This window comes from Kitasatospora sp. NPDC048365, from assembly GCF_043200835.1.
Taxonomy (GTDB): domain Bacteria; phylum Actinomycetota; class Actinomycetes; order Streptomycetales; family Streptomycetaceae; genus Kitasatospora; species Kitasatospora terrestris.
This window is the reverse complement of sequence record NZ_JBICYJ010000001.1, coordinates 283,151-340,821: the sequence shown is the minus strand read 5'-3', so window position 1 is coordinate 340,821 and position 57,671 is coordinate 283,151. Positions and strand designations below refer to the sequence as shown.

At 72.8% G+C, this 57,671-nt stretch carries 41 protein-coding genes (1 of these 41 cut by a window edge); 25 read left to right on the top strand and 16 right to left on the bottom strand.

Features of this window, described 5'->3' with window-relative positions; translation table 11 throughout:
* Positions 1–43: 43 nt before the first annotated feature.
* The 3 genes from ACGFX4_RS01500 to ACGFX4_RS01490 form a co-directional block, all read right to left on the bottom strand.
* Entirely contained in the window at positions 44–1,267 is a 1,224-nt protein-coding gene (locus ACGFX4_RS01500) for an Ig-like domain-containing protein (protein WP_393069236.1), read from the bottom strand.
* Between the two features lie 194 nt (positions 1,268–1,461).
* The gene (locus tag ACGFX4_RS01495; protein ID WP_393069234.1) at positions 1,462–2,730 is read right to left on the bottom strand and encodes an Ig-like domain-containing protein; all 1,269 of its coding nucleotides are present in this window, start codon (positions 2,728–2,730) and stop codon (positions 1,462–1,464) included.
* A gap of 148 nt (positions 2,731–2,878) precedes the next feature.
* A complete protein-coding gene (locus tag ACGFX4_RS01490; protein WP_393069232.1) occupies positions 2,879–4,096 on the bottom strand; it encodes an Ig-like domain-containing protein in 1,218 nt (405 codons plus the stop codon).
* 216 nt (positions 4,097–4,312) lie between these two features.
* Here ACGFX4_RS01490 and glgX point away from each other — a divergent pair, with 216 nt between their 5' ends.
* From glgX to ACGFX4_RS01475, 3 genes are all read left to right on the top strand, one after another.
* Positions 4,313–6,493 carry a glycogen debranching protein GlgX gene (gene glgX, locus ACGFX4_RS01485; RefSeq protein WP_393069231.1) on the top strand — a complete coding sequence of 727 codons (2,181 nt, stop codon included), beginning with the start codon at positions 4,313–4,315 and terminating at the stop codon, positions 6,491–6,493.
* 104 nt (positions 6,494–6,597) lie between these two features.
* Positions 6,598–8,448, top strand: coding sequence for an ABC transporter ATP-binding protein (locus ACGFX4_RS01480; RefSeq protein ID WP_393069230.1), 1,851 nt, complete (start codon positions 6,598–6,600; stop codon positions 8,446–8,448).
* Positions 8,445–10,298 (top strand): ABC transporter ATP-binding protein, encoded by a 1,854-nt coding sequence (locus ACGFX4_RS01475; RefSeq protein WP_393069228.1) that lies wholly within the window; start codon positions 8,445–8,447, stop codon positions 10,296–10,298. The genes ACGFX4_RS01480 and ACGFX4_RS01475 overlap by 4 nt, the downstream gene beginning before the upstream one ends.
* 15 nt (positions 10,299–10,313) lie before the next feature.
* On the opposite strand, the gene ACGFX4_RS01470 is transcribed toward ACGFX4_RS01475, so the two are convergent.
* Positions 10,314–11,420 carry an AAA family ATPase gene (locus ACGFX4_RS01470; RefSeq protein WP_393069226.1) on the bottom strand — a complete coding sequence of 369 codons (1,107 nt, stop codon included), beginning with the start codon at positions 11,418–11,420 and terminating at the stop codon, positions 10,314–10,316.
* Positions 11,417–12,004, bottom strand: a complete 588-nt coding sequence (gene pnuC / locus ACGFX4_RS01465) for a nicotinamide riboside transporter PnuC (RefSeq protein ID WP_393069225.1) — start codon at positions 12,002–12,004, stop codon at positions 11,417–11,419. The genes ACGFX4_RS01470 and pnuC overlap by 4 nt, the downstream gene beginning before the upstream one ends.
* 202 nt (positions 12,005–12,206) lie before the next feature.
* Here pnuC and ACGFX4_RS01460 point away from each other — a divergent pair, with 202 nt between their 5' ends.
* On the top strand, positions 12,207–13,868 hold the full coding sequence (locus tag ACGFX4_RS01460; protein WP_393069337.1) for an ABC transporter transmembrane domain-containing protein: 1,662 nt from the start codon (positions 12,207–12,209) through the stop codon (positions 13,866–13,868).
* Positions 13,865–15,589 carry an ABC transporter ATP-binding protein gene (locus tag ACGFX4_RS01455; protein WP_393069223.1) on the top strand — a complete coding sequence of 575 codons (1,725 nt, stop codon included), beginning with the start codon at positions 13,865–13,867 and terminating at the stop codon, positions 15,587–15,589. Before ACGFX4_RS01460 ends, ACGFX4_RS01455 begins: the two co-directional genes overlap by 4 nt.
* Positions 15,590–15,641: 52 nt before the next feature.
* Here the strand turns inward: ACGFX4_RS01455 and glgP are convergent, their stop codons facing one another.
* The gene (gene glgP, locus ACGFX4_RS01450) at positions 15,642–18,308 is read right to left on the bottom strand and encodes an alpha-glucan family phosphorylase (RefSeq protein ID WP_393069221.1); all 2,667 of its coding nucleotides are present in this window, start codon (positions 18,306–18,308) and stop codon (positions 15,642–15,644) included.
* An 866-nt stretch (positions 18,309–19,174) separates the two neighbouring features.
* On the opposite strand from glgP, the gene ACGFX4_RS01445 reads away from it, so the two are divergent.
* The 7 genes from ACGFX4_RS01445 to pyk all read left to right on the top strand — a co-directional run bounded on the left by ACGFX4_RS01445 (position 19,175) and on the right by pyk (position 32,003).
* Positions 19,175–21,133, top strand: a complete 1,959-nt coding sequence (locus tag ACGFX4_RS01445) for an alpha-1,4-glucan--maltose-1-phosphate maltosyltransferase (protein ID WP_393069336.1) — start codon at positions 19,175–19,177, stop codon at positions 21,131–21,133.
* A complete protein-coding gene (gene treS, locus ACGFX4_RS01440; protein WP_345699028.1) occupies positions 21,130–22,830 on the top strand; it encodes a maltose alpha-D-glucosyltransferase in 1,701 nt (566 codons plus the stop codon). Before ACGFX4_RS01445 ends, treS begins: the two co-directional genes overlap by 4 nt.
* 289 nt (positions 22,831–23,119) lie before the next feature.
* Entirely contained in the window at positions 23,120–24,613 is a 1,494-nt protein-coding gene (locus ACGFX4_RS01435) for a maltokinase (protein ID WP_393069219.1), read from the top strand.
* Between the two features lie 37 nt (positions 24,614–24,650).
* Complete coding sequence (glgB, locus tag ACGFX4_RS01430; RefSeq protein WP_393069218.1) at positions 24,651–27,002, top strand: 1,4-alpha-glucan branching protein GlgB; 2,352 nt, start codon at positions 24,651–24,653, stop codon at positions 27,000–27,002.
* Between the two features lie 129 nt (positions 27,003–27,131).
* Positions 27,132–29,270 carry a phosphate acetyltransferase gene (pta, locus tag ACGFX4_RS01425; protein ID WP_393069334.1) on the top strand — a complete coding sequence of 713 codons (2,139 nt, stop codon included), beginning with the start codon at positions 27,132–27,134 and terminating at the stop codon, positions 29,268–29,270.
* Positions 29,267–30,472 carry an acetate kinase gene (locus ACGFX4_RS01420; protein ID WP_393069217.1) on the top strand — a complete coding sequence of 402 codons (1,206 nt, stop codon included), beginning with the start codon at positions 29,267–29,269 and terminating at the stop codon, positions 30,470–30,472. The genes pta and ACGFX4_RS01420 overlap by 4 nt, the downstream gene beginning before the upstream one ends.
* A 100-nt stretch (positions 30,473–30,572) precedes the next feature.
* The gene (pyk, locus tag ACGFX4_RS01415) at positions 30,573–32,003 is read left to right on the top strand and encodes a pyruvate kinase (protein WP_345699024.1); all 1,431 of its coding nucleotides are present in this window, start codon (positions 30,573–30,575) and stop codon (positions 32,001–32,003) included.
* Positions 32,004–32,074: 71 nt separating this feature from the next.
* Here the strand turns inward: pyk and ACGFX4_RS01410 are convergent, their stop codons facing one another.
* From ACGFX4_RS01410 to trxA, 4 genes are all read right to left on the bottom strand, one after another.
* Complete coding sequence (locus ACGFX4_RS01410; protein WP_393069216.1) at positions 32,075–33,340, bottom strand: hypothetical protein; 1,266 nt, start codon at positions 33,338–33,340, stop codon at positions 32,075–32,077.
* Positions 33,337–33,939, bottom strand: coding sequence for a DUF6114 domain-containing protein (locus ACGFX4_RS01405; protein WP_393069214.1), 603 nt, complete (start codon positions 33,937–33,939; stop codon positions 33,337–33,339). Before ACGFX4_RS01405 ends, ACGFX4_RS01410 begins: the two co-directional genes overlap by 4 nt.
* Positions 33,940–34,069: 130 nt before the next feature.
* Positions 34,070–34,729 (bottom strand): DUF6230 family protein, encoded by a 660-nt coding sequence (locus ACGFX4_RS01400; RefSeq protein ID WP_393069212.1) that lies wholly within the window; start codon positions 34,727–34,729, stop codon positions 34,070–34,072.
* A gap of 594 nt (positions 34,730–35,323) precedes the next feature.
* Positions 35,324–36,310, bottom strand: coding sequence for a thioredoxin (gene trxA, locus ACGFX4_RS01395; protein ID WP_393069211.1), 987 nt, complete (start codon positions 36,308–36,310; stop codon positions 35,324–35,326).
* Between the two features lie 369 nt (positions 36,311–36,679).
* Here trxA and ACGFX4_RS01390 point away from each other — a divergent pair, with 369 nt between their 5' ends.
* Positions 36,680–37,330 carry a TetR/AcrR family transcriptional regulator gene (locus ACGFX4_RS01390; RefSeq protein WP_345699019.1) on the top strand — a complete coding sequence of 217 codons (651 nt, stop codon included), beginning with the start codon at positions 36,680–36,682 and terminating at the stop codon, positions 37,328–37,330.
* Between the two features lie 67 nt (positions 37,331–37,397).
* On the opposite strand, the gene ACGFX4_RS01385 is transcribed toward ACGFX4_RS01390, so the two are convergent.
* Both ACGFX4_RS01385 and ACGFX4_RS01380 read right to left on the bottom strand, forming a co-directional pair.
* Entirely contained in the window at positions 37,398–37,730 is a 333-nt protein-coding gene (locus tag ACGFX4_RS01385) for a DUF3817 domain-containing protein (RefSeq protein WP_393069209.1), read from the bottom strand.
* A 20-nt stretch (positions 37,731–37,750) separates the two neighbouring features.
* Positions 37,751–38,290, bottom strand: coding sequence for a MarR family winged helix-turn-helix transcriptional regulator (locus tag ACGFX4_RS01380; RefSeq protein ID WP_393069208.1), 540 nt, complete (start codon positions 38,288–38,290; stop codon positions 37,751–37,753).
* Positions 38,291–38,754: 464 nt separating this feature from the next.
* Here ACGFX4_RS01380 and ACGFX4_RS01375 point away from each other — a divergent pair, with 464 nt between their 5' ends.
* A complete protein-coding gene (locus ACGFX4_RS01375; RefSeq protein ID WP_393069206.1) occupies positions 38,755–40,395 on the top strand; it encodes a M4 family metallopeptidase in 1,641 nt (546 codons plus the stop codon).
* 347 nt (positions 40,396–40,742) lie between these two features.
* Positions 40,743–42,344 (top strand): M4 family metallopeptidase, encoded by a 1,602-nt coding sequence (locus ACGFX4_RS01370; protein ID WP_393069204.1) that lies wholly within the window; start codon positions 40,743–40,745, stop codon positions 42,342–42,344.
* 66 nt (positions 42,345–42,410) lie between these two features.
* Here ACGFX4_RS01370 and ACGFX4_RS01365 read toward each other — a convergent pair whose 3' ends face one another.
* Positions 42,411–42,722, bottom strand: a complete 312-nt coding sequence (locus ACGFX4_RS01365; protein WP_393069203.1) for a DUF3817 domain-containing protein — start codon at positions 42,720–42,722, stop codon at positions 42,411–42,413.
* A gap of 143 nt (positions 42,723–42,865) precedes the next feature.
* Here ACGFX4_RS01365 and ACGFX4_RS01360 point away from each other — a divergent pair, with 143 nt between their 5' ends.
* The 5 genes from ACGFX4_RS01360 (at position 42,866) to ACGFX4_RS01340 (ending at position 46,639) form a co-directional block, all read left to right on the top strand.
* Positions 42,866–43,639 (top strand): DUF2127 domain-containing protein, encoded by a 774-nt coding sequence (locus tag ACGFX4_RS01360; RefSeq protein ID WP_393069333.1) that lies wholly within the window; start codon positions 42,866–42,868, stop codon positions 43,637–43,639.
* An 83-nt stretch (positions 43,640–43,722) separates the two neighbouring features.
* Complete coding sequence (locus tag ACGFX4_RS01355; RefSeq protein ID WP_393069202.1) at positions 43,723–44,361, top strand: AIM24 family protein; 639 nt, start codon at positions 43,723–43,725, stop codon at positions 44,359–44,361.
* The gene (locus ACGFX4_RS01350) at positions 44,361–45,011 is read left to right on the top strand and encodes an AIM24 family protein (RefSeq protein WP_345699012.1); all 651 of its coding nucleotides are present in this window, start codon (positions 44,361–44,363) and stop codon (positions 45,009–45,011) included. Before ACGFX4_RS01355 ends, ACGFX4_RS01350 begins: the two co-directional genes overlap by 1 nt.
* A gap of 188 nt (positions 45,012–45,199) precedes the next feature.
* Positions 45,200–46,066, top strand: a complete 867-nt coding sequence (locus tag ACGFX4_RS01345) for an AIM24 family protein (protein ID WP_393069331.1) — start codon at positions 45,200–45,202, stop codon at positions 46,064–46,066.
* 57 nt (positions 46,067–46,123) lie between these two features.
* Positions 46,124–46,639, top strand: coding sequence for a MarR family winged helix-turn-helix transcriptional regulator (locus ACGFX4_RS01340; protein WP_393069200.1), 516 nt, complete (start codon positions 46,124–46,126; stop codon positions 46,637–46,639).
* Between the two features lie 44 nt (positions 46,640–46,683).
* Here the strand turns inward: ACGFX4_RS01340 and meaB are convergent, their stop codons facing one another.
* Entirely contained in the window at positions 46,684–47,637 is a 954-nt protein-coding gene (meaB, locus tag ACGFX4_RS01335) for a methylmalonyl Co-A mutase-associated GTPase MeaB (protein ID WP_393069198.1), read from the bottom strand.
* Positions 47,638–47,716: 79 nt separating this feature from the next.
* Entirely contained in the window at positions 47,717–48,907 is a 1,191-nt protein-coding gene (locus ACGFX4_RS01330; protein ID WP_393069196.1) for an acetyl-CoA C-acetyltransferase, read from the bottom strand.
* Positions 48,908–49,150: 243 nt separating this feature from the next.
* On the opposite strand from ACGFX4_RS01330, the gene mce reads away from it, so the two are divergent.
* The 3 genes from mce to ACGFX4_RS01315 all read left to right on the top strand — a co-directional run bounded on the left by mce (position 49,151) and on the right by ACGFX4_RS01315 (position 55,293).
* Positions 49,151–49,588 carry a methylmalonyl-CoA epimerase gene (mce, locus tag ACGFX4_RS01325; protein ID WP_393069194.1) on the top strand — a complete coding sequence of 146 codons (438 nt, stop codon included), beginning with the start codon at positions 49,151–49,153 and terminating at the stop codon, positions 49,586–49,588.
* A gap of 275 nt (positions 49,589–49,863) precedes the next feature.
* The gene (locus ACGFX4_RS01320) at positions 49,864–54,255 is read left to right on the top strand and encodes a hypothetical protein (protein ID WP_393069192.1); all 4,392 of its coding nucleotides are present in this window, start codon (positions 49,864–49,866) and stop codon (positions 54,253–54,255) included.
* Positions 54,256–54,363: 108 nt separating this feature from the next.
* Positions 54,364–55,293, top strand: coding sequence for a cellulose-binding protein (locus ACGFX4_RS01315; protein ID WP_345699006.1), 930 nt, complete (start codon positions 54,364–54,366; stop codon positions 55,291–55,293).
* A 67-nt stretch (positions 55,294–55,360) separates the two neighbouring features.
* Here the strand turns inward: ACGFX4_RS01315 and ACGFX4_RS01310 are convergent, their stop codons facing one another.
* Positions 55,361–56,158 (bottom strand): alpha/beta fold hydrolase, encoded by a 798-nt coding sequence (locus tag ACGFX4_RS01310; protein WP_393069191.1) that lies wholly within the window; start codon positions 56,156–56,158, stop codon positions 55,361–55,363.
* Positions 56,159–56,246: 88 nt separating this feature from the next.
* On the opposite strand from ACGFX4_RS01310, the gene ACGFX4_RS01305 reads away from it, so the two are divergent.
* Complete coding sequence (locus tag ACGFX4_RS01305) at positions 56,247–57,224, top strand: ABC transporter ATP-binding protein (protein ID WP_393069189.1); 978 nt, start codon at positions 56,247–56,249, stop codon at positions 57,222–57,224.
* Positions 57,224–57,671 carry the 5' portion of an ABC transporter permease subunit gene (locus ACGFX4_RS01300; RefSeq protein WP_393069188.1) on the top strand. The gene runs 320 nt beyond the window's last position, so 448 of the gene's 768 nt are visible here — the first part of the coding sequence; its start codon is at positions 57,224–57,226; the stop codon falls past the right edge of the window. The genes ACGFX4_RS01305 and ACGFX4_RS01300 overlap by 1 nt, the downstream gene beginning before the upstream one ends.

The following is a 57,671-nucleotide window of genomic DNA, read 5'->3' as shown; positions in this document are numbered from 1 at the left end:
ACCGAGCGGAACCGGGCGAAAGCGGACGGTCACCGGCGGGCGGTCACCAGGAGCCCCAGGGGACGTTCCAGCCGCCGAGGCCGTTCTCCGGCGACACGGTGCGGCCCTTGGAGTTGATCACCGTGACCACGTCGCCGACCATCGTCGACTGGTAGAACTTGCCCGCCGCGGAGCTCTCGCTGCCCGCCTCGGTGTCCCGCAGGCCGATGCAGCCGTGGCTGCCGTTGGAGACGCCGATGGCGGAGCTCCAGGAGTTGCCGTGGACGTAGGTGCCGCTGTCGGTGAGCCGGATGGCGTGCGGGACGACCAGGTCGTACTCGTCGTTGGAGCCGGCGGCCGTGATGCCGTTGGAGGTCATCCGGGTGCGGCCCTCCATCGCCTCGACCACCATCGAGCCGTTCCAGGTGTCGAAGCCCGGCTTGCCGGCGGTGAAGGGCACCGAGTCGACCTGCTGGCCGTCGCGGACCACGGCCATCCGGTGGGTGTTGACGTCGACCGTGGAGACCTGCGAGCGGCCGATGGTGAAGGGCTCGTCCTTGTCCACGCCGCCGTACACGCCGGGGGCCGTCTCGACGCTCTTCAGGCGGTACTTCACGGTCACCTTGGTGCCCGGCGTCCAGTACTTCTCCGGGCGGAAGTCGATCCGGTTGTCGTCCATCCAGTGGCCGCGCACCACGGTGCCGTCGGAGGCCTCGACGGTGACGCCCTTGACCACCGCGTCGCGGTTCTTGACCGCGCGCTCGAAGCGCAGCGAGACGATCATGCCGACGCCGTACGTCCCGTCGTCGGTGATGTTGTCGCTGGCGCCCGCGTCCTTGGCCGGGGTGAGCGTGGTGAAGGTGCTCTCGGTGCCGGCGGTGACGCCCTGGGCGTCGACGGCCAGCGCGCTGACCCGGTACTGGGTGGAGACCTGGAGGTTGCCGGTGGGCGCCCAGCTGAGGCCGTCGGCGGCGACCGCGCCGGGCACCTCGGTGCCGTTGGGGGCGGTGACCTTGACGGTGGTCAGCTTGCCGCTCGTCACCGAGACCTTGAGCGCCCCGGCGGGCTTGACGTCCTTGGCCCCGGTCGCCGGCTCGACGGTCACCACGGCGGCCGAGACCGTCGGCTTGGGCGACTCCGCCAGCTTCGCGGCCGCCGGGGCGGCGCCCGCGGGGTCCTTCGCCTTCGCGCCGGCCGCACTGCACCCGGTCAGCGCCGCCGTCAGTATCAGTGCGCCGCCGAGCGCCCCCACGGCCAGGCCCCTGCGCGTTCCCCGCGTCGACTCCACCTTCGCCAACTCCCCACCGCTCTCCGCTGCAGGCCCCGTTCCGGCGATCCGCCCCGGCCTGTCAGCTCTTTACACGGTCTACCCCATCAGGAAGTTGCAGACGCCAGGTCCGGATTCGGTCACGATGGGAGAACGAACGCCGACGGCCCGGCCGCTCCGAGGAGCGGCCGGGCCGTCGAGGGGGTCTCAGCAGGTCACCACTGGGCCCACGGCACGGTCCAGCCGCTCAGGCCGTTGTCGCCGGAGACGGTCGCGCCCTTGGAGTTCTTGATCTGCACCACGTCGCCGATCATCGAGGAGGCGAAGAACTTGCCCGCGGTGGAGGCGTCGTCGCCGCCCTTGGCGTCCTGCATCGAGATGCAGCCGTGGCTGGCGTTGTACTTGCCGAAGGCGTTGCCCCAGTAGTTGCCGTGCACGTAGGTGCCGGTGGCGGTGAGCCGCATCGCGTGCGGGACGTCCGGGACGTCGTACTCCTCGCCCTTGATGTTGGAGACGGTGGCGGAGTTCATCCGGGTCACCTTCTCCTTGGCGGAGACGACCATGGTGCCGTTCCAGGACGGGTTCTGGTCGTCACCGGCGGTGATCGGGATCTGCTGGGTCGACCCGTCGCCCTTCTTCACCGTCATCATGTGGCTGCCCGCGTCGGCCACCGAGACCTGGTAGCGGCCGATGGTGAAGGGCTCGTCCTTGTCCACGTCGCCGTAGACGCCGGGCGAGATCTCGACGTTCTTCAGCCGGTACTTCACGGTCACCTTGGTGCCGGGCTTCCAGTACTCCTGCGGACGGAAGTCCAGGCGCTGGGTGCCGAACCAGTGGCCCTTGGCCACGGTGCCGTCGGCGGCGGTCACGGTGATGCCCTTGAGGACCGCGTCCTTGTTCTTCACCGACTTGCTGAAGTTCACCGAGACGATCATGCCGACGCCGTACGTGCCGTTGTCGGCGATGTTGTCGTTGGTCGCGACGGTCTTCGCCGGGGTGAGCGTGGTGAAGCTGGTGGTGGAGGCGGCGACCAGGCCGGCCGCGTCCTTCGCCTGGACGTTCACCTTGTACGTGGTGCCGACGGCGAGCGACTCGCTGGGCTTCCAGGTCAGGTTGTCCGCCGAGATGGCGCCGGCCACCGCCTTGCCGTTCTTGTCGGTCACCTCGACGCTGACCAGCGTGCCGGAGGCGACGCTGACCTGGACGCCGTCCTTGGGGGCCACGTCCTCGGCGCCGTCCTTGGGGGTGACGGTCAGCTGGGCGGCCGAGACCTTCGGGGCCGCCGGGCTGCTGGCCGCGCTCGCGGAACCTCCGCCGCCGCCGTCGGCCGAGCCGCCGCCCTTGGCACCTCCGCCGCCGCCGCAGGCCGCGGTCAGCAGCAGCGCGCCACCCACCAGTGCGGCCACACCCACGCGGGCCGCGCGGCCCCGTCCGGCGCCCGCAGTCGTACTCGTCGCGGCTTCGGCCGCCTGAACCGGCTTCACTCGGTCGTCTCCCCTCCCGGTATCCACAGCGAATACACGCGTGTGCGCCCGGGTTGGTTGCACCGGGGAATGGCAGGATAACGGGCCCGTTCGAGTGAATCTTGGGCGGGAGGCCGGTGCCGGTTCCGTGAACCCCGTGCGCAGGAGGTCAGCGCGCGCCCAGCGCGCTGCCCGCGACCCACTGGGCCCAGCCGAGGTTCCAGCCGTTCAGGCCGTTGTCCGGCGGCACCCGGTCGCCCGCCGGGCCGCGCACCTCGATCACGTCGCCGAGCAGGGTGTGTTCGAAGAACCAGCCGGCCGGGGAGTCCGCCGAGCCGCCCTTGACGTCCGCCAGCCCGATGCAGCCGTGGCTGGTGTTGGCGCTGCCGAAGACCTCGCGGGGCGCCCAGTAGTTGCCGTGCACGAAGGTGCCCGAGCCGGTCAGCCGCATCGCGTGCGGCACGTCCTTGATGTCGTACTCGTCACCCATCCCCACGGTCTGCGAGTTCATCCGGGTCACCGCGTACTTCTCCGAGACCACCATCGCGCCGAGGTAGGTGGGGTGCTCCGGGCTGCCGCCGCTGATCTTCAGGGTGCGCAGCAGCCTGCCGTCCTGCCGGACGGACAGGGTGCGGCTGTCCAGGTCGGCGACCGAGACCTGCGACCGGCCGACGGTGAAGTGCACGTCCTTCGCCTGGGTGCCGACGAAGCCGGGGGCGCCCTGCACGTCCTTGAGCCGCAGCGCCAGGGTGACCCGGGTGCCGGCCGCCCAGTACCGCTGGGGCCGGAAGTCCAGCCGCCGGTTGCCGAACCAGTGGCCGACCACCGGCACCGGCGGGTCGGCGGTGACGGTGATCGCCCGCTCCACCGCCGCGCGGTCGGTGATCGGGCGGGTGAAGCGCAGCGAGACCGGCATGCCGACGCCGACCGTGGAGCCGTCCTCGGGGGTGAAGAAGGCGGCGAAGGTGCGGTCCGGGGCGAGCGTGGTGAAGCCGGTGTGCTGGGCGGCCTTCAGGCCGGAGGCGTCCTCGGCGACCGCGTCCAGGGTGTACGCGGTGGCGAGCGCGAGCCGCCCGGTCGGAGCCCAGGCGGTGCCGTCCGGCCCGATCGTGCCGGGCACCTCGGCGCCCCGGTCGTCGGCGAGCCTCACCGACAGCAGCCGGCCCTGGGCGACGGTGACCCGGACCGCGCCCGCGAGAGCCACGTCCTGGCTGCCGTCGGCCGGCGTGGCGGCGAGCTGGGCCCGGGAGACCGCCGGGGTGGGCGCCGCCGGCCCGACCCGGTCGGCGGAGGCGGGCGCGGGCCGGGCGGCCGAGCAGCCGACCAGCAGCAGCCCGAGGACGGCCGCCGCCGACCGCCGTGCCCAGACCCGAACTCCGGGGCGCATCGCGGGCCTCCGCCTGTACTAGATCCACTCGATACCGGTCGGTCTAACGACCTGTACCGGCCGTGGACACGAGGGAACGTTTTCGCAGGCCTCCCGGTGGGCACGAGGCAGAATTGATCACGGTGCGTCACGCTACGGATCAATGGGTGACGAAGGCATCGGATCAGGGAACAACAGGGAGACGGGGACGGGCCCCCGTATGGCTGGGAGGGTTCCATGACCGCGTGGCGGGAGCTGGGGACGGACACCCCCTGGACGGGCACGCCCTGGCCGGGCAGCTGGCAGCCGCTGGGCGCCCGGTTCCGGACCGACCCGGAGGGCACCAGCGGCACCAACTTCGCGCTCTGGGCGCCGGGGGCGGAGGCGGTCGACCTCTGCCTGTTCGACGAGGAGGGCCGGGAGAGCCGGCACCGGCTCACCGAGCAGGACTTCCAGACCTGGCACGGGTACCTGCCCGGGGTCCTGCCCGGCACCCTGTACGGCTTCCGGGTGCACGGCCGCTGGGACCCGTGGACCGGCGCCCGGTGGAACCCGGCCAAGCTGCTGCTCGACCCGTACGCGCGGGCGATCGACGGGCAGTACACCGCGCACGACGCGACCTGCGCCGCCGTCCGCGGCTGGCCCGAGCGGGAGGTCGCCGACACGGTCCGCGACAACCGCGACTCGGCGTCGTACGTGCCCAAGGCGGTGGTGGTCCACGACGACGACGACTGGTACGACGACCAGCGGCCGAAGACCCCCTGGGCCGAGACCGTGCTGTACGAGGTGCACGTGCGCGGCTTCACCATGCGCCACCCCGGCGTGCCGCCGGAGCTGCGCGGCACCTACGCCGGGCTGGCGCACCCGGCGGCCGTCGAGCACCTGACCCGGCTCGGGGTGACCGCGGTGGAGCTGCTGCCGGTCCACCACCACGTCAGCGAGGACCACCTGCAGGCCCGCGGACTGACCAACTACTGGGGCTACAACACCCTGGGCTTCTTCGCCCCGCACGCCGGCTACGCGGCGGCCGGCAGCCGGGGGCAGCAGGTCGGCGAGTTCAAGCGGATGGTGCGGGCCCTGCACGCGGCCGGCATCGAGGTGATCCTCGACGTGGTCTACAACCACACCGCCGAGTCCGGGGTGATGGGCCCCTCGCTGTCCTTCCGGGGCGTCGACAACGGCGGCTACTACCGGCTGGACCGCTCCCGGCGCGGCTACGCGGACTACACCGGCTGCGGCAACACCCTGGACACCCGGCAGCCGCACGTGATCCGGCTGATCACCGACTCGCTGCGGTACTGGGTGGCCGAGATGGGCGTGGACGGCTTCCGCTTCGACCTGGCGGCCGCGCTCGCCCGGGGCAGCGACGGCGTGGAGATGCACCACCCGTTCCTGGCCGCGGTCTCCCAGGACCCGCTGCTCAGCCGGGTCAAGCTGATCGCCGAACCGTGGGACGTCGGCCCGGGCGGCTACCAGGTGGGCGGCTTCCCGCCGCTGTGGGCCGAGTGGAACGACAAGTACCGGGACACCGTCCGGGACTTCTGGCGCGGCGCCCGGCCGGACGTCCGGGAGCTCGGCTACCGGCTGTCCGGCTCCTCCGACCTCTACCAGCGCGGCGGGCGGCGGCCGTACGCCTCGGTCAACTTCGTCACCGCGCACGACGGCTTCACCCTGCGCGACCTGGTCTCGTACAACCGCAAGCACAACGAGGCCAACGGCGAGTCCAACCGGGACGGCACCGACGACAACCGCTCGTGGAACTGCGGCGCCGAGGGCGAGAGCGACGACCCCGCGGTGACCGGGCTGCGGGGGCGCCAGCTGCGCAACCTGATGGCCACCCTGCTGCTCTCCACCGGCGTCCCGATGATCACCGCCGGGGACGAGCTGGGCCGCACCCAGGGCGGCAACAACAACGCCTACTGCCAGGACGCCGAGCTGAGCTGGCTGGACTGGTCGCTGCTGGAGCAGCCGGAGTGGCGCTCGCTCTGCGAGCTGACCGGCCGGCTGGTGCGGCTGCGCCGCGAGCACCCGGTGCTGCGCCAGCGGGCCTTCTTCTCCGGCCGGACGGCCGGTCCGGGCGGGCCGCGCGACCTCGGCTGGTTCACCCCGGCCGGGCGGGAGATGACCGAGGCGGACTGGTTCGCGCCGACCCATGCGCTCGGCATGCTGCTCTCCGGCAGCGCCATGTCCGAGCGCGACCTGCGGGGCCGGGAGGTCTTCGACGACAGCTTCCTGCTGCTGCTCAACGCCGGGCACCAGCCGCTCGCCTTCACCCTGCCGGGCGAGCCCTGGGCGACCGGCTACCGGGTCCTGGTGGACACCGCCCTGCCGGACGAGCCGGACGGCGTCCACAAGGCGCTGGCCCGGGTCACCCTCGGCGCCCGCTCGCTCCAACTCCTGCGGGCCGTCGGCCCCTAGAGCCCCTCCTGTCGCTTCGCACCCGTCCGACCATGGCCGGTTCTCGACAACAGGTGCGAAAAACCTGGTGAGAAATGTCGGTGCGGCGGCCTACCCTCTCGGCGATGGCCGAGAACCAAGAGACCGCCGCCCCGCCCACCCCCGCGGACGGCGACGGACTCTCACCAGACCGAACAGCCGTGACGACCCCGCCGCGGCACTCCGTCGTACGCTCCCTGCTCCGCCTGTGGCCCTACGCCCGGGTCGCCCGCTGGCGGATCGCCGGCTCGGTGGCCGCCGCCGGGCTGGCCTCGCTGAGCGTGCTCGCCGTGCCGATCGTGCTGCGCTCGATCGTCGACGGCCCGATCGCCCACCGCGACCTGGCCGCGCTCTGGCCGCTCGCCGGGCTGCTGCTCGCGCTGGGCCTGGCCGAGGCGGCGCTGTTCTACACCCGACGGGTGATCCTGGCCCGGCCGATGGCCCGGGTCGAGACCGCGATGCGCGGCGACCTCTACGCCAAGCTGCAGCGGCTGCCGGTCTCCTTCCACGACCGCTGGCCCTCCGGCCAGCTGCTGTCCCGGGCCACCGCGGACATGTTCGTGATGCGGCTGTTCTTCGTCTTCCCGCTGGTCTTCCTGATCGTCAACTCGACGGTCTTCCTGACCGGCACCGCGCTGATGTTCGTGCTGGACTGGCGGCTCGCGCTGATCACCCTGCTGCCCGCGCTGCCGCTGATCGTCTACACCCGGCGCTTCGAGGGCAACTACCAGGTCACCTCGCGCCTCGCCCAGGACCAGAACGGCGACCTGACCACCGTGGTCGAGGAGTCGGTGCTCGGCATCCGGATCCTCAAGGCCTTCGGCCGGCACCGCACCATGGCCGAGGAGTTCCGCCGCCTCGGCCTGGAGCTGAAGCAGACCGAGCTGCGCCGGGCCGGTCTGCTCGGCAACCTGTGGGCGGTCATCGTCGGCCTGCCCGAGCTGGCCCTCGGCTGCGCACTCGCGGTCGGCGCCTGGCAGGTCGCCGACGGCTCGATGTCGGCCGGCACCCTGGTCGCCTTCCTCTCCACCGCGCTCGCCCTGCGCTGGCCGGTGGAGTCGCTCGGCTGGCTGCTCGGCTTCGCCGCCGAGGCCGCCAGCGCCTCCGACCGCTTCTTCGAGGTGATGGACGAGCCCGAGGCCTCCGCCGAGCCCAGCGGCCTGGTCCCCGCCCAGGAGAGCGGCATCCGCTTCACCGGCGTCCGCTTCCGCTACCCGGACGCGCCGGACGACACCCCCGACCTGCTCGACGGGATCGACCTGCACGTCCGCCCCGGCGAGACGATGGCCCTGGTCGGCACCACCGGCTGCGGCAAGACCACGCTCACCGCGCTGATCCCCCGGCTGTACGAGACCACCGGCGGCTCGATCACCCTGGACGGCACCGACATCCGCGACCTGTCCCGGGCCCGGCTGCGCGAGCTGGTCTCGGTCGCCTTCGAGGAGCCCACCCTGTTCTCCGCGAGCGTCCGGGAGAACGTCCTGATGGGCGCCCCCGACGCCGGACCCGACCGGCTCGCCGTCGCGCTGGACACCGCCCAGGCCGGCTTCGTGGAGAAGCTGCCCGAGGGCACCGACACCCAGGTCGGCGAGCAGGGCCTGAGCCTGTCCGGCGGCCAGCGTCAGCGCCTCGCGCTGGCCCGCGCCGTGGTCGGCGACCCGCGCTTCCTGGTCCTCGACGACCCGCTGTCCGCCCTCGACGTGCACACCGAGGCCCTGGTCGAGCGCGCGCTGCGCCAGGTGCTCGCCTCCACCACCGCCCTGGTGGTCGCCCACCGCCCGTCCACCGTGCTGCTGGCCGACCGGGTCGCCCTGCTGGAGGACGGCCGGATCGCCGCCGTCGGCACCCACCAGGAGCTGCTGCACAGCTCCCCGGCCTACCGGGCCCTGATGTCCGGCGAGGCCGCCCCCGAGCTCGAAGGGTCCCTGCCCCGATGACCACCACCGTCGCCCCCGCGGAACCGGCCGAGGAGCAACTCCCACCCTCCGAGGACCCCGCGCTGCCCCCCGCCGCCGAGGACGAGGACATCCCCGTCCCGCCCGGAGCCCCGCGCCGCCTGCTCGGCGAACTGCTCGGCCCGCACCGCCGCCGGATCACCGGCGCGGTGCTGCTGATCCTCGTCCAGCAGGCCGCCATGCAGGCCGGCCCGCTGCTGGTCGCGCTCGCCATGGACCGCGGCATCCCCGCGCTGCGCGACCACGACAGCGGCCCGCTGATCGCGGTCATCGCCGCGTACCTGGGCTGCGCGCTGGTCGCCACCGTGCTGCAGCGCGCCTTCATCCGGGTCAGCGCCCGGATCAACCAGGACATCCTGCTCGACCTGCGCAGCCGGATCTTCCGGCACGCCCAGCGGCTCAGCCTCGACTTCCACGAGCGCTACACCTCCGGCCGGATCATCTCCCGCGCCACCAGCGACGTGGACGCCCTGCGCGAGCTGCTCGCCGAGGGTCTGCAGGAACTGCTGATGGTCGGCCTGTCGGTCTGCTACATCACCGTGGTGCTGATCTGGATGGACTGGCGGCTCGGCCTCGCCGCGCTGATCTCCTTCCTGCCGATGTACCTGATCGTCCGCTCCTTCCGGCGCCGCTCCCAGCAGGTCTACCGGCGCTCCCGGACGGCGGTCGCCGCGCTCATCGTCCGCTTCACCGAGACCATGAACGGCATCCGCCCGGTCCAGGCCTTCCGCCGCGAGGCCGCCAACGAGAAGGCCTTCGCCGCCGTCAACCAGCAGTCCGCCGCCGCCACCGCCGACGGCCTGCTGGAGATGGCCCGCTACGTCGGCCTGTCCCGGGCCACCGCCAACGTCTGGATCACCGCCGTCGTGCTGTACGGCGCGTACCTGGTCACCGACGGCAGCCTGGAGCTCGGCGTGCTCACCGCCTTCGTGCTCTACCTGCGCCGCCTGTACGACCCGATCGACCAGCTGGCGATGTTCCTGAACAGCTACCAGTCCGCCGCCGCCGCGCTGGAGAAGATGGCCGGCCTGCTCGCCCACGAGCCGACCGTCGCCGAGACCACCGCGCCCGTCGAGCTGCCCGACGCCGCCGGGAAGGGCCGCGAGGTCGGCTTCCGCGGCGTCCGCTTCGCCTACCGGACCGGAAAGGAGGTGCTGCCCACCTTCGACCTGGTGCTGCCCGCCGGGCAGACCACCGCCGTGGTCGGCGCCACCGGCGCCGGCAAGTCCACCCTGGCCAAGCTGCTCGCCCGGTTCTACGACCCGACCGACGGCCGGGTCACCCTGGACGGCGTCGACCTGCGCGACCTGGCCACCCCGACCCTGCGCGCCAACGTGGTGATGGTCACCCAGGAGTCCTTCCTGTTCTCCGGGACGGTCGCCGAGAACATCGCCATCGGCCGGCCCGACGCCACCCGCGAGGAGGTCGAGGAGGCCGCCCGGGCGATCGGCGCGCACGAGTTCATCACCGCCCTGCCGAACGGCTACGACACCGACGTCCGCAAGCGCGGCGGCCGGATCTCCGCCGGCCAGCGCCAGCTGGTCGCCTTCGCCCGGGCACTGCTCGCCGACCCGGCCGTGCTGATCCTGGACGAGGCCACCTCGTCGCTGGACGTGCCCGGCGAGCAGGCGGTGCAACGCGCGATGCGCACCGTCCTGGCCGGCCGCACCTCGGTGATCATCGCCCACCGGCTCTCCACCGTGGAGATCGCCGACCGTGTCCTGGTGATGGACCAGGGCCGGGTGGTCGAGGACGGCACCCCCGCCGACCTCACCGCCGGCGAGGGCCGCTTCGCCACCCTCCACCAGACCTGGCGCGACAGCCTGGTGTAAAGCAACAGCAGGGCGCTAGCCAAGGGGGTCGGCCAGGCCCGGGCCTTCCGCCAGCAGGCGGTCGACCGCCGCCAGCGCCGTTGCCAGGCGCTCCTCGCGGGTGCCGGTGACCTCGATCCAGGAGACCGGCTGGGCGGCGAGCACCTCGCGGAAGCGGCCGTTCATCCAGGCCCGCAGGTGCTCGCCGTCGCGCAGGCCGTCGTCCTCGAAGGCGACCCCCGCCTCCGAGGTGAGCAGGTACAGCGCCCGCGCGGGCATCGCCGCGGCCAGCTCCCGCACCTCGGGGGTGGCCGCGCCGACGTACCGCTCCTGCCAGACGGTGGTGGCCAGCGCGTCGGTGTCGCAGACCAGCACCGGCCCTCCGGCGCGGGCGGCCCTCTCCTCCGCCTCGGTCTGCCGCCGGGCCACCAGGGCGAAGTCCGGGTCGCCCCAGTCCAGGTCGAAGACGGTCGGCGCGGGTCCGCCGGCCGGGGCGAGGGCGCGGGCGACGGCGAGCTTGGCCACGGTCAGTTCCCGTCCGTACTCGGGCACCCAGCCGGTCGGGCCGTGCGGACCGCCGCGGGCGCGCAGCGCCTCGGCGAGGTCGCGGGAGAGCGTGGTCGTCCCGGTGGACTCGGCGCCCAGCACCACCACCCGGCGGGCGAGCCAGGCGCGGACGGGCGGCTCCAGGTCGGCCCAGTGCGCGACCGGGTCGGCCCGCACCTTCGTCCCGGAGACCGGGAAGGTGTCCCGGGGCCGGTCGAGCACCACCGGCGCGGCGCCGAAGCGGCGGGCCAGCTCGACCCCGTACGGCTCGGAGCTGAACACCGCGTCCACCGGCGGCCCCTCCACCGACCTGACCGCGTCCCGCATCAGGGCGACGTGTCCGGCCCAGATCTCCTCGCTGTCGTAGTCGACCTCCAGGTTGTCCACGGTGCCGACCACCCGTACCCGGGGTTCGGCGGCCCAGGCCTCGCGGATCCACGCCACCCGCGCGGCCAGCGGTATCGACTCGACGTCGGCGGCCATCACCACCACGGTGACCCGCTCGCAGGCGTCGGCGGCGCTGCGGATCAGGAAGTGGTGTCCGGCGTGCGGCGGGTAGAACTTGCCGATCACCAGCCCGTGCCCGAAGCGGCTCATGCGCCCGCCACCGCCATCCGGCCGAGGTCGGTCCGTTCGCGCTGCCAGGCCCGCAGGCCGGCCAGGCACATCGCGAGGAACAGTACGTAGACCGCGCCGGTCAGGTAGAGGCCCTTGGCGAGGTAGAGCGGGATGTAGACCAGGTCGGCGGCGATCCAGAACCACCAGGTCTCGATCCGCTTGGTGTTCAGCAGCCACTGGGCGGCGAGCGAGAGCGCGGTGGTGAGCGCGTCCCAGAACGGCGCGCTGTCGCCGGCGCGGGCCAGCACCAGGGTCAGGCCCGCGGTCACCGGGACCAGCAGCGCGGCCGTCAGCGCGACGGTGCGCGGGCCGGCGGTGCGGATCTCCCGCCGGCCGTGCCGTTCGCCGCCGCGCAGCCACTGCCACCAGCCGTGCACGCCGAGCGCCAGGAAGACGATCTGCAGCGTGGCGTCGGCGTACAGCTTGGCGTCGGTGAAGAGCACCAGGAAGAACAGGCAGTTGGCGATGCCGACCGGGAAGTTCCAGACGCTCGCCCGGACGGTCAGTGCGACGCACGCCGCGCCGGTGGCGAAGCCCAGCAGTTCGGTCCAGTCGAGCGACATGACCCCTCCTTGATTAACGTCAGGGTGACGATAAGGGAAATGCGGGAGCCTGCCAAGTGCCGGGACGGCTAGGGTGCGCTGCGTGGACGATCGGAACGAACCGGGGACCCCGGACACCCGCGGCCCCGCCCGCTACCTCTGGTGGCTGACCCGCAGCCAGAAGGGGCGGGTGGCGGCCGGCGGCATCCTCGGCACCACGTGGATGCTGATGCTCACCCTGCAGCCGTACCTGCTCTCCCGCGCGATCGACGAGGGCCTGCGCGCCGACCGGCCGGGCCGGGTGGTCGGCTGGGCGGCGGTGATCCTGGTCTGCGGGGTGGTCAACGCCTGGATCAGCATGCTGCGCCACCGCACCATGACCCGGATCCGGATGGACGCCACCTTCCGCACCGTCCGGGTGGTGATCCGTCAGTCGGTGCGGCTGGGCGCCGCGCTGCCCCGGCTGGTCACCTCCGGCGAGGTGGTCACCATCGGCATCGGCGACGTCGGCCAGATCGCCCGCACCCTGACCTTCGTCGGTCCGGGCGTCGGCTCGGTCGTCGCCCTGGCCGCCGTGGCCTGGCTGCTGCTGGCCATCTCCCCGCTGCTGGCCACCGTCGTACTGCTGGGCGTCCCGCTGATGGTGGTCCTGGTCGGGCCGCTGCTCGGCCGGCTGCGCGGAGCGGAGTCCAGCTACCGCGAACGCCAGGGCCTGCTGGCCGCCCGCTTCGAGGACATGGTCGGCGGGCTGCGGGTGCTGAGCGGCCTCGGCGGCAAGGAGACCTACGCCGCGCGCTACCGGCGCGACTCCCAGGGGCTGCTCACCGACGGCTACCGGGTCGGCGCGGTCACCAGCTGGCTGCAGTCCTTCGGCGTCGGCCTGCCCACCCTGTTCCTCGCCGCCGTCACCTGGCTGGCCGCCCGGATGGCCGCGAGCGGCGAGATCACCGTCGGCGAACTGGTCGCCGTCTACGGCTACGTCGCGGTGCTGGTCGTCCCGGTGCAGTTCCTGATCGAGAGCGGACAGGACATCAGCCGCGGCCTGGTCGCCGCCGGCCGGGTGGTCCGCTTCCTCGGGCTCGACCCCGGCACCACCCCCGACGGCCGCCCGGCGCCCGAGTCGCCCGCCGTCCTGCGCGACCCCGAGTCCGGCCTGGAGCTCGCCCCCGGCGGACTCACCGTGCTCGCCTGCGCCCGCCCCGAGGACAGCGCCGCCGTGGTCGACCGGCTCGCCCGCTTCGCCCCGTCCGCCGCCGAGTGGGGCGGCCACCGCCTCGACACCGTCGCGCTGCCCGCCGTCCGGGACCGGATCCTGGTCGCCGACAACGAGGCCGCGGTCTTCGCCGGCACCCTGCGCGAGGTGCTCTCCGGCCGCCGCCGGCCCACCGACGAGGCCCTGCTCGCCGCGCTGGACGCGGCCGCCGCCCTCGACGTGCTGCGCGGCCTGCCCGACGGCCTGGACTCCCGGATCGACGCGGAGGGCCGCAACCTCTCGGGCGGTCAGCGCCAGCGCCTGCGGCTGGCCCGCGCGCTCGCCGCCGAGCCCGACGTCCTGCTCGCCGTCGAACCGACCTCCGCCGTCGACGCCCACACCGAGGCCGCGATGGCCGCCGGTCTGCGCGCCGCCCGCACCGGCCGGACCACCCTGCTCACCGGTGTCTCCCCGCTGCTGCTCGACCGCGCCGACACCGTCGCCCACCTGGTCGACGGCAAGGTCGTCGCCACCGGCCGCCACCGGGACCTGCTCCGCGACCACCCCGGCTACCGGGCCCTGGTCTCCCGCGACGACGCCGAACCCGCGGGCGCCGCGGCCGACCTGCCCGCGACCGACCTGCCCGCGACCGACCTGCCCGCGCCGCGGACCGCCGAGGAGACCGTCCGATGACCGACCTGCCCGTCGCCGGACCCGCCGCCGTTCGCCGCGCCACCCTCGCCCTGATCCGGCGCGACCTGCGCGGCTTCACCTGGCTCCTCGCCCTCAACGCGCTCGCCGCCCTCGCCGGGCTGGTCGGCCCCTGGCTGCTCGGCCGGATCATCGACCGGGTCACCGCCGGGGCCGGCGCCGCCGCCGTCGACCGGCTCGCCCTCGCCATCCTGGCCGCCGCCCTCGCCCAGCTGCTGCTGGGCCGCCAGGCCCGGTACGCCGCCCACCGCTTCGGCGAGCGCACCTCCGCCCGGATCCGCGAGCAGTTCGTCGACCGCGCCCTCGCCCTGCCCCCCGCCACCGTCGAACGCGCCGGCACCGGCGACCTCACCACCCGCGGCACCACCGACGTCGCCGCCGTCGGCACCGCGCTGCGCGACGCCGCCCCCGACGTCTTCATCGCCCTGGTCCAGGTCCTGCTGATCGTCGGCGCCCTGCTCACCGTCCAGCCGGTGCTCGGCGCCTGCGGCGCCGTCGGGATGGCCGGCATCTGGCTCGGCGCCCGCTGGTACCTGCGCCGCGCCCGCACCGCCTACCTCGCCGAGGGCGCCGCCACCTCCACCCTCGCCGAGGCCATCGCCGCCACCGCCTCCGGCGCCCGCACCGTCGAGGCGCTCGGCCTCCAGGCGCGCCGCACCGCCACCGGTGAGGACGCCGTCGAGGACTGCCGCCGCACCCGGGAGCGCACCCTCTTCCTGCGGAACGTCTTCTTCCCGATCGTCAGCGTCTCGTACACCGTCCCGGTGGTCGTGGTGCTGCTCGCCGGCGCCTTCCTGCACACCCACGGCATGGTCACCCTCGGCGCCGCCGTCGCCGCCGCGCTGTACGTCCGCCAGCTGGAGAACCCGCTCGACACCGTCGTGGTCTGGATCGAGCAGCTCCAGTCCAGCGGCGCCTCCTACGCCCGGGTCGAGGGGCTCGCCGACCTTCCGGCCGAGTCCCCCGCCGACGGCGGCGAACCGGCCGACGACCGGATCGAGGTCAGCGCCGTCCGGTACGCGTACGAGGGCCACGACGACGTGCTGCACGGCGTCGACCTGACCGTCCGTCCCGGTGAGCGCCTCGCCGTCGTCGGACCGTCCGGCTCCGGCAAGACCACCCTCGCCCGGCTGCTCGCCGGCATGGACCGCCCCCGCGACGGCGCCGTCACCGTCGGCGGCACGCCCGTCGCCGACCTCGGCCCCGAACGCCTCCGCCGCCAGGTCGTCCTGGTCACCCAGGAGCACCACGTCTTCCTCGGCACCCTCCGCGACAACCTGCGGATCGCCGCACCGGACGCCGACGACGCCACCCTGACCGCCGCGCTCGACGCCGTCGGCTGGCAGCCGGATCTCCCCGACGGCCTCGACACCGAACTCGGCGCCGGCGGCCACCACCTCGACGGTGCCCACGCCCAGCAGCTCGCCCTGGCCCGGGTCGTGCTCGCCGACCCGCACACGCTGATCCTCGACGAGGCCACCGCGCTGCTCGACCCGCGCACCGCGCGCGCCACCGAACGCGCCCTGGCCGCCGTCCTGGACGGCCGCACCGTGATCGCCGTCGCGCACCGGCTGCACACCGCGCACGACGCCGACCGCGTCGCGGTCATGCAGTCCGGCCGGCTCACCGAGCTCGGCACCCACGACGAACTGCTCGCCGCGGAGGGTCCGTACGCGGACCTCTGGCACACCTGGAAGCAGTGAAGGGCCGGGGAGCGCACCGCCCCGGAGGCGGTGCGCTCCCCGTCGCCGCGCGTCAGCGCAGCATGCCGCTGTCCATCCCCGCCGTCTCCGCCGGGAGGGCGACCAGGCCGAGCTCCGCCGGGGAGGCGAGCAGCGGGTGGTCGGGCAGCACCCGGACGGTGTAGCCGAACGGGCCGGTCCGGGCCAGCTCCAGCAGGCCCTCGTACTTGATCCGCCCGTCCAGGTCGGGCCCGCCGGCCGGCTTCAGCGCGAGCACCGCCGCGTCCGAGATGCCGTCCGCCTCGTCGACCCGTCCGGAGACGACCTGGACCTCGACGTCCTCCGGCTGCAGGGTGCCGAGCGCGACCTGGACCCGCAGCGCGAGTGCCGTCCCGACCTCCTGCGCCTCGCCGGGCCCGTCCGCCTCGACGTGCTCGACCCGCACCGCGGGCCACCCGTCCCGGACCCGGGCCTTCCACTCGGCGAGCGTCCGCGCGCCCTCGTAGTCCGCCGCGGCCAGCTCGCGCTCGGCGTCCGCCGCCGGGGCGTACAGCCGCTCGACGTACTCGCGGACCATCCGGCCGGCCAGCACCTTGGGCCCGAGGGTGACCAGGGTGTGGCGGACCATGGAGATCCACCGGTGCGGCAGCCCGTCCGCGCCGCGGTCGTAGAACCGGGCGGCGACCTGGTGCTCGATCAGGTCGTACAGGGCGGCGGCCTCGATGTCGTCCCGCCGCACGGCCTCGGGGCTGTCGGGGTCGAGCCGGCTCTCGTCGCCGTCGGCGGTGGGGATGGCCCAGCCGTTCTGGCCGTCGTACCACTCGTCCCACCAGCCGTCGAGGATGGAGAGGTTGAGGCAGCCGTTGAGGGCGGCCTTCATCCCCGACGTCCCGCAGGCCTCCAGCGGTCGCAGCGGGTTGTTCAGCCAGACGTCGCAGCCGGGGTAGAGGGCCTTGGCCATCGCCATGTCGTAGTCCGGCAGGAAGACGATCCGGTGCCGCACCGCGGGGTCGTCGGCGAACGCGACCAGCTTCTGGATCAGCCGCTTGCCGCCGTCGTCGGCCGGGTGGGCCTTGCCGGCGACCACGATCTGCACCGGTGAGGTGGGGTGCAGCAGCAGCGCCTTCAGCCGCGCGGGGTCGCGCAGCATCAGGGTCAGCCGCTTGTACGAGGGCACCCGCCGGGCGAAGCCGATGGTGAGCACGTCCGGGTCGAGCACCGAGCCGACCCAGCCGAGCTCGGCCTCGCCGGCGCCGCGCTGCTGCCAGGAGGCCTTCAGCCGGAGCCGGGCCTCGTCGACCAGCTGGGCGCGCAGCGCACGCCGCAGCTCCCAGATCTCCGGGTTGCCGATCTTCTCCAGCTCGTTCCAGCGCTTGGCCTCGCCGACGGTGATGGCGTCCTCGGCCCGCTCGTGCCCGAGCACGGTCGCGCCGACCCGCACCACGGCGGGGTCGATCCAGGTCGGCGCGTGGACGCCGTTGGTGACGGAGGTGATCGGCACCTCCTCCGGGTCGAAGCCCGGCCACAGGCCGCTGAACATCTCGCGGCTGACCGAGCCGTGCAGGGTGGAGACGCCGTTGGCGCGCTGGGCGAGCCGCAGGCCCATCGCGGCCATGTTGAACAGCTTGGGGTCGCCGCCCTGCCAGCTCTCGGCACCGAGGGCGAGCACCTGGTCGACCGGCACGCCCTGGAGCGCCGCGTCCCCGCCGAAGTGGCGGGCGACCAGGTCCCGGTCGAAGCGGTCGATGCCGGCCGGGACGGGGGTGTGGGTGGTGAACAGCGTGCCGGCCCGGACGGCCTCCAGGGCGGCGGCGAAGCCCAGCCCGTCCTGCGCGGTGACCAGCTCGCTGATCCGCTCCAGACCGAGGAACCCGGCGTGGCCCTCGTTGGTGTGGAACACCTCCGGCTCGGGGTGCGCGGTCAGCCGGCAGTAGGTGCGGACGGCGCGCACGCCGCCGATGCCCAGCAGTATTTCCTGCAGCAGCCGGTGCTCGCTGCCGCCGCCGTAGAGCCGGTCGGTGACGTTGCGCTCGGCCGCGCTGTTGGCCTCGATGTCGGAGTCCAGCAGCAGCAGCGGCACCCGGCCGACCTGGGCGCGCCAGATCTGGGCGGCGAGCTGCCGGCCGCCGGGCAGTGCGAGGTCGACCCGGCAGGGGGTGCCGTCCGGCTCGCGGAGCAGGGTGACGGCCAGCTCGTCGGGGTCGAGCAGCGGGTAGCGCTCCTGCTGCCAGCCGTCCCGGGAGAGCGACTGCCGGAAGTAGCCGTGCCGGTAGAAGAGACCGACGCCGATCAGCGGGACGCCGAGGTCGGAGGCGGACTTGAGGTGGTCGCCGGCCAGGATGCCGAGGCCGCCGGAGTACTGCGGGAGCGCGGCGGCGATGCCGTACTCGGGCGAGAAGTAGGCGATGGCGGCGGGCAGCTCGCCGGCCGCGTCGCCGCTCCGGGTCGACTGGTACCAGCGGGGCCCGGACAGGTAGTCGCGCAGCTCGTCGGCGAGGTCGCCGAGGCGGCGCAGGAAGCGCCGGTCGGTGGCCAGGGCGGCCAGCCGGGCCGCCGGGACCTCGCCGAGCAACCGGACCGGGTCCTCCCCGACCGCGGCCCACACCTCGGGGTCGACGGAGCGGAAGAGCTCCCTCGTCTCCGGGTGCCAGGACCAGCGGAGGTTCAGCGCCAGCTCGTGCAGCGGCTGCAGTTCTTCGGGCAGGACGGTGCGGACGGTGAATCTGCGGATGGCCTTCACGGCGTGAAGCGTAACCGCCGGAATGCGCCTGAGTGGGCGTCAGTTGCCGTAGTGCACACCCGTTCGGCGCATTGGTGAGATCGTTTCAGGCGCGCTGGGGCGAACAGGGGCGCATTGGGGGCGCGCACCTGGCAACAGGTGCGCCCTGGGCGCATGAACACTTCGAGACGGTGGCATTTCCGGTGTCTGATTCACCTCTGGCCACCGTCCGAAATGAGACGCTTACCCGTACGCAGGTCTTGCCGGTGGTGCAAGGATGCACAAAGGTCGTTGGTGCCGCGGGGAGTGCGAACCGGAAGGCGCCCCTCGCTGCCCGGCGCCCGAAGCATGCCTCGTTGACGAACCCTCATCCCCCTTAGCCCATTCGGCTCCAGCTGGTGCGCTCCCGCGTGTCCTCCACCCCGACCCGATCGTTTTCGGGTGGGTTGGGTCACTCCGGGGCGCATCCTGAGTGGCGCGCGCCGGTCGTCGGGCAGGTGGTCAGGGCCGTCGGCGCGGGCACGCTCCGGTCGCGCGTCCTTCCTCACCCAGCAGTACTCCGGTACTCCCCCGGCACGCGGTCGGTGGGAGCTGCCGCCGATCTCGGGCAGGAGCTTGGCATGCACGGCGACACGCGGGACCAGTCCACCACCTTGCCGACGGACGGGACCGACACACCGTCAACTGCCGTGGAGCCACCGCTCCCGGCCCCGCGCAAGGCCGCCGCACCCCGCAAAGCCACCACCCCGCGCAAGGCCGCCGCACCGCGCCGGACGGCGGCGGCGGGCACCGCCGGCGCCACCGGCTCGCCCGAGGCCGGCAAGTCCGCACCCCGCAAGGCCACCCCCCGCAAGAGCACCACCCGCAAGACGACAGAGAGCGACACCGTGATCGGCCGCATCCCCGTCCTGGACGTCACCCCCCTCGTCGACGCCGGACGCCGTCCGGCCAAGGCCGTGGTCGGCGAACGCTTCCTGGTCTCCGCCACCGTCTTCCGCGAGGGCCACGACGCGGTCAACGCGAACGTGGTCCTGCGCGACCCGCGCGGCCGCAGCGGCCCCTGGACCCCGATGCGGGAGCTGTCCGAGGGCAGCGACCGCTGGGGCGCGTACGTCACGCCGACCGCCGCGGGCCGCTGGTCGTACCTGGTGGAGGCGTGGAGCGACCCGGTCGCCACCTGGCGCAAGACGGCCGCGGTGAAGCTGCCGGCCGGCATCGACACCGCGCTGGTGCTGGAGGAGGGCGCGGCCCTGCTGGAGCGCGCCGCGGGCGGGGTGCCGAAGAAGGAGGGCCGCCACCACGTGCTGGCCGCGGTGGACGCGCTGCGCGACCCGGGCCTGCCGCCGCTCAGCCGGTACGCGGCCGCGCTGGCCCCCGAGGTGCTGACGCTGCTGGCCCGCTACCCGCTGCGCGAGCTGGTCTCCGCCACCCGCCCGCTGCCGCTCCAGGTGGACCGCCAGCGCGCGCTGTACGGCGCCTGGTACGAGTTCTTCCCGCGCTCCGAGGGCGCGGTGGTGGACCCGTCCGGCACGTCCGCCCCGGTCTCCGGGACGCTGCGCACCGCCGCCGAGCGGCTGCCCGCGGTCGCCGCGATGGGCTTCGACGTGGTCTACCTGCCGCCGATCCACCCGATCGGCCGGGCCTACCGCAAGGGCCCCAACAACTCCCTGACCGCCGGCCCGCACGACGTCGGCTCGCCGTGGGCGATCGGCTCCCCCGAGGGCGGCCACGACGCCGTCCACCCCGACCTCGGCACCATCGAGGACTTCGACCACTTCGTCGCCGAGGCCACCGCGCTCAACCTGGAGGTGGCGCTCGACTTCGCCCTCCAGTGCTCGCCGGACCACCCGTGGGTCAACAAGCACCCCGAGTGGTTCACCCACCGCCCCGACGGCACCATCGCCTACGCCGAGAACCCGCCGAAGAAGTACCAGGACATCTACCCGATCAACTTCGACCAGGACTTCGACGGCCTGGTCAAGGAGACCGTCCGGGTCCTGCGGCACTGGATGGCGCACGGCGTGCGGATCTTCCGCGTGGACAACCCGCACACCAAGCCGGTCAGCTTCTGGGAGCGGGTGCTCTCCGACATCGCCCGCACCGACCCCGACGTGGTCTTCCTCGCCGAGGCCTTCACCCGGCCGGCGATGATGCACACCCTGGGGAAGATCGGCTTCCACCAGTCCTACACGTACTTCACCTGGCGCAACGACAAGGCCGAGCTCACCGAGTACCTGACCGAGCTCACCGGCGAGGCCGCCGCCTACATGCGGCCGAACTTCTTCCCCACCACCCCGGACATCCTGCACGAGTACCTGCAGACCGGCGGCCGGGCGGCGTTCGCCGTCCGCGCGGTGCTCGCGGCCACGCTCTCCCCGAGCTACGGCATCTACGCGGGCTACGAGCTGTGCGAGAACGAGCCCGCGCACCCCGGCTCGGAGGAGTTCCTGGACTCCGAGAAGTACGAGCTGCGCCCGCGCGACTGGACCGCGCGGGACACCCTCGCCCCGCTGCTCACCGCCCTGAACCGACTGCGCCGCCGGCACCCCGCGCTCCAGCAGCTGCGGAGCCTGCGCTTCCACCCCACGGACAGCGAGCACGTCCTCGCCTTCTCGAAGAGCGCGCTCACCGAGGAGGGTCACGAGGACACCGTGATCACCGTGGTCAACCTGGACCCGCACCACGTCCGGGAGGCCACCGTCACGCTCGACGGGTTCGAGGGTCCGCTGACGGTGCACGACGAGCTCACCGGCGCCACCTACACCTGGGGCCGGCACAACTACGTCCGGCTCGACCCATCCGCCGAGCCGGCTCACCTCCTCACGGTTCGGAGGAACCCTCAGTGACAGTCAACGAGCCCGTCCCGGACACCTTCGCCGACACGCCCAGCCGAGACCGGGACCCGGAGTGGTTCAAACGCGCGGTCTTCTACGAGGTGCTGGTGCGGTCCTTCCAGGACAGCAACGGCGACGGGATCGGTGACCTCAGGGGGCTCACCTCGAAGCTGGACTACCTGCAGTGGCTGGGCGTGGACTGCCTCTGGCTCCCCCCGTTCATGGCCTCGCCGCTGCGGGACGGCGGCTACGACGTGGCGGACTACAAGTCGGTGCTGCCGGAGTTCGGCGACCTGGCGGACTTCGTGGAGTTCGTCGACGCGGCCCACGCCCGGGGCATGCGGGTGATCATCGACTTCGTGGTCAACCACACCAGTGACCAGCACCCGTGGTTCCAGTCCTCGCGGACGGATCCGGACGGGCCGTACGGCGACTTCTACATGTGGGCGGACGACGACAAGCAGTACCCGGACGCGCGCATCATCTTCGTCGACACCGAGACCTCCAACTGGACGTACGACCCGGTCCGCAAGCAGTACTACTGGCACCGGTTCTTCTCGCACCAGCCGGACCTCAACTACGACAACCCGCTGGTCCAGGAGGAGGTGATCGCGGCCCTGCGGTTCTGGCTGGACCTCGGCATCGACGGCTTCCGGCTGGACGCGGTGCCGTACCTCTACGCCCGCGAGGGGACGAACTGCGAGAACCTGCCGGAGACGCACGAGTTCCTCCGGCGGCTGCGCAAGGAGATCGACGCCAACTACCCGGACACCGTGCTGCTGGCGGAGGCCAACCAGTGGCCGGAGGACGTGGTCGACTACTTCGGCGACTTCGCCTCGGGCGGCGACGAGTGCCACATGGCGTTCCACTTCCCGGTGATGCCGCGGATCTTCATGGCGGTCCGGCGGGAGTCGCGCTACCCGGTCTCGGAGATCCTGGCCAAGACCCCGGCGATCCCCTCCGGCTGCCAGTGGGGCATCTTCCTGCGCAACCACGACGAGCTGACCCTGGAGATGGTCACCGACGAGGAGCGCGACTACATGTACGCGGAGTACGCGAAGGACCCGCGGATGCGGGCCAACGTGGGCATCCGCCGCCGGCTCGCACCTCTGCTGGAGAACGACCGCAACCAGACCGAGCTGTTCACCGCCCTGCTGCTCTCGCTGCCCGGTTCGCCGGTGCTGTACTACGGCGACGAGATCGGCATGGGCGACAACATCTGGCTGGGCGACCGGGACGGCGTCCGCACCCCGATGCAGTGGACGCCCGACCGCAACGCGGGTTTCTCCTCCGCCGACCCGGGCAGGCTCAGTCTGCCGCCCATCATGGATCCGGTGTACGGCTATCAGGTGACCAACGTCGAAGCGCAGCAGAGCAGTTCGAGCTCGCTGCTGCACTGGACGCGTCGCATGATCGAGATCCGCAAGCTCAATCCGGCGTTCGGCCTCGGCAGCTACACCGAGCTGCCCTCCAGCAACCCCGCGGTGCTGGCCTTCGTGCGCGAGTACGAGGGCGACCTGGTCATGTGCGTGAACAACTTCTCGCGGTTCGCGCAGCCGACCGAACTGGACCTGCGGCAGTACGGGGGGCGGTACCCGGTCGAGCTGATCGGCGGCGTCCGCTTCCCCTCCATCGGCGAGTGGCCGTACCTGCTCACGCTGGCCGGCCACGGCTTCTACTGGTTCCAGCTGCGCAAGAACGGCAAGTGAACACGGACCGGTAGGTCTACGAAGTAACGATCCGTCAGCAACGTCCGCCAGGCCCTGTCCGGGCACCCACCTCCGGGGGCGCGCAAGGGGGCGCGTGAGCCGCAACTCCGCACCCCCGGAGGTCTCTGCACCACCGCGTACGCAGAACAGCCCAACGGCCACCCACACGAAGGCGTGACACCCGAGCCGCGCTCGCGTGCCGTCGCCGTCCGCGCCGCCGAAATCCGGAAGACTGACGGGCCCGGCCACGACCGTCGGGCACTGGGCCCGCTTCCGGGGAAAGGGAGTCATGTCCGAAACCTCCCGTTCTCAAGCCCACGTGCACCGTGAGCCGTCCGAGGGGGCCCCCGCGGCCGTCGGGACGCGCCCGGGCACCGGGGTCCGGAGAACCGCCGCGGGGGTCAGCGAGCTCGTCCAGGCAGCCCTGCCGCTGATCTCCGCCTGGCTCCCCACCCAGCGCTGGTACGCCGGCAAGGGACGGGCGATCAGCGGGCTGACCCCCGTGGTCGGCACGCCGCTCCAGGTCGGTGACCCGGCCCTGCTGCACCTGCTGCTGCGGGTCGAACACGGCGGCGGCGCGGCCGCCTCGGGCGACGTCTACCAGCTGCTCCTCGGGATCCGTTCGCAGCCGCCCACCGGGATCGGCCCGGGCGCGGTGCTCGGCCGGCTGGACGGCGGCACCTACGACGGTGCGACGCTCTACGACGCGGTGCACGACCCCGAGCTGACCGGCCGGCTGCTGGAGCACCTGGCCACCGGCGACCGCTTCGGCTCGCTCTCCTTCCGGCGCACCCCCGGCTCCGGCCTGCCCAGCAACATCCCCGGCCGGGCCTCCACCGCCGAGCAGTCGAACTCCTCGGTCATCTACGACACCTCCCTCATCCTCAAGCTCTTCCGCCGGATCAGCCCCGGCACCAACCCGGACCTGGAGCTCTCGCTCGCCCTCTCCCGGGCCGGCTCGACCCGCATCCCCCGGGTCGCCGCCTGGTTCGAGTGCCGGCTGGAGCGCTCCGAACCGGCCACTCTCGGCCTGCTCCAGCGCTACCTCCCGGACGCCGAGGACGGCTGGGAGCTGGCCCTGGACCAGGTGGCCCGGCTCAAGGGCGACCCCTCCCCCGGCAACTTCGCGATCGAGGCGCACCGGCTCGGCCGGGCCACCGCCGAGGTGCACCGGGTGCTGGCCCGCACCATGCCCACCGCCCGCCTGGACCGCGCCGCGATCGGCCGCCTGGTCGAGGCGATGGAGGACCGGCTGGACTCCGCGGTCGGCGCCGTGCCCGGCCTGCTGCGCTACCGCTCGGCGCTGCGCAACGCCTTCCAGCAGCTCACCGCCGACCACCTGGAGGGCCTGCAGGTCCAGCGGATCCACGGCGACCTGCACCTCGGTCAGGCCATGCGGACCCCGCAGGGCTGGGTGCTGCTCGACTTCGAGGGCGAGCCCGCCAAGCCGCTCGCCGAGCGCAGGCTGCCGCAGCCCGCGCTGCGCGACGTCGCCGCGATGCTGCGCTCCTTCGACTACGCGGCCGCCCACCTGCTGGCCGGCACCCCCGGCCCGGATCCGGAGCTCGCCCACCTGGCCTCCGCCTGGGCGGCCCGCAACCGGGCCGCGTACTGCGCCGGCTACACGGCGGGCGGCGGCACCGACCCGGCCGCCACGCCGGAACTGATGCGCGCCCTGGAGATCGACAAGGCGGTGTACGAGGTCGTCTACGAGGCCCGGCACCGGCCCAGCTGGCTCCCCATCCCGCTGGCCGCCATCAACCGCCTGGCCCTGACTGTCTGACGAACCCTCGACACACCCCCCTCCCGGAGGACCCGCCGTGACACCGCTCGGCCCCAAGCGCGACCGCTCGACCCCCGTGCCCGCCACCTTCCTGAACGACGGTGCCGGGCAACCGGCGCCCGTACGGGCGGCCCGGCGGCGGGAGCCCGCGGCGCCGCGGCGGGCCGAGGCGGTGCCGGGCGCGGTCCTCCGCCTTCCCGAGGCGCCGCTGCCGCCCGGCGAGGTCGACCGCCTCGTCTCCGGCGGCCACCACGACCCGCACGCCCTGCTCGGCGCCCACCTCACCACGGAGGGCACCGCGATCCGGGTGCTGCGGCCGTTCGCCGAGCGGATCGTGATCGAGACCGAGCAGGGCCCGGCCGAGCTGACCCACCAGCACGGCGGCCTGTTCACCGGCCTGCTGGCCGGGCGGGAGTTCCCGGCGTACCAGCTGCGGGTCCACTACCCCGGGGCCGAGCCGATCCTCCAGGAGGACGGCTACCGGATCGCCCCCACCCTGGGCGAGCTGGACCTCCACCTGATCGCCGAGGGCCGCCACGAGCAGCTCTGGCGGGCGCTGGGATCGCACGTCCGGACGGTCGAGGGGATCACCGGCGTCTCCTTCGCCGTCTGGGCGCCCAACGCGGCCGGCGTCCGGCTGATCGGCGACTTCAACCACTGGGACGGCACCGGGCACCCGATGCGCTCGCTCGGCTCCTCCGGCATCTGGGAGCTGTTCGTCCCCGGCCTGGCCGCCGGCGCCGTCTACAAGTACGAGGTCCACACCCGCCAGGGCTGGGTCCTGAAGAAGGCCGACCCGCTGGCCCGCGCCACCCAGGTCCCGCCGGAGACCGCCTCGGTGGTGGCGACGTCGGACTACACCTGGGGCGACGACTCCTGGATGGCCGAGCGGGCCCGCACCGTGCACCACCGCGCGCCGATGTCGGTCTACGAGCTGCACCTGGCCTCCTGGCGGCCGGACCTCACCAGCTACCGCGAGATCGCCGAGGTGCTGCCCGGCTACCTGGCCGGACTGGGCTTCACCCACGTGGAGTTCATGCCGGTGATGGAGCACCCCTTCGGCGGCTCCTGGGGCTACCAGGTCTCCGGCTTCTACGCCCCCACCTCCCGGCTGGGGTCGCCGGACGACTTCAAGCACCTGGTGGACACCCTGCACCGGCACGGCATCGGCGTGATCGTCGACTGGGTGCCCGCGCACTTCCCGAAGGACGACTTCGCGCTGGCCCGCTTCGACGGCGAGCCGCTCTACGAGCCGGCCGACCCGCTGCGCGCCGAGCACCCCGACTGGGGGACGCTGGAGTTCGACTACGGCCGCACCGAGGTGCGCAACTTCCTGGTCGCCAACGCGGTGTACTGGTGCGAGGAGTTCCACGTCGACGGCCTGCGGGTGGACGCGGTGGCGTCCATGCTCTACCTCGACTACTCCCGCGAGGGCGGCGCCTGGACGCCCAACCAGTACGGCGGCCGGGAGAACCTGGACGCCGCCTCCTTCCTGCAGGAGATGAACGCCACCGTCTACCGGCGCTGCCCGGGCGTGGTGACCATCGCCGAGGAGTCCACCGCCTGGGAGGGCGTCACCCGCCCCACCGACACCGGCGGCCTGGGCTTCGGCCTGAAGTGGAACATGGGCTGGATGCACGACTCGCTGGTCTACATGTCCAAGGAGCCGGTGCACCGCAAGTTCCACCACAACGACATCACCTTCTCCATGGTGTACGCCTACTCGGAGAACTACGTGCTGCCGATCTCGCACGACGAGGTGGTGCACGGCAAGGGCGCGCTGGTCTCCAAGATGCCCGGCGACTGGTGGCAGCAGCGGGCCAACCACCGCGCCTACCTCGGCTTCATGTGGTCCCACCCCGGCAAGCAGCTGCTCTTCATGGGGCAGGAGTTCGCGCAGGGTGCCGAGTGGGACCACGAGCACGGCCCGCAGTGGTGGCTACTGGAGGAGGGGTGGCCGGCCGCCGCCGACCACCGCGGCGTGCGCGAACTGGTCGGCGACCTCAACCGGGTCTACCGGAGCACCCCGGCCCTGTACGAGCAGGACACCGTCCCGGCCGGCTTCCGCTGGCTGGACGGCGGCGCGGCGGAGGACAACGTGCTCTCCTTCGTCCGGTACGCCGCCGACGGCACCCCGCTGGTCGCGGTCTGCAACTTCTCCCCCGTCGTCCGGCACAACTTCCGGATCGGCCTGCCCCAGCTCGACGGCGCCGAGCAGCTGTGGGAGGAGGCGCTCAACACCGACGCCGAGGCCTACGGCGGCAGCGGCCTCGGCAACTCCCACCCCGTCAAGGCCGAGGCCACGCCGTGGAACGGCCAGCCCCGGTCCACCGAGCTGCTCCTCCCGCCGCTCGCCACCCTCTGGCTGCGCCCCGCCGGACAGGACTGACCGCCCGGGGGGCGAGTGACCTTCGTCCCTTGCCCCCATCGGGTTCACCTGAGTGCGTACGGCAGTCCCGAATGCGAAGGTATGGTCGAATTGGCCAGCACCTGGGACGACGGGATGGGAGACACCCACGTGGCGCGCAGCGTGTACGTGACCGGGATCGACCGGGGGGACGGCCGGCAGGCCGTCGAGCTCGGGGTCATGGAACTGCTCACCCGCCAGGTGGACCGGGTCGGGGTGTTCCGCCCGCTGGTGCACGCGCACGCACCCGGCGAGGCTGGCTCCGACCACGTCGTCGAGCTGCTGCGCACCCGCTACCGCCTGGACGTCCCGCCCGCCGAGCTGTACGGCCTGACCTACGAGGAGGCGGCCGCCCTGCAGGCCGCCCAGGGGCAGGACGAGTTGGTCTCCGCGCTGGTCGACCGGTTCCGCGCGCTGGAGCGCCGGTGCCAGGCGGTGCTGGTGCTGGGCACGGACTTCGCCGACACCAACATCCCCGACGAACTCGCCTTCAACGCCCGACTGGCGAACGAGTTCGGCGCCTGGGTCCTCCCGGTGGTGGGCGGCCAGAACGAGGACCCGCAGGCGGTGATCGCCGAGGTCCGCAACGCCCACCGCGCGTACACCGACCTCGGCTGCTCCACCCTCGCGGTGATCGCCAACCGGGTGGCGCCCACCGCCAAGCAGCAGGTGCAGCGCACCCTCAGCGAGAAGCTCCCGGTCCCGGTCTACGTGATCCCCGAGGAGCTGGCGCTGGCCGCCCCCACGGTGGCCCAGCTGGTCGAGGCAACCGGCGCCGAGGTGCTGCTGGGCGACGCGGCTGGCCTGGCCCGGGACGTCCGCTCCTTCGTCTTCGGCGGCGCGATGCTGCCGACCTTCCTGACCGCCCTGACCGAGGGCGCGCTGGTGGTCACCCCGGGGGACCGCGCGGACCTGGTGATCGGCTCGCTCGCCGCGCACGCGGCCGGCGCCCCGCCGATCGCCGGCGTGCTGCTGACGCTCGGCCAGCACCCGGGCCCGAACGTGATGGCGCTGGCCGCCCGGCTCGCCCCCGGCACCCCGGTGGCGGTGGTCCCGGAGGGCAGCTGGCCGACCGCCGCGACGCTCACCCACCTGGAGGGCCGGATCGGCCCGAGCTCCCCACGGAAGGCAGAGATCGCCCTCGGCCTGTTCGAACTCCACGTGGACACGGCCGAGTTGACCAGGCGGATCGAGCTGGTCCGGACGGAGCGGACCACCCCGATGATGTTCGAGCACGAGCTGCTGGAGCGGGCCCGCGGCCGCCGCAAGCACATCGTGCTGCCCGAGGGCACCGAGGAGCGGGTGCTGCGCGCCGCCGAGATCCTGCTGCGGCGCAACATCTGCGACCTGACCCTGCTCGGCGACCCGGCGGCGGTCCGGCGCACGGCGGCCGCGGCCGGCATCGCGCTGCCCGGCCCGGAGGAGAACGCCGACCGCGCCCGGGTCCGGATCGTCGACCCGGCCGAGAGCCCGCTGCGCCAGCAGTTCGCCGAGCTCTACGCCAAGCTGCGTGCCCACAAGGGCATGACCGTGGAGCGGGCGCTGGACGTGGTCACCGACGTCTCCTACTTCGGCACCCTGATGGTGCAGGAGGGCATCGCCGACGGCATGGTCTCCGGCGCGGTGCACTCCACCGCGGCGACGATCCGCCCGGCGTTCGAGGTGATCAAGACCTCCCCGGGAGCGGCGATCGTCTCCTCGGTCTTCTTCATGTGCCTGGCCGACAGGGTCCTGGTCTACGGCGACTGCGCGGTCAACCCGGACCCGGACGCCCAGCAGCTGGCCGACATCGCCATCCAGTCCGCCGCCACCGCCGCCCGCTTCGGCGTCGAGCCCAGGATCGCGATGCTCTCCTACTCCACCGGCACCTCCGGCTCCGGCGCGGACGTCGACAAGGTCCGCAAGGCGACCGAGCTGGTCCGCGAGCTGCGCCCGGACCTGCTGGTCGAGGGTCCGATCCAGTACGACGCGGCGGTGGACGCGCACGTCGCCGCCACCAAGCTGCCCGGCTCCCCGGTGGCCGGCCGGGCGACGGTGCTGATCTTCCCGGACCTGAACACCGGCAACAACACCTACAAGGCGGTGCAGCGCTCGGCCGGCGCCGTCGCGGTCGGCCCGGTGCTGCAGGGCCTGCGCAAGCCGGTCAACGACCTCTCCCGCGGCGCCCTGGTCGAGGACATCGTCAACACCGTCGCGATCACCGCCGTCCAGGCCCAGGGGCTGGACGCCTCCGAAGGAGCCGAGCTGTGAGTGAAGGCACGCACGTCCTGGTCCTGAACGCGGGCTCGTCCTCGGTCAAGTACCAGCTGATCGACATGCTGGACGGGGCGCGGCTGGCGGCCGGCCTGGTGGAGCGGATCGGCGAGTCGAGCGGGCGGCTGGCCCACACCCCGCGCAGCGGGGAGCGGCGGGAGAGCTTCGAGGTCTTCCCGGACCACGCGGCCGCGCTGAAGGCGGTGGCCGGCGAGCTCGCCGCCGACGGGGTGGGCCTGGACTCCCCGGCGCTGGCCGCGATCGGCCACCGGGTGGTGCACGGCGGGCAGCGGTTCACCGCGCCGACCCTGATCACCGACGAGGTGCTGGCCGAGGTCCGCCGGCTGATCCCGGTGGCGCCGCTGCACAATCCGGCCAACATCACCGGCATCGAGGTGGCCCGCGCGCTGCGCCCCGACCTGCCGCAGGTGGCGGTCTTCGACACCGCCTTCCACGCGACGCTGCCCGAGTACGCGGCCCGGTACGCGATCGACCGGGAGACCGCCGACGCGCACCGGGTGCGCCGGTACGGCTTCCACGGCACCTCCCACCAGTACGTCTCGCGGGCCACCGCCCGGCTGCTCGGCAAGGACCCGGCCGAGGTGAACGTGATCGTGCTGCACCTGGGCAACGGGGCGTCCGCCTCGGCGGTGGCCGGCGGGGTCTGCGTGGAGACCTCGATGGGCCTGACCCCGCTGGAGGGCCTGGTGATGGGCACCCGCTCCGGCGACGTGGACCCGGGCCTGGTGTTCCACCTGCACCGGGTGGGCGGGCTGACGGTCGATGAGATCGACAGCCTGCTGAACCGCCGCAGCGGCCTGCTCGGCCTGTGCGGGGACAACGACATGCGCGAGATCATGCGCCGCGCCGACGAGGGCGACGCCGACGCGCGGCTGGCCTTCGACGCCTACGTGCACCGGCTGCGGAAGTACCTCGGCGCCTACTACGCGGTGCTCGGCCGGGTGGACGCGGTCGCGTTCACGGCGGGCGTGGGCGAGAACGCCGCGCCGGTGCGCGCGGCCGCGTGCGCCGGCTTGGAGGAGCTCGGGATCACGGTCGATCCGGAGCTCAATTCGGTCCGCTCCGGCGAGGCGCGGATGATCTCCCCGGCGTATGCCAGGGTGGCGGTGGCCGTGGTGCCGACCGACGAGGAGCTGGAGATCGCCCAGCAGGCGTTCGCGCTGGTCCATCAGCCGTAAATGACTACTCGTCAGTATCCCACCCCTCGGAATGTTCGTTGGCGATATCTGGCGATTCGAGTCGAATGTACCGATAACACGAACGGATAGACTGACGGATATGCGCCGAGCGAAAATTGTCTGCACCCTGGGTCCTGCCACGGACTCCTATGAACAGCTGAAGGCCATCGTCGAGGCGGGCATGAACGTCGCCCGACTGAACATGAGCCACGGCTCCCACCCCGAGCACGAGGAGCGGTACCGCAAGGTCCGCCAGGTCTCCGCGGACACCGGCCGGACCATCGGTGTCCTGGCCGACCTGCAGGGCCCGAAGATCCGTCTGGCGACCTTCGCCAACGGTCCGGTGACCGTCGACAACGGCGACACGTTCACCATCACCACCGAGGATGTGCCCGGGGACCAGCACATCTGCGGCACCACCTACAAGGGTCTGCCCGGCGACGTGAAGCCCGGCGACCCGATCCTGATCAACGACGGCGTCATCGCCCTGGAGGTCGTCAGCGTCGACGGCCCGCGGGTGAAGACCGTGGTGGTCGAGGGCGGCGTGCTCTCGAACAACAAGGGCATCAACCTGCCCGGCGCGGCGGTCAACGTCCCCGCGCTCTCCGAGAAGGACAAGGACGACCTGCGCTTCGCGCTCCGTCTGGGCGTCGACATGGTCGCGCTGTCCTTCGTCCGCAACGCCGCGGACATCGACGACGTGCACAAGGTGATGGACGAGGTCGGCATCCGCGTCCCGGTCATCGCCAAGATCGAGAAGCCGCAGGCCGTCGAGGCGATGGAGGAGATCGTCCTCGCCTTCGACGCGATCATGGTGGCCCGCGGCGACCTCGCGGTCGAGTACCCGCTGGAGAAGGTGCCGCTGGTCCAGAAGCAGCTGATCACCCTCGCCCGCCGCAACGCCAAGCCGGTCATCGTCGCCACCCAGATGATGGAATCGATGATCCACGCCTCGCGTCCGACCCGCGCCGAGGTCTCCGACGTCGCCAACGCCATCCTGGACGGCACCGACGCGGTCATGCTCTCCGCCGAGTCCAGCGTGGGCAAGTACCCGGTCGAGACCGTCAAGACCATGAGCAGGATCGCCGAGAAGGCCGAGGAGGAGCTGCTCTCGCAGGGCCTCCAGCCGCTCAACCCGGGCCGCAAGCCGCGCACCCAGGGCGGCTCGATCGCCCGCGCCGCGTGCGAGCTGGGCGACTTCCTCAACGGCCAGGCGCTGGTCGCGTTCACCAAGTCCGGTGACACCGCCCGCCGTCTGTCCCGCTACCGCTCGCCGATCCCGGTGATCGCGTTCACCCCGGACGCGGCCACCCGCAACCAGCTCTCGCTGAGCTGGGGCGTCGAGGCCTACGTCACCGAGCAGGTCGAGACCACCGACGAGATGGTCGCGCAGGTCGACCGGGAGCTGCTGCGGATGAACCGCCTCGACGAGGGCAACACCGTCATCGTCACGGCCGGCTCCCCGCCCGGCGTCCCCGGCAACACCAACATGGTGCAGGTGCACCACCTGGGCACCCGCTCCGAGGGCTGACCCCCGTACGCGAGGAGGCCCCCCGACCGGTCACGGTCGGGGGGCCTCCTCGTCGTCGCGTCGTCGCCGGGTCAGCCGTCGTACGGCGTGTCGTCGTTGAACAGGCGCATGCCCGGGATCTTCAGCGTGCCGCCGAACTGGCCGGCCTGCACGGCCTTGGCCTTGTCCAGGGTGATGTCCAGCGGGAGCGGGACGGCACCGATCAGGTCCCACAGCCACTTGGGCAGGGTGTCCGGGGTGAGCGTGATCTCCCCCAGGTCGATCGGGATCGGCAGGCCGTAGATCGCCGAGAGGTGGCCCGACAGGCTCTCCACGTACATGGTGATCGGGCCGCTGCGCATGGTCGAGGTCGAGCCCGCGCGGCTCTTCACGTGGAAGGTCTTGCCGGGGACCTCGATCGTCGACATGTCGAGGTTCTCGATGTCCACCGAGGCGGTGGTGAACTTCAGCACCCGCTTGGTGCCGGTCGGCGTCTTCACGTCGTAGACGCCGTTGAAGACCGAACCGTGCAGCGCGAGGCGCGAGGAGTGCAGCACCCAGTTCTGCTCCGGCACCACGTGGTCGCCGGGCGCGGCCGCGGCGGCCAGGCCCTTGGTGGAGACCAGGCAGTTCGGGCCGACCGAGGCCGACGCGGACGGCGACGGCGACGCGGCCGCCTTGCCGGCGGCCGCCGGGGCGCTGCCGCCCGCGGTCGGGGCGGCGGAGGCCGTGCCCGGCGCGGGCGCGGTGGAGCCGCCCTTGCCCGCGGAGGGCGAGGCCGACGCCGAGGCGGAGGCGGAGGCGGAGGCGGACGGCGCGGGGGTGGCCGGGGTGGGCTGCGACTTGGTCGCCGGGCTGGCCGACGGACTCGGGGTCGCGGTGCCGCCCGGGTGGAAGATGTCGTTGAACAGGTCGTCGATCAGGCCGACCTGCTGGACGCCCGTGGCGGCCGGCTCGTTCGGCGTGGTGAACAGGGCCGGGACGGCTGCGGCCGAACCCTGGGCGGCGGTCTTCGTCGTGCCGCCCGAGGTGCCGGTGGACTTGCTGCCGGTGGACTTGCTGCCGGTGCCCGTGCCCGAGGTGCCCGGGCTCTTGGTGCCGGTGCCCGAGTCCGGAAGGACCTTGATCTCGCTCTTGGGGACCGGGGTCTCCTCCAGCACCGCGTCCGGGGTGGACGCGCAGGCCTTCCCCGCCGGGGTGTCGGCCATCGCCAGGGTCGGCGCGTAGGCGGCACCGACCAGCAGTGCGGTGGGCACCGCGGCTATCGCCATCGCCCGGCCGCGCAGCCGGCTGCGGACGCCCGCCTTCGGCGCCGCGTGCCGGGGGCCCGGCACCGACGGCTCGTCTCGGTCGGTCACTTCTGCTCCCCCGGGTCGACGGCCTGCGCGGCGGTCTGCGGCGCCTGCTCGACGGCGGGCCGCGGGACGGTCTGCTCGACGGTCTGCTCGACGGCGGTCTGCTCGACCGGCGGAGCGGCGGCCATGATGGCGGCCAGCTGGGCGTCGGCCTCCGGAACCTCGGCGACCGGCGCCTCGACCGGAACGGCCTCCGGCTTCAGCGGCGCCCAGGCACAGAGCAGGCCACCGGCGATCAGGCCGGTGATCAGGCCGAGGCCGAAGCCGCCCAGGTTGGACACCGGGATGGAGATCAGCGCCAGGATGGTGGTCGCGACACCGCAGAACACCCGGACCAGCGGCTGGAACCACGCGGTCAGGCCGAGGGCCATCATCAGCAGGCCGATGAGCATCGAGCCGGCACCGGCGGTGGTCGACATCGCCACCGTCATGCCGTTGAACGACAGGTGCGCGTAAGGGAAGTACAGGATCGGCAGGCCGGCGATCATGGCCAGCAGGCCACCCCAGAACGGCCGGGAACGCCGCCAGGCGCGGAAACGCGCCCGCAGACCGGTGGGCTCACCGTCAGCCTCGGGCCACGCGTTGACGGTTGCGCTGGACATGGTGCGACTCCTCGAAGATCCGTACGAGGGATGGAGCGGGGTGGGGGTACGGCCGGGAGCGGCGGCTGCCGCTCCCGGCCGAGAGGCTGTCACGCGGGGCGGACCTCACGGCCCGCCCACGGGGACAGGATCAGTAGCACTCCTTGCCCGCGCCGTCACCCTTGAGGAGGTTCAGCTTGAGGCCGTTGAGCTTGAAGGTGCCCGCCGAGGTCGCCCACGCGGTCTGCTTGACGCCGGAGAGGGTCGCCTCGTCGGCACGCTGGGCGAAGCCCTTGTCGCCGGTCGGCAGGCCCTGCGGGCCGAGCGCCTTGTGGGTCTTCCAGCCGTTCAGGGCGGAGCCCGTCAGGGTGGAGGCGTCCTGGCCGATGTTGATGTTCTTGAACTCGGCGTCGGCCTCGAGCTGGTCGAGGTCGATCAGCAGGTTCTCGGCCTGGACCGGCTTGGCCGGGTCCTGGCCCGCGTTCAGCTGCAGGGTGATCTTGCCGAGGCCGAGGGCCGACAGGTCGGTCACCACGGACTGGCACAGGCTGTTGATGGTCGCGGTGTCGAACGCCGAGACCGCGACCGGGTGGAAGGCACCGTTGGCGCCGACGTCGACCGAGCCGAACTGCGAGAAGCCGTAGCCGTGCAGCTGGGCGGTGGTGACCTTGAACTGCTGGCCCGAGACGCTGAACGAGGCGGCCAGCGCGCTGTTGGCCAGCGAGACGCCGATCGCGGCGGTGGCGGCCACACCGGGCACCATCACCAGGGCGAAGCGCTTCCAGCGGGTCTTGCCGTAAGTCTGGGACATGCGTGTCCTCCTTCTAGGACGTACATCTCCGGCCGGTGGTCCGGTGCGTCCCGCACGGAGACCGGCCCGGGATGGGAGAGAGCTACGTCCTCGGTAGCGGAGAGCGCCCGCGCGTCATGGCCGAATGGGCCGACGCCGGCGATCACCCCCGAGCGACAACCGTGTGACCGCGCGGGATGCGCGACCACGAGAGGACAGGAACCGCGGCGTGGGATCTGCGGTTACCCCCCTGGCCTCGGGCCGCCGGCCGGGACCGGCGGTCACCCGGTGGGGATCCCTCTGGGAAGAGGGACCGGGCGTCGCCGATCGTGCTTGAATCCCGGGCGAAGCACAAGGGGTCCATTACTGACGGGTAATCCAACAACAGATGGCTTTGATCATGGAATCGAAGGCGCCGTCACACGGAGTGACATCCTCCACTTGGACCCGGGGCGACACCCACCGGAAACAGGGACGAAACACCCCTCTCGATCACCCAGGGTGAACAGAGAGGGGTGTTATCAAGATTTGGTAAACCCGGCCGGATTACGCGCGTTTGTCGCCAAATCCCCGGAGACACCGCAGGTCACCTGCCGTGCCACCCGGGCCGGTGGCTCAGAACAGCACGCGGGCCAGCGCACCGCGCGCGGCGATCACCCGCGGGTCCTCCGGACCGATCACCTCGAACAGCTCCAGCAGCCGGACCCGGGCGGTGTCCCGGTCGTCGCCGAAGGTCTTCGCCACGGTGTCCACCAGGCGCCCGAACGCGTCCTCCACGTGGCCGCCGACCAGGTCCAGGTCGGCCGCGCGCAGCTGCGCCGGCACGTCCTTCGGGCCGGCCGCGGCGTCGGCCCGCACCTGCTGCGGGTCCAGCGACTCCACCCGGTGCAGCAGCTCGGCCTGGGCCAGGCCCAGCTTCGCCTCGGCGTGGCCCGGCCGCTCGGCCAGCACGTTCTTGTACGCCTGCACGGCGCCGCCGAGGTCGCCGCGGTCCAGCGCGTCGTGCGCCGCCTCCAGCGCCGGGTCGGCGGGCACGGCCGGTGCCGCGGGCGCCTCGCCCTCGGCGCCCGAGGCGCCCTGGAGGCCGACGATGCCGAAGCGCTGCTCGGCCACCGCGATCAACTGGTCCAGCACCTTGCGGACGTTGGCCTCGTTCTCCGCGCCCTGGAAGAGCGGGACGAGCTGGCCCGCCACCACGGCCATCACCGCGGGGATCGACTGGATGCCGAACTGCTGCGCCAGCAGCTGGTTGCCGTCCACGTCGATCTTGGCGAGCACGATCCGGCCGGCGTACTCCTCGGCCAGGCGCTCCAGGATCGGGCTGAGCTGCTTGCACGGGCCGCACCACTCGGCCCAGAAGTCCACCACCACCGGGACCTCGGACGAGCGCTGCACGACCTCGTCCTCGAAGGTCTCCTCGGTGACGTCGAGGACCAGGCGGTACCCGGCGGGGGCGGGAGTGCCGCCGGCCTCCGCCTGGCGGGCGCGCTCCGCGCGGGCCTGCTCGGCCTTCTGGGCGGCCTCGCCGGCCGCCTTCACCGCTGCGAGATCCACCGCGCCGCGCAGGGCGGAGTTGTTGAGACGCGAATTCCGTGACTGCATGGCACCATCCTCCCCCGTCGGCGCCGGTGGCGGGCGCCATCCGCACGGAAAATGCCGGAGCGAGCCGTGCGCTCTGCGCGTAGCGGTCGTGCGGTGGTGTTCCCCGGCGCGGATCCCCACCCGCGCCGCGCGCCCGCCCGATCCCATGGGGCGAGGGCACGCCGGTTGTCGCTCTTTCGCTACAGGTCGTAGCGTATCTGCCCCGGGGGCCGGTCCCGCAAGCCCCCGCGGCGGTTCGGCGACGTGAGCTGTCCCACTTTCCCGGCGCCGCCGGATGCCGTCGGGGCCAGGCGGTCGCTACCGTGGCCGAAACAAGTTACTTCCGGGTAAACAGATCCGGGTGAACCTGCAGAGCCGCAAGGAGGCGCGGTGGCCCCCACCACCCAGCAGCCCGACGCGCCGGGCGCCGGCGCGGCCCCCGCGCGCGGCAAGGGGCGGCCGCGCAGCGCCGCCGCGGACCTCGCCATCCTCGACGCCACCCGCGCCGCGCTCGCCGAACTCGGCTGGGGCGGGCTGACCATGGGCGACGTCGCGGTCCGCGCCGGGGTCGCCAAGACCACCCTCTACCGGCGCTGGCCGTCCAAGAACGAGCTGGTCGTCGACGCCATCGCGATCCTCTTCGACCAGCTGGAGTGCGCCGACCTGGGCAGCCTCCAGGCCGACATCGAGGCGGTCGTCGCGCAGTTCGCCGACCTGCTGAGCCGGCCCGAGACGCAGGCCGCCCTGCTCGCCCTCTTCGCCGAGGGCACCCGCGACCGGCAGCTCCAGCAGCGCATCCGCGAACGGATCGTCGAGCCCCAGAAGGTCCTGGTCCAGCTCGGCCGCGCCAACGCGCAGGCCCGCGGCGAGATGGGCCCGGACGAGGACCCGGCCACCGCCTGCGAAGAGATCGACATCATCTTCGACACCATCGCCGGGACGGTCGAGCACCGCCTCCTGGTCAGCGGCGAACCCATCACCCCCGAGTGGATCCGCCGCTTCACCACCCTGCTGCTGAACGCCTTCCCCGGCCTGAACTGACAGCCCCGGCACGGCGAAGGGCGCCCTCCCGTACGGAAGGGCGCCCGGCAGAGGTGGCGGGGAGCGGTCAGGCGGCGACCGGCTCCGGGGCGGTGATCAGCGGGGCGACCTCGCGGCTGACCTTGCGCTCGACGAAGAAGACGGCGGTCGGGACCGTGCCGGCCAGCAGCACCCAGGCGAGCTTGGGGAGCGGCCACTTGGCCTTGGTGCCCAGGTCGAAGGCGAGTGCGAGGTAGACCACGTACAGCCAGCCGTGCGCGATGCTCACGGCGGTGGTGAACCCGGCCGCGCCCTCGATCTCCAGGACGTACTTGGCGACCATCCCGAGGGCGAGCAGGATCAGGAGGACGCCGGTGACGTAGGCCAGGGCGCGGTAGCGGGTCAGCACACTCTGCTTCATGGCATCGAGGGTAACCGGCCCTACGCCTGCTCCTCGCCGGGCCCCTCGCCGGCCGCCGGGCTGAAGTCACCTGCGGTGATCCGCAGCGGGCGGAGCAGTTCGAACACCTGCCGGCACTGCTGCTCGTCGTAGCCCTCCAGGCCGAAGTCGACGGCCATCAGCTCGCGGGTGGCCTGCTCGACCACCTCGCGGCCGCGGGCGGTGATGGCAGCGAGGACGCCGCGCCCGTCCAGCGGGTTGGGGCGGCGGGCGACCAGGCCGGCCTTCTCCAGGCGGTCGACGGTGTTGGTGACGGAGGTGGGGTGGACCATCAGCCGCTCGCCGATCTTGGAGAGCGAGAGCTCGCCGGTCCGGCTGAAGGTGAGCAGCACGAGTGCCTCGTACCGGGCGAAGGTCAGGCCGTAGGGCTTGACCACGGCGTCCACCCGGGAGAGCAGGATCTGGTGCGCGCGCATCACCGAGGTGATCGCGGACATCGAGGGGACGCCGCCCCAGCGGCGGGTCCACAGCTCGTCGGCGCGCGCGATCGGGTCGAAGTCGAGGGCGAGGGGCTTGGGCACGTCCCCACCGTACCGGCGGGGGCCCGGAGGGGTACCAGGTGTCCACGATGGTGGACAAGGCCGGGGGTTGGCGGGATCACGCCAACGGGTCCGCGAGTCCGCCCGTGGCGATTCTTTACGGCGGATATTCCCGCAATATTCAGTGAAATGGCCGCAGTTGGCGGAATTCGCAGACCGGGGAGCCTTCGTTCGCGGCTGAACCGCCCGGTGCGGCTGACCTGCGTTCATCGGGCGTTGGCGAGAGTTTGCCAACTATTGCTGCCCACCTGTCCTTTCATTTGTCCGATTGTCATGCTTCTCGCCAGCTCCGTTGGGCACCGCCCGGCCACCCCACCGGTCCGGCGCCTCTTGACCGCACGGAGCAGCACGTCAGCGCCCGAATCCGCCCCAGCAGGCACTAACCCCGGTGCCCCGGATAGCGGCGCAACCGCCCCCATGCGGTAGGTCCGGAAGGAAACCCGTACGTGAAGCGCAAGCTCGCAGTCGGAGCCGTTCTCTCTGCCTCGGCCGTCCTCGCCAGCGCCATCCAGGTGAGCGCCGGCATCGCCCAGGCCGCCCCCGCCCCCGTCGGCCAGAGCGCCGCCGCGCACCAGCGCGGTGAGCTGCTCGCCCTCGCCGGCACGCAGATCCCCGCCGCCGCCAAGGCCCTCGGCCTCTCCGGCCAGGAGCAGCTGGTCGTCAAGGACGCGATCGTCGACGCCGACGGCTCCCGCCACCTCCGCTACGAGCGCACCCTCGGCGGCCTGCCGGTGCTCGGCGGCGACCTGGTCGTGCACCAGGACGCCAAGGGCAACGTCAAGGGCACCGACCGCGCGGTGAAGGGCACCGTCGCCCCCGCGTCGCTCACCCCGAAGCTGACCGCCGACCAGGCCGTCGCCAAGGCCTCCGGCGCGGTCGCCGCCACCGTCGGCGTCGCCAAGGACGCGGACGAGGCCGCACTGACCTCGGTCACCAAGGCCGGCTCCGCCCAGCTCGTGGTCTGGGCCGCCTCCGGCGCCCCGCGCCTGGCGTACCGCACCACCGTCGAGGGCATGCGCGCCGACGGCACCCCCAGCAGCCAGCTGATCGTCACCGACGCCGCCAGCGGCGAGGTGCTCTCCACCCACGAGCAGGTGCAGACCGCGGCCGGCACCGGCAACGGCGTCTTCGTCGGCAACGTCCCGCTGACCACCACGCTCTCCGGGTCGACCTACCAGCTGAAGGACGCCACCCGCGGCGGCCAGTACACCACCAACCTGGCCAACAAGACCTCCGGCAAGGGCACCCTCTACACCGACGCCGACAACGCCTGGGGCACCGGCGCGGTCTCCAACGGCCAGTCGGCCGCGGTGGACGCCCAGTACGGCGCGGCCGCCACCTGGGACTTCTACAAGAACACCTTCGGCCGGGCCGGCATCCGCGGCGACGGCGTCGGCGCGTACAGCCGGGTCCACTACGGGCGCAACTACGTCAACGCGTTCTGGGACGACAGCTGCTTCTGCATGACCTACGGCGACGGCGCGTCCAACACCCACCCGCTGACCGAGCTGGACGTCGCGGGCCACGAGATGAGCCACGGCGTCACCGCCAACACCGCCGGCCTCAACTACTCCGGCGAGTCCGGCGGCCTCAACGAGGCCACCTCGGACATCTTCGGCACCATGGTCGAGTTCTACGCCAACCTGCCGAAGGACAACCCGGACTACCTGATCGGCGAGCTGATCAACATCAACGGCGACGGCACGCCGCTGCGGTACATGGACAAGCCCTCCAAGGACGGCGGCTCGGCCGACTACTGGTCCTCCACGGTCGGCTCCAAGGACGTCCACTACTCCTCGGGCGTGGCGAACCACTTCTTCTACCTGCTGGCCGAGGGCAGCGGCGCCAAGACCATCAACGGCGTCAGCTACAACTCGCCGACCTCCAACGGCTCGACCCTGACCGGCATCGGCCGGGACAAGGCCGCCCAGGTCTGGTACCGCGCCCTGAGCGTCTACATGACCTCCACCACCAACTACGCCGGGGCCCGGACCGCGACCCTCAACGCGGCCAAGGACCTGTACGGCGCCGGCTCGACCGAGTACAACGCGGTCGCGGCCGCCTGGTCCGGGGTCAACGTCAACTGACGTAGCGACCGTCCGACCCGCAGACCCGCGGCAGCAGGGCTTTCCGGAGGGGAGCCCTGCTGCCGCGCACCACTTTCCGCACCGCGCAGGGAAGTTGGCGAGTTCCGGCCAATTCTTGGCATAGACCTGTCATTTACGCCGGGGCGTCGGCCATAGTGGCCGTCACCCCGTACCGGAGCCGGTCCCCCACCCCCACCGAACCGACTCCGTCCGACCGCACGGGAGCCAGCACCACCCGCACGTCCAGCACCCGCTCCGCCCCCAGTCGGTGCCGACCCCGGTGCCCCGGAGCGAGGTGCGGCCGCGTCATCCGCGGCTGGTCCGGAAGGAACCGGAACGTGAAGCGCATGCTGACAGTCGGAGCCGTCCTCTCCTCCACCGCCCTGCTGGCCGGAGCGATCCAGGTCGCCGCCGGCACCGCCCAGGCCTCCCCCGCGCCCGTCGCCGCACAGCAGCGCGCCGACCTGCTCGCCGCGGCCGGCGGCGAGGCCCCTTCCGCCGCCCGGGCGCTCGGCCTCGGCGGCCAGGAGAAGCTGGTCGTCAAGGACGCGATCGTCGACGCCGACGGCACCCGCCACTACCGCTACGAGCGCACCTACGCCGGGCTCCCGGTGCTCGGCGGCGACCTGGTGGTGCACACCGGCGCCAAGGGCGCGGTGACCGTGGACCGCGCGGTCGAGGGCTCGATCGCCCCGGCGACCCTCTCCCCGAAGCTCACCGCCGGCCAGGCCGCCGCCGGGGCCAAGGGCGCCGTCCAGGCCACCGTCGGCATCGCCAAGGACGCCGACGAGCCCGCGCTCACCTCGGTCTCCAAGGGCGGCGACGCCCAGCTGGTGGTCTGGGCCGCCTCCGGCGCCCCGCGCCTGGCGTACCGCACCACCGTCGAGGGCATGCGCGCCGACGGCACCCCCAGCAGCCAGCTGCTGGTCACCGACGCCGCCACCGGCGAACTGCTCTCCTCGCACGAGCAGATCCAGACCACCAACGCCACCGGCACCGGCTACGGCGTCTTCGACGGCACGGTCACGCTGACCACCAACTGGACCGGCAGCGTCTACCAGCTGAAGGACAACACCCGCGGCGGCATGTACACCGTCGACAAGAACGGCACGCTCTACACCGACGCCGACAACATCTGGGGCAACGGCCTGGCCTCCAACGGCCAGTCCGCCGCGGTGGACGCCCAGTTCGGCGCCGCGAAGACCTGGGACTACTACAAGCTCGTGCACGGCCGCAACGGCATCCGCAACGACGGGGTCGGCGCCTACAGCAAGGTGCACTACGGCAGCAACTACGTGAACGCGTTCTGGTCCGACAGCTGCTTCTGCATGACCTACGGCGACGGCGCGTCCAACACCCACCCGCTGACCGCGATCGACGTGGCCGGCCACGAGATGACCCACGGCGTGACCTCCAACACCGCGGGCCTCAACTACTCCGGCGAGTCCGGCGGCCTGAACGAGTCGACCAGCGACATCTTCGGCACCATGGTCGAGTTCTACGCCAACCTCGCCACCGACACCCCGGACTACCTGATCGGCGAGCGGCTCAACCTGAACGGCAACGGCACCCCGCTGCGGTACATGGACAAGCCCTCCAAGGACGGCGCCTCCGCCGACTACTGGTCCTCCACCGTCGGCTCCAAGGACGTCCACTACTCGTCCGGCGTCGGCAACCACTTCTTCTACCTGCTGTCGGAGGGCAGCGGCGCCAAGACGATCAACGGCGTCAGCTACAACTCGCCCACCTACAACGGCGCCGCCGTCACCGGGATCGGCCGGGACAAGGCCGCCAAGATCTGGTACCGGGCGCTGACCGTCTACATGACCTCCACCACCAACTACAAGGCCGCCCGCACCGCCACCCTCAACGCGGCCAAGGACCTGTACGGCGCCACCTCGGCCGAGTACACGGCGGTCGGCAAGGCGTGGACCGCGGTGAACGTCTAGTCACGGCAGCACGGAGCGGCCGGGCCCTCGACGACGAGGGCCCGGCCGCTCCGGCGTTCGGCGGGGTCAGGCGGCGAGCGCCTGCTCGCCGCGCTCCTCCTTGGCCAGCATCCGGTCGGCGAAGAAGCCGCCGGTCGGCACCACGGCCAGCAGGAAGAGCACCACGGTGCGCTTGCCCTCCCAGCGCTGCGCCATCGCGGCCTGGGCCAGGAAGACCACGTACAGCACGAACAGCGCGCCGTGGACGGCGCCCATCACCGGCACGCCGTTGAACGAGGTGGTGCGCTTGAGCACGGAGCAGGTCAGCAGCAGCAGGAAGGACAGGCCCTCGGGGCCGGAGACGAGTCGCAGGCGGTGCACGGCGGCGCTGGGCTTCACGGGGGTACCTCGCTGATGGGGGGCTGTGAGCTTGTGAACAGCCTCACAAGCCGTCGTCCATTATCACCGACCTGACACCGGCGACGGCGGGGCCCCCTATCCTGCTGCCGCACGAGATCCGTCACACGGGGGAGCACACCATGCTGAAGCTCGACTGGGACCGCCGCACCTGCGCCCGGCGCGGCCACATCACCTACGCGCCCGACGAGGCCGGCCTGCGCGAGCGGCTGCACGCCTCGACCGCGCTCGGCGAGGCCTGGCGCTGCCTGCGCTGCGGGGACTTCGCGCTCGGCGCCCCGCACGGCTCGGGGCCGGCCGACGAGGCGCCGCTGGTGCCGCGCGGCCGGGCGCTGCGCGACCTGTTCATCCTGCGCTTCCTGGCCGTCGAGCGGGGCCTGCGCGGCCTGCTGGTGCTGGTGGCGGCCTGGGCGGTGTGGAAGTTCTCCAACAGCCAGGACGCGGTGCGGCGGATCTTCGACGAGAACCTGAGCGTGTTCCGGCCGGTCACCGACCACTTCCACTGGGACCTGGAGCACTCGCCGATCGTCGACACCATCCGCAAGACCTTCGACTATCAGCACTCGACGCTGCTGATCGTGGCCGCGGCGCTGGTGGCGTACGCGCTGATCGAGATCGTCGAGGCCTTCGGCCTGTGGGCGGCCAAGCGCTGGGCGGAGTACCTGACGGTGGTCGCCACCGCCGCCTTCCTCCCGCTGGAGGTCTACGAGCTGACCGAGCACATCAGTGTGCTGAAGATCGGCACGCTGGTGCTGAACATCGTCGCGGTGCTCTGGATCCTGCTCTCCAAGCGGCTCTTCGGGCTGCGCGGGGGCCTGGCCGCGTTCGAGGCGGAGCGGCACTCGGCCTCGCTGCTGGAGGTCGAGGAGTCGGCCGGGGTGGCGCCGGCCGCCGTCTGACGGGCCGAAATTTGTACCGGGTCGGTACCAGAGCCGCCGCCCCCTCTCCCCGGATGACGGCGACGACCGCTACATTCACCGACGTGGCACAGTTTCGACTCCAGGGGTCAAAGGTCCTCGCCGTCGACATGACGGGGGACACGGTCAAGGCCCGCAACGGCACGATGGTCGCGTACACCGGACAGATGGGCTTCAAGAAGCTCTCCGGTGGCGGCGACGGCCTGCGCGGCATGGTCACCCGGCGGCTGACCGGTGAGCAGATGGAGGTCATGGAGGTGAAGGGGCAGGGCACCTGCTACTTCGCCGACCGGGCCACCGAGGTCAATCTGGTGCGGTTGAACGGCGAGACGCTCTACGTCGAGTCCGACAACCTGCTCTGCACCGAGGCGACCCTGCACACCGGCACCAGCTTCACCGGGCTCAACGGCATGGCGTCCGGCAACGGCCTGTTCACCACCAAGGTGGAGGGACACGGCTGGGCGGCGCTCACCTCGAAGGGCCCGGCGATCATCCTCCGGGTCTCCCAGGGGATGCCGCTGCGGGTGGACCCGGGCGCGTACATCGCGCACACCGGGAACCTCAACCGGGCGCTGAAGTCCGGCGCCGGCTGGACCACGCTGATCGGCGAGGGCGGCGGCGAGGCGATGCAGGTGGAGTTCACCGGCGACGGCCTGGTCTACGTCCAGCCGTCCGAGAAGCTGACCTTCGGGGGTGACGTCTGATGCCGTTCACGAAGATCAACAACAAGATGATCGAGGCCAAGGTCTTCCCCGGCCAGCGGGTCTTCAGCCAGCGCGGCGCGATGCTCGCCTACACCGGCGAGGTCACCTTCACCCCGAACCTGATGGGCGGCCAGGGCGGCGCGCTCGCGATGATCGGGCGCCGGGTGGCCAACGAGGACACCCCGCTGATGACCGTCGAGGGCCAGGGCAGCGTGATGTTCGGCCACGGCGGCCACAACGTCCACGTGATCGACCTGACCGGCGACACCCTCTACGTGGAGGCCGACCGGCTGCTCGCCTTCGACGGCTCGCTGCAGCAGTCGACCATGTTCATGGGCCAGCAGGGCGGCGTGATGGGCATCGTCCGCGGCCAGATGACCGGCCAGGGCCTGTTCACCACCAAGCTGGACGGCCAGGGCTCGGTCGCGGTGATGGCGCACGGCGGCGTGATCGAGCTGCCGATCTCCCCCGGCCAGCCGGTGCACGTCGACCCGCAGGCCTACGTGGCGCACCGCGGCCAGGTGACCAACAAGCTGTCCAGCGCCCTCGGGTGGCGCGACATGATCGGCCGCGGTTCGGGCGAGGCGTTCCAGCTGGAGCTGTCCGGCCACGGCATGGTGTACGTGCAGGCGAGCGAGGTGAAGCTCTGATGTCCTACCCTCCTCAGCAGCCCCCGTACGGGCAGCAGCCCTACGGCCAGCAGCCGCCGTACCCGCCCCAGCCGGGCCAGCCCTACCCGCCGCAGGGCCAGCCGTACCCGCCCCAGCAGGGGCAGCCCTACCCGCCGCAGCAGCAGGGCTACCCGCCGCAGCAGGCGTACCAGCAGACCCAGGCCGCGATGCCGGGCTACGGCGCCCCGCCGCAGGGCCAGTTCGGCGCGCCGCTGCCGTACGCCGCGCCGGGCGGCGAGGGCCCGACGGTGCACGACGCGGGCTCGCTGCCGGTCAACGACAACGTCAACCCGTACGCCTTCTCGGTCGACCTGAACGGCGCGTACTACCTGCAGAAGGGCAAGATGATCGCCTACTACGGCGACATGCGCTTCTCGGGCATCGGACGCGGTGTGATCGACCAGATGCTGGAGCGGAACTTCAACTCCCCGCTGCACGCCTCGGACTGGGTGGTCGCCGAGGGCCGCGGCAAGCTGCTGCTGGCCGACCGGGCGTTCGACCTGAACTCGTACGACCTGGAGAACGGCAACCTGACCGTCCGCTCGGGCAACCTGCTGGCGTTCGAGCCGACTCTGCAGCTCAAGCAGTCGATCATCCCCGGCTTCCTCACGCTGATCGGGACCGGCAAGTTCGTCGCGGCCTCCAACGGCCCGGTGCACTTCGTCGAGCCGCCGATCCGGGTCGACCCGCAGGCGCTGGTCGGCTGGGCGGACTGCCCGGCGCCGTGCCACCACTACGACCACAGCTACATGCACGGCATCATCGGCGGGCTGCGCCACCTGACCGGGATCGGCGGGGCGTCCGGCGAGGAGCACCAGTTCGAGTTCATCGGGGCCGGCCAGGTGCTGCTGCAGTCCAGCGAGACGCTGATGGCCGAGCGCTCGGTGGGCGTGGTGCACGCGGAGGCCGGCGTGCCCGGCAGCGGCGTGCCGCACCAGGGCGCCCACGGCGGCGGCCAGCAGCTGCCGAACGTCAACGTCCCGGGGCTCGGCAACGTGAACCTGGGCGACCTGGGCCGGCGCTTCGGCCTGTAGGCGGCCCGGGGCCGTAGATTCGTACAACATTGAACAATTTCGGCTATGCTGTCTGTCATGGATACGCATGTGACCGAAGCGCCGGAGGTCTCCTCCTCGACAGCCGAGGGGGAGACCCCTTGGCTCGACGCCCGTGAGCAGCGGTTCTGGCGGGCCCACCTGGAGGTCAGCAAGCTGCTCGACTACCAGCTGAGCCGGGAGCTCCAGGTCCACGATCTCGCGATCAACGACTACGAGATCCTGGTGGTGCTCTCCGAGGCGCCCGAGCGCCGGATGCGGATGACCGACCTGGCCACCGCCACCCTCCAGTCCAAGAGCCGCCTCTCGCACCAGATCACCCGGATGGAGAACGCCGGGCTGGTGCTCCGCCAGGAGTGCCCCGGCGACCGGCGCGGCCTGTTCGCCCATCTCACCGAGCAGGGCTGGGAGACGATGCAGAAGGTGGCGCCCTGCCACGTCCGCAGCGTCCGCGAGCACTTCGTCGACCGGTTCACCCCGGAGCAGATCGACGCGATGTACGAGGCCCTCGCACCGGTCGCCGAGCACCTGCGCACCCTGCGCGGCCGCAGCTGACGGCCTGACGACCGCTGCCGGCGGTCAGGCCGTCGGCTCGGCGGTCAGGCCGTCAGCTCGGCGATCAGCACGTCCGCCGCGGCGTACGGGTCCAGCCGGCCGGCGGCCACCTGCTCGGCGAGGGCGTGGAGGTGGCGGTCCCCGCGCAGGTCGCCGATCCGGGCGCGGAGTGCGGCGAGGGTGATCGCCTCGACCTCCTGGGCGGCGCGGCGGCGGCGCCGGTCGGCGAGTTCGCCGCTCGCGGCGAGCCAGCCGCGGTGCTTCTCCAGCGCGTCGACGACCTCGTCGACGCCCTCGCCCCGCGCGGCGACGGTCTTGACGACGGGCGGCCGCCAGTCGCCGGCCTGCCGGGCCTGGCCGAGGCCGAGCATGTGGTTGAGCTCGCGCGCGGTGGCGTCCGCGCCGTCCCGGTCGGCCTTGTTGACCACGAAGACGTCGCCGATCTCCAGGATCCCGGCCTTCGCGGCCTGGATGCCGTCGCCCATGCCGGGGGCGAGCAGCACCACGGTGGTGTCGGCCTGCGCGGCGACCTCCACCTCGGACTGCCCGACGCCCACGGTCTCGACCAGGACGACGTCGCAGCCGGCGCCGTCCAGCACCCGCAGCGCCTGCGGGGCGGCCCAGGACAGGCCGCCGAGGTGGCCGCGGGTCGCCATCGAGCGGATGAACACCTCGGGGTCGGTGGCGTGGTCCTGCATCCGGACCCGGTCGCCGAGCAGCGCGCCGCCGGAGAACGGCGAGGACGGGTCGACCGCCAGGACGCCGACCCGCTTGCCGAGCCGGCGGTACGCGGAGACCAGCGCCGAGGTGGAGGTGGACTTGCCGACGCCGGGCGACCCGGTCAGCCCGACCGTGTACGCGTTGCCGGTGTAGGGCGTCAACGCGGCCATCACGTCGCGCAGTTGGGGCGCCGCGTTCTCCACCAGCGAGATCAGCCGGGCGACCGCCCGCGGCCGGCCCTCCCGGGCCTGCTCGACCAGCGCTGCCACATCGACCATCAAAGACGTGCTCCTCCCAGGAACGAAAGGGCTGCACGCCGCTCGTTGCGGCGTGCAGCCCCGACGCTGGACCGGACGATCAGCCCTGCGAGGGCACCTTCACGATCAGGGCGTCGCCCTGGCCGCCGCCGCCGCACAGCGCGGCCGCGCCGACGCCGCCGCCGCGGCGCTGGAGCTCCAGCGCGAGGTGCAGCACCACGCGGGCGCCGGACATGCCGATCGGGTGGCCGAGGGCGATCGCGCCGCCGTTGACGTTGACGATGTCGGAGGTGACGCCGAGGTCCTTCATCGACTGGTGGGCGACCGCGGCGAAGGCCTCGTTGATCTCGATCAGGTCGAGGTCGGCGACCTCCAGGCCCTCCTTGGCGAGGGCGTGCTTGATCGCGTTGGACGGCTGCGACTGGAGCGAGTTGTCCGGGCCGGCCACGTTGCCGTGGGCGCCGATCTCGGCGATCCAGGTCAGGCCCAGCTCCTCGGCCTTGGCCTTGCTCATCACCACGACGGCGGCGGCGCCGTCGGAGATCTGCGAGGAGGTGCCGGCGGTGATGGTGCCGTCCTTGGTGAAGGCCGGGCGCAGCCGGCCGAGGCCCTCGACGGTGGTGTCGGCGCGGATGCCCTCGTCCTGCGAGAACAGGACCGGGTCGCCCTTGCGCTGCGGGATGGCGACCGGGGTGATCTCGGCCTCGAAGACGCCGTCGGCCTGGGCCTTGGCGGCGCGCTGGTGCGAGGCTGCGGCGATCTCGTCCTGGACCTCGCGCGGGATGCCGAGGCGGGCGTTGTGCTTCTCGGTGGACTCGCCCATCGGGATGTTCTCGTAGGCGTCGGTGAGGCCGTCGTACGCCATCGCGTCGAGCATCTCGATCGCGCCGTACTTGAAGCCCTCGCGGGACTTCGGCAGCAGGTGCGGGGCGTTGGTCATGGACTCCTGGCCGCCGGCCACCACGACGTCGAACTCGCCGGCGCGGATCAGCTGGTCGGCCAGGGCGATGGCGTCCAGGCCGGAGAGGCAGACCTTGTTGATGGTGAGCGCCGGGACGTTCAGCGGGATGCCGGCCTTGACCGCGGCCTGGCGGGCGGGGATCTGGCCGGCGCCGGCCTGGAGCACCTGGCCCATGATCACGTACTGGACCTGCTCGCCGGTGATGCCGGCCCGCTCGAGCGCGGCCTTGATGGCGAAACCGCCGAGCTCGGCGCCGGTGAATCCCTTGAGCGAGCCGAGCAGGCGGCCCATGGGGGTACGGGCACCGGCAACGATCACTGAAGTAGTCATGGGACGTGCCCCTTCGCGCGTCGGACCAGGAGGGTGTGGGGATGCGGCTCAATGTACTGACCGGTCACCGCTGCGTCACCGGCGCAACGGTGTGATCAGCGGCACTGGCACTGTCCAGTCAACACCGTGTCAGCCCGTCGGGGCGATTGTGACCAGCCTCGCACGTCGCGCTGTGGCGCGGTTCGAGTCCGATGCGATGCACTGGGTGCCACCCTCGTCCCGAACCCCACCCGGAGGCCGTCCGTGCTGACCCGTATCGACCACATCGGCATCGCCTGCTTCGACCTCGACAAGACGGTCGAGTTCTACCGCAACACCTACGGCTTCGAGGTGTTCCACTCCGAGGTCAACGAGGAGCAGGGGGTCCGCGAGGCGATGCTGAAGATCAACGACACCGGGGACGGCGGCGCCTCCTACCTGCAGCTGCTGGAGCCCACCCGGGAGGACTCCACGGTCGCCAAGTGGCTGGCGAAGAACGGCGAGGGCGTGCACCACATCGCCTTCGGCACCCCCGACGTCGACGGGGACGCCGCGGACATCAAGTCCAAGGGCGTGCGGGTGCTGTACGACGAGCCGCGGATCGGCTCGATGGGCTCCCGGATCACCTTCCTGCACCCGAAGGACTGCGGCGGCGTGCTGACCGAGCTGGTCACCTCGGCGACCGGACCGGTCGAACACTGACGGGTAACTTGGGAAAACCCCCACACCCCCATTCCCCCGCCGTTCGCGACCACTACAATGCCCAGGTGCGCTGTAGCGCCCAGGGGAGTCCACGACGCGGGCGCGGCTGAACGGTCGCAGTTCGGATCTGTCACCATTCTCCAGAGGCAACAGTTCGCTCAGGAGTCCACTCGGACGGCGGAGCGATGCAAGGACCGAGCCGGTCCGGTCCCGGAGCATCGGGGCAGGAGCGGCTCCGGTCGAAGACGCGACCAGGAGATGGATGGGACCGCGGAGTGCGGGGCTACGACCGCTACGAGGTTGAGGATCACCTCTCCAAGTTCGAAGCCGAGCTCGAGAAGGCCCGCAAGGACCGGGACAAGACTCTCGAGCACGCCGACGACCTCGCCTACCAGGTGGAGGTGCTCCGGGCCAAGCTTCACGAGGCCCGGCGGCAGCTCGCCCAGCCGCGCGCCTTCGACTCCGTCTCCGGTCAGGCCGAGCAGGTCCTGCGCAACGCCGAGATGCAGGCCGAGGCGATGCGCCAGGACGCCGAGCGCCAGCTGCGCGAGTCCCAGGCGGCCACCCAGCGACTGCTGGCCGAGGCCGCCGAGCGGACCGCCCAGCTGGAGTCGGAGTTCAACGCCCGCCGCCGGCAGCTGGAGGAGGAGCTCTCCGAGTTCCGCCGGGCCGCCGAGCGGCACGTCAACGAGAACGTCTCCTGGGCCGAGCAGACCCGCGCCGGGACCGAGCAGGAGGCCCAGCGCCTGCTCCAGGAGGCCCGGGTCGAGGCCGAGCGGATGATGGCCGCCGTCCGGGCCGAGGCCGAGGCGCTCGCCGACCAGGCCCGCGCCCAGACCGCCGCCGACGTGGACGCCGCCCGCGGCGAGGCCCGGGCCGCCGCCGAGGCCGCCCTGCAGCGCGCCCAGAGCGACGCCGAACGGCTGCTGCGGGCCGCCTCCGAGCAGGCCCAGCAGACCGTCGGCCAGGCCGAGGAGCTGCGCGGCACCGCCGCCAACGAGGCCCAGGCCCAGCTCGCCGGGGCGCACGCCGCCGCCGAGCAGCAGCTGACCGCAGCCCGGGCCGAGATCAGCGCCCTCAAGCAGCAGGCCCTCGCCGACCAGGAGCGCGCCGAGGCCGCCCTGGCCGGCGCCCAGGCGGAGATAGAGCGGCTGCGCGCCGAGGCGCTGGCCGAGGCCGAGCGGGCCCGGGCCGAGGCCGCCCGGATGCGCGAGGAGGCGGAGGCCGCCGCCGTCCGCCTGCAGCACGAGGCCACCGAGGCCGCCGAGCGGACCGTCGCCAGCGGCGCCGCCTCCGCCGAGCAGCGGGCCCTCACCGCCAAGGCCGAGATCGCCAAGATGGTGGCCGCCGCGACCCGCGAGGCCGACCTGATCAAGGCCGCCGCGTCGACCGCGCAGGCCGAGGCGGACGCCGCCAAGGCCGCCGCCGCCGAGGAGAGCGAGCGGCTGCGGCTGACCGCCGAGACGGTCGCCGTGCAGCTGCGCGAAGAGGCCGAGGCGGCCATCGCCGAACAGCGCGCCGAGACCGAGCGGGACATCGCCGAGCTGCGCGAGCAGGCGCTGGCCGAGGCCGGGCACATCCGCGCCGAGGCCGAGGAGTCCGGCCGTGCCGAGGGCGCCAAGGACGCCGCCGTCCACCTCGCCAAGGCCGCCAAGCAGGCCGAGGAGGTGCTCGCGCGGGCCGGCCGGGACGCCGAGGCCACCCGCGGCGAGGCCGCCGCCGAGGCGGAGCGGATCCGTACCGGGGCCACCGCCGAGGCCGAGCGGCTGCGCGAGCAGGCCCAGGCCGCCGTCGAGGAGGCGCAGAACGCCGCGCTGGACGACGCCGCCTCCATCCGCGAGCAGATGGAGCGGATGCACGACGAGGCCGCCGCGCTGCGCGCCGAGGCCGAGGAGATCCGTTCCGCCACCGAGGCGGAGGCCGAGCGGGTCCGCACCGAGGCCCGCCGGCAGGCCGCGGTGCAGATCGAGGAGTCCGCGAAGAGCGCCGAGGAGCTGCTGACCGCCGCCAAGGCCGACGCCGACGCGCTGCGCGCCGGTGCGGCCGGCGAGGTCGAGCGGATCCGCGCCGAGGCCGCCGAGCAGGCCGCCGAGCAGCAGGGCCGGGCCGAGCAGACCCTGGCCCGGGCCCGGACCGAGGCCGAGAAGCTGACCGTCGCCGCCGAGCGGCAGGGCCAGGAGGCGCTCACCGCCGCCAAGGCCGCCGCCGCGGAGAACCGCGCGGCCGCCGAGCGGGAGACCGCCGAGCTGCGCCGCGAGGCACAGGCCGCCGCGCAGGCCGTCGAGGACGACGCCCGGGCCGCCGCGCAGGCCGTCGGGGACGAGGCCCGGGCCGCCGCCGAGGAGCTGCGCGCCGAGACCGACGCGTGGGTCCGGCAGACCCGCGGCGAGGCCGAGGCGGAGGCCGCCGCGCTGCGCGAGGAGAGCCGCCGCGAGCGCGAGGACGCCTCCGCCGGGCTCCTGCGCGAGCAGCAGGAGACCACCGAGCTGCTGGCCGCCGCCAAGGCCGACCGGGAGGCCGCCGAGACCGACGCGGCCGAGGTCCGGGAGTCCGCCCGTACCGAGGCGGAGCGGCTGCGCACCGAGGCCGAGCAGACCCTGGGCGCCGCCCGGGACACCGCCGCCGAGCAGCTGGCCGAGGCCGAGCAGGCCGCCGCCGCGCTGCGCACCGAGGCCGCCGACGCCGCCGAGGCACTGCGTGCCGAGGGCGCCGCCGAGCTGGCCGCCGCCGGCGAGGAGGCGGCCGGTGCCCGCCGGGACGCCGAGGAGCTGACCGCGCGGACCGCCGCCGAGACCGCCGAGCAGCTGGCCGCCGCCGAGCGCCGGGCCGCCGAGCTGGTCTCCGCCGCCGAGGACGAGGTCGCCGAGGTCCGCCAGTCGGTGGCCGGGCTGCACGAGGCCGCCTCCCAGCAGATCGCCGAGCGGCAGGGCACGGCCGAGCGGGAGGCCGCCGAGCTGCGCGCCGCCGCCGAGACCTTCGACCGGGAGACCCGCGAGGCCGCCGAGGCGTACGACACCGAGCTGCGCACCGGCGCGGACGGCTACGCCGCCGAGGTCCGGGCCGCCGCCGACGCCGAGACCGCCGAGCTGCGGGCGACCGCCGAGCGGGAGAGCGCCGAGGTCCGCGAGCTGGCCCGGACGTACGACACCGAGCTGCGCGCCGCCGTCGAGGCGGAGGTCGCCGGGCTGCGGGCCGCCGCCGAGCAGGAGACCGCCGAGCTGCGGGCCGCGGTCGAGGCCGAGCTGGCCGGGCAGCGCGAGCAGGTGGCCGCGGAGCTGGCCGCCGAGCAGGAGGCCGCCGCCGCCGCGATCGCCGAGCAGCGGGCCGAGGCGACGGCGTACGACGCCGAGCTGCGGGCCGCCGCCGACGCGGAGCGCCTGGCCGCGACCGGGTTCGCCGAGCAGCACCGCGCGGAGGCCGAGACGCAGGCCCGGCAGCTGGTCGCCGAGGCCGAGCAGGCCGGTGCCCTGGCGGTCGCCGAGTCGGAGGAGTTCGCCGCCGCGCTGCGCTCGGAGGCCGAGGAGTACGCGCTGGCCACCCGCACCCTGGCGGAGGGCTACGACAAGGACCTGCGGGCCCGGGCCCAGCTCTTCGACACCGAGACCCGGGAGTCGGCCGAGAGCTACGACAAGTCCACCCGGGAGCAGGCGAAGTCGGTGCTGGAGAAGGCGTTCGCCGACGCCGAGCAGCTCGGCGAGGACGCCCAGACCGGCGCGCTGGAGGTCACCACGGCCGCCGAGGAGCAGGCCGACGCGATGGTCGCCGCCTCCCGCAAGGAGGCCGAGCGGCTGGTCGCGGCCGGTGAGGCGGCCGGCAAGGTCGCGGTGGAGAAGGCGCGCAGCGACGCGGACGCCCTGCTCGCCGAGGCCCGCCGGGACTCCACCGCGATCCGTGAGCGCGCCGAGGAGCTGCGCGAGCGCACCGACGCGGAGATCGAGGCGCTGCACGAGCGGGCCCGCAAGGAGAACGCGCAGGCCATGAAGTCGGCCGGCGAGCGGGTCGACACGCTGGTGACCGCGGCCCAGGAGCAGCTGACCGAGGCCGAGGAGCAGGCGGCGAAGGCCGTCGCCGAGGCCGAGGAGAACGCGGCGAAGCTGGTCAAGGCGGCCGAGGAGCGGGCGTCCGAGCTCACCTCGGACGCCTCGACGGAGGCCTCCAAGGTCCGGATCGCCGCGGTGCGCAAGGCCGAGGGCCTGCTGAAGGAGGCGGAGACCAAGCTCCACGACTCCACCACCCGGGCCGAGGCGCTGATCGTCAAGGCCGAGGCGAAGCTGCAGTCCGCCGAGGACGAGGCCGAGCTGAAGCTGGAGGACGCCTCGGTCGAGGTCGAGAAGCGGCTGCGGCGGGCCGGCCGCGACGCCGAGGACCAGCTGCGGCTGGCCGAGGAGGAGGCCGAGCGGATCCTCGCCGAGGCGAAGGCCGAGGCCAAGCGCGTGACCGACGAGGGTCGGCAGGAGTTGGACGAGCTGGTCCGGCGGCGCAAGGACATCAACACCGAGATCTCTCGGGTCCAGGACGTGCTGTCGGCACTGGAGGCGTTCGAGGCACCGTCGTCGACCGCGCAGAGCAACGGGGGAAGCAAGAAGGACGGAGCGCCCAAGGCCGGTGCCGGGGTGGGCGCTCCCCGATCGGGTGGCAATCGCTCCGGGGGCGCGCCACCCGATTGAGCGGACATTGTCCGCGAAGCGACGGCGTTTCGCCGTTGACACTCCGGTACCGTGTCAGGATTCCCTCTAACCACTCAGCGGTTTGACGACAGGAAGCCCAGAAATCCCATGAGCGACAGTCACTCCCCGCACGGCTTCGACCTGGTACGCCGTGGGTACGAGCGCGCCCAGGTCGACGAGCGGATCGCCAAGCTGGTGGCCGACCGCGACTCCGCACTCTCCAGGATCAGTGCGCTCGAGAAGCGCATCGAGGAACTCCACCTGGAGACCCAGACCGCGCAGGCCGCCGTCACCGAGCAGGAGCCGTCGTACGCCGGTCTCGGTGCCCGGGTGGAGAAGATCCTCCGTCTCGCCGAGGAGGAGGCCAACGAGCTCCGCCAGGAGGCGCACCACGCCGCCGAGCAGCACCGCGAGCTCGCCGAGGCCGCCGCGCAGCAGGTCCGCACCGAGGCCGAGAACTACGCCAAGGACCGCAAGGCCAAGGCGGAGGACGAGGGCCGCCGGATCGTCGACAAGGCGAACAGCGACTCCGCTCAGCTGCGGGCCGAGGCCAACAAGGACGCGCAGAACAAGCGCGAGGAGGCGGACGCCCTCTTCGAGGAGACCCGCACCAAGGCCGCCCAGGCCGCCCTGGAGTTCGAGACCAACCTGGCCAAGCGCCGCGAGCAGTCCGAGCGCGACCTGGCGGCCCGTCAGGCCAAGGCGGAGAAGCGCCTCGCCGAGATCGAGCACCGCGCCGAGCAGCTCCGCCTGGAGGCGGAGAAGCTGCGCACCGACGCCGAGCGCCGCGCCCGCCAGACGGTGGAGACCGCCCAGCGCCAGGCCGAGGACATCGTGGCCGACGCCAACGCCAAGGCCGACCGGATCCGCAGCGAATCCGAGCGCGAGCTGGCGGCGCTCACCAACCGCCGCGACTCGATCAACGCGCAGCTCACCAACGTGCGCGAGATGCTCGCCACCCTCACCGGTGCCGCGGTCGCCGCGGCCTCCCTGCCGACCGACGACGCCCTGGGCGTCCCGGCCCAGCAGTCCCGCTAAGGGTTTCCCCGAAAGGGGCGCGCGGCTCACGCCGCGCGCCCCTTTCGTGCTTCTACGCTTCGTGCATTTACGCCCTGACCCGCTTCAGCAGCGCCCGCACCGCCGCGTTGAAGGTCTCCGGCGCCTCCAGCGAGGAGAGGTGCCCGACCGACGGGATGACGGTCAGTTCGGCGTCCGACAGGGCGGCGGCCATCATCCGGGCCTCGGCGAGCGGGGTGACGGCGTCCAGCTCGCCCACCACGACCGCGGCCGGCACGTCCAGGCCCGCCAGCACCTCCAGCGAGTCCTCGCGGGCGGCCATGGCGCGCTGCGCCCAGGCGACCGCCCGCGGCGGCGCCTCGGCGATCATCGCGCGGACCTGCGCGACCAGCTCGGGGTCGGTGCCGGGGGCGAGCAGCCCGTCCTCGATCCGCTCCTCGGCGAGCAGCGCGACGCTGTCCCGGGCGAGCACGGCGGCGGCGATCCGCTCCCGGTTGGTGCGGGCGGCGTCGCCGTCGGCGGTGGCCTTGGTGTCGGCGAGCAGCAGTCCGCAGATCCGCTCGGGGTGGCGGCGGGCGAAGGCCATCGCGACGTAGCCGCCCATCGAGAGTCCGCCGATCACGGCCCGGTCCACGTCCATCGCGTCCAGCAGGGCGGCGAGGTCGTCGGCGGCGGCGTCCAGCGAGGGCGCGGTGTCGTCGCCGAGCGGTGCGGAGCCGAAGCCGCGCTGGTCCGGGGTGATCACCCGGGCCAGGTCGCCGGCCGGGCCGGGCAGCCGCTCCAGCTGGGCGGCCCACATCCGGGCGGAGAGCGGGAAGGCGTGCAGCAGGACGAGCGGGGTGCCGGTGCCGTGCTCCGGGGCGGCCTGCGCGCGGGGAAAGGTCATGGTCCAACCGTATGGCCACGACGCGCGCCGTCCCCACCCCTGCCAAATGTCCGTTTTGTCATACTCTGACGGGGAGTAAGGAGAGCTGATGATCGAACTGCACCAGCTGACGAAACGCTACGGCGAGAAGACCGCCGTCCAGGACCTCACCTTCCAGGTCCCCCAGGGCGTGGTCACCGGCTTCCTCGGCCCGAACGGCGCGGGCAAGTCCACCACCATGCGCATGATCCTCGACCTGGACCGGCCGAGCAGCGGCCGGGTCACCATCGACGGCAAGCGGTACGGGCAGCTGCAGGAGCCGCTGAAGTACATCGGCGCGCTGCTGGAGGCCAAGGCCGTCCACCCCGGCCGCACCGCCTACGACCACCTGCTGTGGCTGGCCCAGTCCAACCGGATCCCGAAGCAGCGGGTCGACCAGATGCTGGAGCTGGTCGGCCTGACCTCGGTGGCGAAGAAACGGGCGCGCGGCTTCTCGCTCGGCATGGGCCAGCGCCTGGGCATCGCCTCCGCGCTGCTCGGCGACCCGGAGATCCTGATGTTCGACGAGCCGGTGAACGGGCTCGACCCCGAGGGCATCCTGTGGATCCGCAACCTGATGAAGGGCCTGGCCGCCGAGGGGCGGACGGTCTTCGTCTCCTCCCACCTGATGAGCGAGATGGCCCTGACCGCCGACCACCTGGTGGTGATCGGCCGCGGCCGGCTGCTGGCCGACCTGTCGATGGCCGAGTTCATCAAGCAGAACTCCCGTTCCGCGGTCCGCATCCGCACCCCGCACGTCGAGCAGCTGCTGGACGCCCTGCGCGGCGCCGGCCTGCAGCCGCAGAGCGGCCCGGACGGCACCTGGGAGATCGAGGACGGCGACCCGGCCTTCCTCGGCGACCTGGCCGCCCGGCACGGCATCACGCTGCACGAGCTGAGCCCGCAGCAGGCCTCGCTGGAGGAGGCCTTCATGCAGATGACCGCCGACTCGGTCGAGTACCAGACCGGCGGAGGCGCCGCCCAGCCGCCCGGCACCGACCTCGCCTGGGGCGAGGGCTGGCAGCAGCAGCAGCGGAAGGAGAACTGATGGCCGCCTTCCCGGCGATCCTGCAGTCCGAGTGGACCAAGATCCGCAGCGTCCGCTCGACCATCTGGACCCTGGCGCTGACCTTCGTGGTCACGCTCGGCCTCGGCGCGCTGCTCTCCCTGCTGACCAACAACAACTTCGAGGAGTTCACCGGCAACGACCCGACGCCGTTCGACGCCACCGGCACCGCCTTCTCCGGGATCCTGCTCGGCGAGCTGGCGATCATCGTCTTCGGCGTGCTGGCGATCGGCAACGAGTACTCGACCGGCATGATCCGGGTCTCGCTGGCGGCCGTCCCCCAGCGCGGCACCCTGCTGGCCGGGAAGGCCGCGGTGCTCGGCGCGCTCGCCCTGGCGGTGTCGCTGGTGACCGCGTTCGTCACCTTCTTCGTCGGCCAGGCGATGCTCGGCGACCACGCGACCACGATCGGCTCGCCGCACGTGCTGC

What these genes read in the sequence shown, in the direction of transcription:
- ACGFX4_RS01490 (WP_393069232.1), bottom strand. Translation starts at nt 4,096, where the DNA reads ATGCGCCCCGGAGTTCGGGTCTGGGCACGGCGGTCGGCGGCGGCCGTC.
- glgX (WP_393069231.1), top strand. Translation starts at nt 4,313, where the DNA reads ATGACCGCGTGGCGGGAGCTGGGGACGGACACCCCCTGGACGGGCACG.
- ACGFX4_RS01480 (WP_393069230.1), top strand. Translation starts at nt 6,598, where the DNA reads ATGGCCGAGAACCAAGAGACCGCCGCCCCGCCCACCCCCGCGGACGGC.
- ACGFX4_RS01475 (WP_393069228.1), top strand. Translation starts at nt 8,445, where the DNA reads ATGACCACCACCGTCGCCCCCGCGGAACCGGCCGAGGAGCAACTCCCA.
- ACGFX4_RS01470 (WP_393069226.1), bottom strand. Translation starts at nt 11,420, where the DNA reads ATGAGCCGCTTCGGGCACGGGCTGGTGATCGGCAAGTTCTACCCGCCG.
- pnuC (WP_393069225.1), bottom strand. Translation starts at nt 12,004, where the DNA reads ATGTCGCTCGACTGGACCGAACTGCTGGGCTTCGCCACCGGCGCGGCG.
- ACGFX4_RS01460 (WP_393069337.1), top strand. Translation starts at nt 12,207, where the DNA reads ATGCTGATGCTCACCCTGCAGCCGTACCTGCTCTCCCGCGCGATCGAC.
- ACGFX4_RS01455 (WP_393069223.1), top strand. Translation starts at nt 13,865, where the DNA reads ATGACCGACCTGCCCGTCGCCGGACCCGCCGCCGTTCGCCGCGCCACC.
- ACGFX4_RS01435 (WP_393069219.1), top strand. Translation starts at nt 23,120, where the DNA reads ATGTCCGAAACCTCCCGTTCTCAAGCCCACGTGCACCGTGAGCCGTCC.
- pyk (WP_345699024.1), top strand. Translation starts at nt 30,573, where the DNA reads ATGCGCCGAGCGAAAATTGTCTGCACCCTGGGTCCTGCCACGGACTCC.
- ACGFX4_RS01405 (WP_393069214.1), bottom strand. Translation starts at nt 33,939, where the DNA reads ATGTCCAGCGCAACCGTCAACGCGTGGCCCGAGGCTGACGGTGAGCCC.
- ACGFX4_RS01400 (WP_393069212.1), bottom strand. Translation starts at nt 34,729, where the DNA reads ATGTCCCAGACTTACGGCAAGACCCGCTGGAAGCGCTTCGCCCTGGTG.
- trxA (WP_393069211.1), bottom strand. Translation starts at nt 36,310, where the DNA reads ATGCAGTCACGGAATTCGCGTCTCAACAACTCCGCCCTGCGCGGCGCG.
- ACGFX4_RS01385 (WP_393069209.1), bottom strand. Translation starts at nt 37,730, where the DNA reads ATGAAGCAGAGTGTGCTGACCCGCTACCGCGCCCTGGCCTACGTCACC.
- ACGFX4_RS01370 (WP_393069204.1), top strand. Translation starts at nt 40,743, where the DNA reads ATGCTGACAGTCGGAGCCGTCCTCTCCTCCACCGCCCTGCTGGCCGGA.
- ACGFX4_RS01350 (WP_345699012.1), top strand. Translation starts at nt 44,361, where the DNA reads ATGCCGTTCACGAAGATCAACAACAAGATGATCGAGGCCAAGGTCTTC.
- ACGFX4_RS01345 (WP_393069331.1), top strand. Translation starts at nt 45,200, where the DNA reads ATGCCGGGCTACGGCGCCCCGCCGCAGGGCCAGTTCGGCGCGCCGCTG.
- ACGFX4_RS01340 (WP_393069200.1), top strand. Translation starts at nt 46,124, where the DNA reads ATGGATACGCATGTGACCGAAGCGCCGGAGGTCTCCTCCTCGACAGCC.
- meaB (WP_393069198.1), bottom strand. Translation starts at nt 47,637, where the DNA reads ATGGTCGATGTGGCAGCGCTGGTCGAGCAGGCCCGGGAGGGCCGGCCG.
- ACGFX4_RS01330 (WP_393069196.1), bottom strand. Translation starts at nt 48,907, where the DNA reads ATGACTACTTCAGTGATCGTTGCCGGTGCCCGTACCCCCATGGGCCGC.
- ACGFX4_RS01315 (WP_345699006.1), top strand. Translation starts at nt 54,364, where the DNA reads ATGAGCGACAGTCACTCCCCGCACGGCTTCGACCTGGTACGCCGTGGG.
- ACGFX4_RS01310 (WP_393069191.1), bottom strand. Translation starts at nt 56,158, where the DNA reads ATGACCTTTCCCCGCGCGCAGGCCGCCCCGGAGCACGGCACCGGCACC.
- ACGFX4_RS01305 (WP_393069189.1), top strand. Translation starts at nt 56,247, where the DNA reads ATGATCGAACTGCACCAGCTGACGAAACGCTACGGCGAGAAGACCGCC.